Annotated in this window: 54 protein-coding genes (1 of these 54 cut by a window edge); 30 read left to right on the top strand and 24 right to left on the bottom strand. The window is 63.2% G+C overall.

From position 1 onward, the window contains the following. Together MESS4_RS23730 and MESS4_RS23725 are read left to right on the top strand one after the other, a co-directional pair. A protein-coding gene (locus MESS4_RS23730; protein WP_036241952.1) for an aconitase X crosses the window boundary here: on the top strand, window positions 1-524 show its 3' portion. It extends 727 nt beyond the left edge of the window; only the last 524 of its 1,251 coding nucleotides appear in the window; the start codon falls outside the window, past its left edge; the stop codon is at window positions 522-524. Further along, the gene (locus MESS4_RS23725) at window positions 521-958 is read left to right on the top strand and encodes a DUF126 domain-containing protein (RefSeq protein ID WP_006336469.1); all 438 of its coding nucleotides are present in this window, start codon (window positions 521-523) and stop codon (window positions 956-958) included. Before MESS4_RS23730 ends, MESS4_RS23725 begins: the two co-directional genes overlap by 4 nt. A gap of 40 nt (window positions 959-998) precedes the next feature. Here the strand turns inward: MESS4_RS23725 and MESS4_RS23720 are convergent, their stop codons facing one another. Continuing rightward, window positions 999-2,030, bottom strand: a complete 1,032-nt coding sequence (locus MESS4_RS23720) for a LacI family DNA-binding transcriptional regulator (protein ID WP_006336468.1) — start codon at window positions 2,028-2,030, stop codon at window positions 999-1,001. Window positions 2,031-2,384: 354 nt separating this feature from the next. Here MESS4_RS23720 and MESS4_RS23715 point away from each other — a divergent pair, with 354 nt between their 5' ends. The 14 genes from MESS4_RS23715 to MESS4_RS23650 all read left to right on the top strand — a co-directional run bounded on the left by MESS4_RS23715 (window position 2,385) and on the right by MESS4_RS23650 (window position 16,585). After that, window positions 2,385-3,998: an extracellular solute-binding protein gene (locus tag MESS4_RS23715; RefSeq protein ID WP_006336467.1), complete on the top strand. Its 1,614-nt coding sequence runs from the start codon at window positions 2,385-2,387 to the stop codon at window positions 3,996-3,998. Between the two features lie 80 nt (window positions 3,999-4,078). After that, the gene (locus tag MESS4_RS23710; RefSeq protein WP_006336466.1) at window positions 4,079-4,939 is read left to right on the top strand and encodes a carbohydrate ABC transporter permease; all 861 of its coding nucleotides are present in this window, start codon (window positions 4,079-4,081) and stop codon (window positions 4,937-4,939) included. Next, window positions 4,936-5,892, top strand: a complete 957-nt coding sequence (locus MESS4_RS23705) for a sugar ABC transporter permease (protein WP_006336464.1) — start codon at window positions 4,936-4,938, stop codon at window positions 5,890-5,892. Before MESS4_RS23710 ends, MESS4_RS23705 begins: the two co-directional genes overlap by 4 nt. 1 nt (window position 5,893) lies before the next feature. Further along, window positions 5,894-6,979, top strand: a complete 1,086-nt coding sequence (locus MESS4_RS23700; protein ID WP_006336463.1) for an ABC transporter ATP-binding protein — start codon at window positions 5,894-5,896, stop codon at window positions 6,977-6,979. Window positions 6,980-6,982: 3 nt separating this feature from the next. Then, entirely contained in the window at window positions 6,983-8,059 is a 1,077-nt protein-coding gene (locus MESS4_RS23695; RefSeq protein WP_006336462.1) for an ABC transporter ATP-binding protein, read from the top strand. A gap of 50 nt (window positions 8,060-8,109) precedes the next feature. Further along, entirely contained in the window at window positions 8,110-9,198 is a 1,089-nt protein-coding gene (locus MESS4_RS23690) for a Gfo/Idh/MocA family oxidoreductase (RefSeq protein WP_081609837.1), read from the top strand. 42 nt (window positions 9,199-9,240) lie between these two features. Continuing rightward, entirely contained in the window at window positions 9,241-10,155 is a 915-nt protein-coding gene (locus MESS4_RS23685) for a sugar phosphate isomerase/epimerase (RefSeq protein ID WP_006336460.1), read from the top strand. Between the two features lie 70 nt (window positions 10,156-10,225). Next, window positions 10,226-11,167 (top strand): substrate-binding domain-containing protein, encoded by a 942-nt coding sequence (locus tag MESS4_RS23680; protein ID WP_006336459.1) that lies wholly within the window; start codon window positions 10,226-10,228, stop codon window positions 11,165-11,167. A 62-nt stretch (window positions 11,168-11,229) separates the two neighbouring features. Continuing rightward, window positions 11,230-12,234 (top strand): ABC transporter permease, encoded by a 1,005-nt coding sequence (locus tag MESS4_RS23675; RefSeq protein WP_085987834.1) that lies wholly within the window; start codon window positions 11,230-11,232, stop codon window positions 12,232-12,234. 2 nt (window positions 12,235-12,236) lie between these two features. Further along, the gene (locus tag MESS4_RS23670) at window positions 12,237-13,019 is read left to right on the top strand and encodes an ATP-binding cassette domain-containing protein (protein WP_006336457.1); all 783 of its coding nucleotides are present in this window, start codon (window positions 12,237-12,239) and stop codon (window positions 13,017-13,019) included. Between the two features lie 10 nt (window positions 13,020-13,029). Continuing rightward, a complete protein-coding gene (locus tag MESS4_RS23665) occupies window positions 13,030-14,211 on the top strand; it encodes an aldose 1-epimerase family protein (protein WP_006336456.1) in 1,182 nt (393 codons plus the stop codon). 90 nt (window positions 14,212-14,301) lie between these two features. Beyond that, entirely contained in the window at window positions 14,302-15,390 is a 1,089-nt protein-coding gene (locus tag MESS4_RS23660) for a fatty acid desaturase family protein (protein ID WP_006336445.1), read from the top strand. Window positions 15,391-15,422: 32 nt separating this feature from the next. Next, a complete protein-coding gene (locus MESS4_RS23655) occupies window positions 15,423-15,737 on the top strand; it encodes a MocE family 2Fe-2S type ferredoxin (protein ID WP_006336444.1) in 315 nt (104 codons plus the stop codon). A gap of 44 nt (window positions 15,738-15,781) precedes the next feature. Continuing rightward, window positions 15,782-16,585: a 3-methyl-2-oxobutanoate hydroxymethyltransferase gene (locus MESS4_RS23650; protein WP_006336443.1), complete on the top strand. Its 804-nt coding sequence runs from the start codon at window positions 15,782-15,784 to the stop codon at window positions 16,583-16,585. Between the two features lie 20 nt (window positions 16,586-16,605). Here MESS4_RS23650 and hutH read toward each other — a convergent pair whose 3' ends face one another. Both hutH and MESS4_RS23640 read right to left on the bottom strand, forming a co-directional pair. Further along, complete coding sequence (hutH, locus tag MESS4_RS23645) at window positions 16,606-18,087, bottom strand: histidine ammonia-lyase (RefSeq protein ID WP_006336442.1); 1,482 nt, start codon at window positions 18,085-18,087, stop codon at window positions 16,606-16,608. Continuing rightward, entirely contained in the window at window positions 18,084-19,085 is a 1,002-nt protein-coding gene (locus MESS4_RS23640; protein WP_006336441.1) for an ornithine cyclodeaminase family protein, read from the bottom strand. The genes hutH and MESS4_RS23640 overlap by 4 nt, the downstream gene beginning before the upstream one ends. A gap of 178 nt (window positions 19,086-19,263) precedes the next feature. Between MESS4_RS23640 and MESS4_RS23635 the strand changes: the two genes are divergently transcribed. Beyond that, the gene (locus MESS4_RS23635) at window positions 19,264-20,706 is read left to right on the top strand and encodes a DHA2 family efflux MFS transporter permease subunit (RefSeq protein WP_006336440.1); all 1,443 of its coding nucleotides are present in this window, start codon (window positions 19,264-19,266) and stop codon (window positions 20,704-20,706) included. A gap of 37 nt (window positions 20,707-20,743) precedes the next feature. Here MESS4_RS23635 and MESS4_RS23630 read toward each other — a convergent pair whose 3' ends face one another. The 11 genes from MESS4_RS23630 to MESS4_RS23580 all read right to left on the bottom strand — a co-directional run bounded on the left by MESS4_RS23630 (window position 20,744) and on the right by MESS4_RS23580 (window position 30,901). Next, window positions 20,744-21,631, bottom strand: coding sequence for an amidohydrolase (locus tag MESS4_RS23630; protein ID WP_036241961.1), 888 nt, complete (start codon window positions 21,629-21,631; stop codon window positions 20,744-20,746). Beyond that, window positions 21,631-22,875 (bottom strand): VWA domain-containing protein, encoded by a 1,245-nt coding sequence (locus MESS4_RS23625; protein ID WP_006336437.1) that lies wholly within the window; start codon window positions 22,873-22,875, stop codon window positions 21,631-21,633. The genes MESS4_RS23630 and MESS4_RS23625 overlap by 1 nt, the downstream gene beginning before the upstream one ends. After that, a complete protein-coding gene (locus MESS4_RS23620) occupies window positions 22,872-23,753 on the bottom strand; it encodes a MoxR family ATPase (protein WP_006336434.1) in 882 nt (293 codons plus the stop codon). Before MESS4_RS23620 ends, MESS4_RS23625 begins: the two co-directional genes overlap by 4 nt. A 9-nt stretch (window positions 23,754-23,762) precedes the next feature. Beyond that, entirely contained in the window at window positions 23,763-24,773 is a 1,011-nt protein-coding gene (locus MESS4_RS35030; protein WP_006336432.1) for a molybdopterin cofactor-binding domain-containing protein, read from the bottom strand. 1 nt (window position 24,774) lies between these two features. Then, window positions 24,775-26,142, bottom strand: coding sequence for a xanthine dehydrogenase family protein molybdopterin-binding subunit (locus tag MESS4_RS35025; RefSeq protein WP_006336430.1), 1,368 nt, complete (start codon window positions 26,140-26,142; stop codon window positions 24,775-24,777). 10 nt (window positions 26,143-26,152) lie between these two features. Next, window positions 26,153-26,635, bottom strand: a complete 483-nt coding sequence (locus tag MESS4_RS23605) for a (2Fe-2S)-binding protein (protein WP_006336428.1) — start codon at window positions 26,633-26,635, stop codon at window positions 26,153-26,155. A gap of 57 nt (window positions 26,636-26,692) precedes the next feature. Next, a complete protein-coding gene (locus MESS4_RS23600) occupies window positions 26,693-27,514 on the bottom strand; it encodes an FAD binding domain-containing protein (protein ID WP_006336426.1) in 822 nt (273 codons plus the stop codon). Between the two features lie 16 nt (window positions 27,515-27,530). Then, a complete protein-coding gene (locus MESS4_RS23595; protein WP_006336424.1) occupies window positions 27,531-27,974 on the bottom strand; it encodes an SRPBCC family protein in 444 nt (147 codons plus the stop codon). Window positions 27,975-28,086: 112 nt separating this feature from the next. Continuing rightward, a complete protein-coding gene (locus MESS4_RS23590; RefSeq protein WP_006336422.1) occupies window positions 28,087-28,914 on the bottom strand; it encodes an AraC family transcriptional regulator in 828 nt (275 codons plus the stop codon). A gap of 168 nt (window positions 28,915-29,082) precedes the next feature. Next, on the bottom strand, window positions 29,083-30,081 hold the full coding sequence (locus MESS4_RS23585) for an ABC transporter permease (RefSeq protein ID WP_006336420.1): 999 nt from the start codon (window positions 30,079-30,081) through the stop codon (window positions 29,083-29,085). 76 nt (window positions 30,082-30,157) lie between these two features. After that, on the bottom strand, window positions 30,158-30,901 hold the full coding sequence (locus MESS4_RS23580) for an ATP-binding cassette domain-containing protein (RefSeq protein ID WP_006336418.1): 744 nt from the start codon (window positions 30,899-30,901) through the stop codon (window positions 30,158-30,160). 475 nt (window positions 30,902-31,376) lie between these two features. On the opposite strand from MESS4_RS23580, the gene MESS4_RS23575 reads away from it, so the two are divergent. Both MESS4_RS23575 and MESS4_RS23570 read left to right on the top strand, forming a co-directional pair. Continuing rightward, window positions 31,377-32,366 (top strand): sugar-binding protein, encoded by a 990-nt coding sequence (locus MESS4_RS23575; protein ID WP_036241947.1) that lies wholly within the window; start codon window positions 31,377-31,379, stop codon window positions 32,364-32,366. 227 nt (window positions 32,367-32,593) lie between these two features. Continuing rightward, window positions 32,594-33,376 carry a FadR/GntR family transcriptional regulator gene (locus tag MESS4_RS23570; protein ID WP_006336416.1) on the top strand — a complete coding sequence of 261 codons (783 nt, stop codon included), beginning with the start codon at window positions 32,594-32,596 and terminating at the stop codon, window positions 33,374-33,376. Between the two features lie 170 nt (window positions 33,377-33,546). Here the strand turns inward: MESS4_RS23570 and MESS4_RS23565 are convergent, their stop codons facing one another. The 3 genes from MESS4_RS23565 to MESS4_RS23555 all read right to left on the bottom strand — a co-directional run bounded on the left by MESS4_RS23565 (window position 33,547) and on the right by MESS4_RS23555 (window position 38,368). Then, window positions 33,547-34,869, bottom strand: coding sequence for a DNA-processing protein DprA (locus MESS4_RS23565; RefSeq protein WP_006336415.1), 1,323 nt, complete (start codon window positions 34,867-34,869; stop codon window positions 33,547-33,549). 1 nt (window position 34,870) lies between these two features. Further along, window positions 34,871-36,970 carry a RecQ family ATP-dependent DNA helicase gene (locus MESS4_RS23560; RefSeq protein ID WP_006336414.1) on the bottom strand — a complete coding sequence of 700 codons (2,100 nt, stop codon included), beginning with the start codon at window positions 36,968-36,970 and terminating at the stop codon, window positions 34,871-34,873. A 465-nt stretch (window positions 36,971-37,435) separates the two neighbouring features. Beyond that, window positions 37,436-38,368, bottom strand: coding sequence for an NAD(P)-dependent oxidoreductase (locus MESS4_RS23555; RefSeq protein WP_006336413.1), 933 nt, complete (start codon window positions 38,366-38,368; stop codon window positions 37,436-37,438). A 118-nt stretch (window positions 38,369-38,486) separates the two neighbouring features. On the opposite strand from MESS4_RS23555, the gene MESS4_RS23550 reads away from it, so the two are divergent. The 9 genes from MESS4_RS23550 to MESS4_RS23510 all read left to right on the top strand — a co-directional run bounded on the left by MESS4_RS23550 (window position 38,487) and on the right by MESS4_RS23510 (window position 48,470). Next, a complete protein-coding gene (locus MESS4_RS23550) occupies window positions 38,487-39,383 on the top strand; it encodes an NAD(P)-dependent oxidoreductase (protein ID WP_006336412.1) in 897 nt (298 codons plus the stop codon). Between the two features lie 123 nt (window positions 39,384-39,506). Further along, window positions 39,507-40,250 (top strand): FadR/GntR family transcriptional regulator, encoded by a 744-nt coding sequence (locus MESS4_RS23545; RefSeq protein ID WP_006336410.1) that lies wholly within the window; start codon window positions 39,507-39,509, stop codon window positions 40,248-40,250. 301 nt (window positions 40,251-40,551) lie between these two features. Then, window positions 40,552-41,706: an MFS transporter gene (locus MESS4_RS23540; RefSeq protein WP_244441197.1), complete on the top strand. Its 1,155-nt coding sequence runs from the start codon at window positions 40,552-40,554 to the stop codon at window positions 41,704-41,706. A 169-nt stretch (window positions 41,707-41,875) separates the two neighbouring features. Continuing rightward, window positions 41,876-42,904: a LacI family DNA-binding transcriptional regulator gene (locus MESS4_RS23535; RefSeq protein WP_006336393.1), complete on the top strand. Its 1,029-nt coding sequence runs from the start codon at window positions 41,876-41,878 to the stop codon at window positions 42,902-42,904. 303 nt (window positions 42,905-43,207) lie between these two features. Beyond that, window positions 43,208-44,332 (top strand): sugar ABC transporter substrate-binding protein, encoded by a 1,125-nt coding sequence (locus MESS4_RS23530; protein ID WP_006336391.1) that lies wholly within the window; start codon window positions 43,208-43,210, stop codon window positions 44,330-44,332. 70 nt (window positions 44,333-44,402) lie between these two features. After that, entirely contained in the window at window positions 44,403-45,950 is a 1,548-nt protein-coding gene (locus MESS4_RS23525) for a sugar ABC transporter ATP-binding protein (RefSeq protein ID WP_006336390.1), read from the top strand. Next, a complete protein-coding gene (locus tag MESS4_RS23520; RefSeq protein WP_006336389.1) occupies window positions 45,947-46,927 on the top strand; it encodes an ABC transporter permease in 981 nt (326 codons plus the stop codon). The genes MESS4_RS23525 and MESS4_RS23520 overlap by 4 nt, the downstream gene beginning before the upstream one ends. Then, entirely contained in the window at window positions 46,924-47,910 is a 987-nt protein-coding gene (locus MESS4_RS23515; protein ID WP_006336388.1) for an ABC transporter permease, read from the top strand. The genes MESS4_RS23520 and MESS4_RS23515 overlap by 4 nt, the downstream gene beginning before the upstream one ends. Before the next feature lie 44 nt (window positions 47,911-47,954). Next, window positions 47,955-48,470 carry a gluconokinase gene (locus MESS4_RS23510; protein WP_006336387.1) on the top strand — a complete coding sequence of 172 codons (516 nt, stop codon included), beginning with the start codon at window positions 47,955-47,957 and terminating at the stop codon, window positions 48,468-48,470. Here the strand turns inward: MESS4_RS23510 and MESS4_RS23505 are convergent. The 3 genes from MESS4_RS23505 to MESS4_RS23495 form a co-directional block, all read right to left on the bottom strand. Beyond that, window positions 48,465-49,622: a hypothetical protein gene (locus tag MESS4_RS23505; RefSeq protein WP_006336385.1), complete on the bottom strand. Its 1,158-nt coding sequence runs from the start codon at window positions 49,620-49,622 to the stop codon at window positions 48,465-48,467. The genes MESS4_RS23510 and MESS4_RS23505 overlap by 6 nt on opposite strands. 9 nt (window positions 49,623-49,631) lie before the next feature. After that, complete coding sequence (locus MESS4_RS23500) at window positions 49,632-50,081, bottom strand: Rrf2 family transcriptional regulator (protein WP_006202816.1); 450 nt, start codon at window positions 50,079-50,081, stop codon at window positions 49,632-49,634. 248 nt (window positions 50,082-50,329) lie between these two features. Beyond that, on the bottom strand, window positions 50,330-51,316 hold the full coding sequence (locus tag MESS4_RS23495; protein WP_006336384.1) for a sulfate ABC transporter substrate-binding protein: 987 nt from the start codon (window positions 51,314-51,316) through the stop codon (window positions 50,330-50,332). A 278-nt stretch (window positions 51,317-51,594) separates the two neighbouring features. On the opposite strand from MESS4_RS23495, the gene MESS4_RS23490 reads away from it, so the two are divergent. Together MESS4_RS23490 and MESS4_RS23485 are read left to right on the top strand one after the other, a co-directional pair. Next, window positions 51,595-51,867 (top strand): AbrB/MazE/SpoVT family DNA-binding domain-containing protein, encoded by a 273-nt coding sequence (locus MESS4_RS23490; RefSeq protein WP_006336383.1) that lies wholly within the window; start codon window positions 51,595-51,597, stop codon window positions 51,865-51,867. Next, the gene (locus MESS4_RS23485) at window positions 51,867-52,265 is read left to right on the top strand and encodes a type II toxin-antitoxin system VapC family toxin (RefSeq protein WP_006336382.1); all 399 of its coding nucleotides are present in this window, start codon (window positions 51,867-51,869) and stop codon (window positions 52,263-52,265) included. Before MESS4_RS23490 ends, MESS4_RS23485 begins: the two co-directional genes overlap by 1 nt. Before the next feature lie 9 nt (window positions 52,266-52,274). Here MESS4_RS23485 and MESS4_RS23480 read toward each other — a convergent pair whose 3' ends face one another. The 4 genes from MESS4_RS23480 to MESS4_RS23465 all read right to left on the bottom strand — a co-directional run bounded on the left by MESS4_RS23480 (window position 52,275) and on the right by MESS4_RS23465 (window position 56,168). Then, window positions 52,275-53,315, bottom strand: a complete 1,041-nt coding sequence (locus MESS4_RS23480; RefSeq protein WP_006336381.1) for a sulfate/molybdate ABC transporter ATP-binding protein — start codon at window positions 53,313-53,315, stop codon at window positions 52,275-52,277. A gap of 72 nt (window positions 53,316-53,387) precedes the next feature. Further along, entirely contained in the window at window positions 53,388-54,272 is an 885-nt protein-coding gene (gene cysW, locus MESS4_RS23475) for a sulfate ABC transporter permease subunit CysW (RefSeq protein ID WP_006336380.1), read from the bottom strand. After that, window positions 54,265-55,116, bottom strand: a complete 852-nt coding sequence (gene cysT / locus MESS4_RS23470) for a sulfate ABC transporter permease subunit CysT (protein ID WP_006336379.1) — start codon at window positions 55,114-55,116, stop codon at window positions 54,265-54,267. The genes cysW and cysT overlap by 8 nt, the downstream gene beginning before the upstream one ends. A gap of 23 nt (window positions 55,117-55,139) precedes the next feature. Further along, on the bottom strand, window positions 55,140-56,168 hold the full coding sequence (locus MESS4_RS23465; RefSeq protein WP_006336378.1) for a sulfate ABC transporter substrate-binding protein: 1,029 nt from the start codon (window positions 56,166-56,168) through the stop codon (window positions 55,140-55,142). Window positions 56,169-56,599 lie beyond the last annotated feature (431 nt).

The following is a 56,599-nucleotide window of genomic DNA, read 5'->3' as shown; positions in this document are numbered from 1 at the left end:
CTGTGGCGCTGTTCCATGCGGTCGATATCACGCCGGAAGCAAACACTCTCGAAGAAGCGTTTCATGGCATGGCGCCAGAGGAGACAATCCGCATCACGCGTGCCGACCTCGACGATGCGCTGGCCAGGCTATCGAGCGTAGCCGACGGCGCGCCTCTGGCGGCCGTGTCGCTGGGCACGCCGCATTTCTCGCATGACGAATGGATGCGGCTGTTGCCATTGTTGCGAAAGGTCGCGCCGGGCAGGGGCATTCCGATCTATGTCAACACCGGGCGCGCGACGCTGACGCGTTTGCAGGATGAGGGGGCGCTGGCCGGCATCGAGGCGTTCGGACTTATTCCAGTCGCCGACACCTGCACCTACGTCACCGCGATCATCGAGCGGCTCGACGGCGTGGTGATGACCAATTCCGGCAAATGGGCGCATTATGCGCCCGGCAATATCGGCGTCTCGGTGGCCTTCGGCGACATGGCGGACTGCATCCGCTCTGCCGCGGCCGGCCATGTCGTGCGAGGCACGCAATGAGCGGGCAGGACAGGCGAGCCCTGGACAGAACTGGCATTTTCCAGCTTGTCGGCGAGGCGCAAGGCTCTGCGCTGGTGCTGTCGCAAGCGCTCAGTTTCTGGGGCGGCGTCGATGCCGAGACCGGCGACATCATCGACCATTCGCATCCGGCTCTAGGCAGCAATGTCGCCGGACGGATCCTGGTCATGGCGAGTGGGCGTGGCTCGTCGTCCTCCTCGTCGGTTCTTGCCGAGGCGATCCGCAAGGGCACGGCGCCGGCCGGTATCATCCTGGAGCGGCCGGACCCGATCCTCGCCGTCGGCGCCATCGTCGCCGAATTCCTCTACGACATCCGCATGCCGCTGGTCGTCTGCGACACATCAGGCATTGTCTCCGGCGACCGGATCGCCATCGGCACTAACGAGGACGCGCAAGCGATAGTGAGCCGAACCTAGCCGGCCACCGCGAATAGGCCGCCCGATTGAGAGGACTCGTTCAGATCTCCGGGATGCTTTCCCTGAAGATCACCTGCAGCCGCGGCTGGTGCAGTTCGTAGGACAAGCCCCTGACCGCATGGCTCAGGATATTGAGCGCCTCGCGTGCCTCGACGCGCGGGTTCTGGTCGATGACGGCGTCGAGCGTGCCGTCGAGCAGAAGGTCCTTGGTGCCTTCCGTCACCTCGTGGCCGAGGAAGACCGTTGAAAGCGCACGGCCGCGCTCCTTGAGCGCCCTGGCAATGCCGGTGTTGCCGGCGCCGACATTGTAGATCGCGGCGAGGTCGGGATGCCGGTCCAGCAGGGCCGATGCTTCCGAATAGGCCTTTTCCCGATCGTCGAGCATTTCGCGCATCTCGACGATCTCGAGATTGGGCGATTCCTCCGTCAGTATGTGGCGGAACCCCATCTCGCGCTCCTCGTGGCCACGATAGGAGAGCGAGCCGGCGAACAGCGCGACCTTGCCCGGCCGGCCAGCGCCCATGAAGCGATTGAGCAGATAGCCGGCCAGCCGGCCGGCGGCGCGGTTGTCGATGCCGATATAGGCGACCCTCGGCACATGCAGGATGTCGGAGGCGATGGTGACGACCTTGACGCCGCTGGCCGACAGCGAGCGAATCGCCTCGCGGACCGTCGGATGGTCGAGCGCGATAACGCCGACGCCTTGCGTCTGGCCGTGCAGATCCTGCAGCAGCCGGGCTAGCCGGTCCGGATTGAAGCCTTCGATCGTGGCGACGCGCACATCGAGATCGGGTCGCGACTGCGCCTGCGCCTCGATGTGACGGTGCAGCATCTTGATGAAGGAGTTGGTGCCGGCGGGCAAGGCGAAGTCGAGCCGTATGACATCGCCGGGGAGCGCGTTGCGCGGGGTAGGGCCGTTCGAATTCTCGGCGATGTAGCCAAGCCGCTGCGCCATCTCGAGCACGATTTCACGCGTGCGCGCCCGAACGCCGGGGCGGTTGTTCAGCACACGGTCGACCGTGGCGGCGGAGACGCCAGCTTCGCGGGCTATGTCTGTCAGGGTGGACCGCACAGTCGACTACCTCATTGCCAGCATCAAAATCGCGCAAATTTCGATCGAACCCGGAGAACGGCTCATCACCGGCAGCGATTCTGATGGGAAATGATGTAACCGGCCTTGGCCGATGCGCAAGCCACCGGGCTAAACCAAATCGCCAGCCAGCGTGGAAAAGAGCTCGATCCGTGTTGAATTCCCTCAAATCCAAGCAATAGGTGCGATGCGACAACCTCGATAGACTGCATTCTCTCCCTCATTTGCGATGTTGTGACGTGTTTTGATTATTTATGATGTTGACAGGCTTCGTATCCTGCCGTCAATATCCATCATAGGGCCGTGGAGGAACAGGGCCCTAAGGGAGGACTTCCAATGTCAAATTTGATCCGCATGTCGCGGCGCCGTTTGCTGGCGTCCGGTGGAAAGGCGGCCGTGTTCATGGCCGCGGCAGGTATTGCCCCGCAATTCATCCGTCCAGGCCGCGCCTATGCGGCCGATGCGCTGGCGCCCGGCATGATCGGCGGCCCGACGGGCTTCGACGGCTCGGAGCGCTATCAGTATGGCCCGGATACGCCGGAAGGCCGCGCCATCGAGGCGGTCAAGGCGATGAAGGGCGCCGGCAAGGCGCCGGCCAAGATCGTGCTTGGCCTGTCCGACGGTTCGATCGGCCAGTTGACGCAGCCGTTCCCGGCCGGCGCGCCATCGATCAAGGATCTGTGGGAAAAGGAAACCGGCATTCCGCTTGAAATCGTCGGCGTGCCGAACGGCCAGGAATTCACCAAGACGATGCAGGACATCTCCACCAAGGGTGGGGCCTATGACATCTATGCTGTCGAGTGGAACCGCCTTGGCGACCTCGCCGAAACCGGCGGCATCCTCAAGCTCGATGACTTCGTCGCCCAGCACAAGCCGGAATGGGACGATCCCGAGCGCGGCTATGTCAACGGCGCCAAGGGTGTTTCGCTGCTCAACCAGTATCGCGGCTCGACCTATGGCGTGTCGCTGGACGGCGATTTCCAGACCTGGGTCTACCGCACGGACCTGTTCGGCGACGAGGCCGAGAAGAAGGCCTTCAAGGACAAATACAGCTACGACCTTGTGCCGCCGAAGACCTGGAAACAGCATGGCGACATCGCAGCCTTCTTCCAGCGTCCGGACAAGGGCCTGTTCGGCTCGACCGATCTGCGCAACCAGGGCTGGGGCTACACCAACTGGTACCAGCGCTACGTCTCGATGGCCTCGCCCAACCAGTTCCTGTTCGACGACACCGGCAAGCCGCTGATCAATTCGGAACAGGGCATCGCGGCCACGACGGAATATGTCGATTCGCTTTCGCATCATTCGCCGGATGCGATCTCGTGGGGCTGGCCGGAACAGTACGGTAATTTCGCCAAGGGCGGTGCTGCCATGACCTGCGCCTTCTCCAACCTGCCGAAGTTCCTCGACAATGCCGGCAACAAGGATTCAGCTGTCACCGGCAAGATCGGCTCGATGCTGCCGCCCGGCCGCGAAATCGACGGCAAGCTGATCAGCCGTTCGGTGTTGTGGCTCAATTTGTCGGCTTCGGTGTCCTCGCAGGCCAAGCATCCGGAGGCCTGCTATCTCTTCCTGCAGTGGCTGGGATCGAGCCGCATCTATGCCTGGATGACGGCCAATCCGGGCGGCTATTTCGATCCGTTCCGGCTGTCGGATTTCTCCGATCCGCTGGTCCGCCAGACCTATCACGCCTACCACATGGATATGGTGCGCGAGACGGTCGCCCGCACCGTGCCGACCATCAACTATCCCGGCGCCACCGCCTTCCACAATGCGCTGGACGAGAACCTCGTCGCGGCACTTACCAAGGCCAAGACGGCCGAGCAGGCGATGGCCGACACCGAGGCCGAATGGAAGAAGATCGCGCGGCGCACCGGCGAGGAGAAGCTTCTCGAAGCCATCAAGACCAACAAGGAGGCATGGCCCACCGTTCTCGATCCGATCAGCTGATCCTCCTCCCGGGATCGCAATGGAGGGGAGGAGTGATTGCTCTTCCCCTCCGCAAACGATGGTACCAGCAAAGCTGCAAGATGAAGCGTTCAATTCCCTTCGAGATATTCCGCTATGCCGCGATCTTCGCGGCCATGGCGGTAACATTGGTGCCGATCCTGTGGATGGTGTCGATGGCGTTCAAGCCGATCGCCGAATGGTCGGCGACCGGCGCCGACCTGACCTGGTGGCCGAAGAACCCGACGCTCAGCAATTTCCGCTTCGTCTTCGGTGAATCGACCAACAACCTCATCGTCGCGCTCGACCGCACGGCAATGAAACCGATCGTCTCGTCGCTGCTGTCGGCGGTGTTCGGCACGGCGATCGCGATGTCGGCCGGCACCGCCGCGGCTTATGGGCTGTCGCGCTTCGGCTCGGGCCAGAACCTGCCGCTGGCGCTGATCCAGCTTCGTCTGTTTCCGCCGATGGCGGTGATGATCCCTGTCATGATCATGTGGGCCTTCCTCAACTTCACCGACAGCTGGTGGGGGCTGTCGCTGATCTACGGCATCGTCACGCTGCCCTTCGCCTTCTGGCTGATGAAGACCTTTTTCGACGACATGCCGCGCGAGATCGAGGAGGCGGCGCTCGTCGAGGGCTGTTCGCGGTGGCGCGTCTTCACCCGCATCACGTTGCCGATGATGCGCGCGCCGCTGGCAAGTGCCGCACTTTTCGTCTTCATCCTCAACTGGTCGGACTATCTGATCGCGCTGCTTCTGACGACGCGCGAATGGGTGACGATCCCGGTCTACATGGCCTCGCTGTCGTCCTCGATGACCGGACAGCTCTATGGCGCCAAGGCAGCCCTTGGCCTCATTGCCGCGGTGCCGCCTGTCATCATGGGCATCGCCATCCAGCGCCATCTGGTGCGCGGGCTGACCTTCGGAGCGCTCAAGCAATGAGCGCGGTGACTGCCACGATTTCGGAGGACGTGATGAAAACCGTCCAGGCAAAGCCGGCCCTGCGGGACGAAGGGGCAAAGCTCGGCTTCCGGCTGACATTGCCGGCGCAGATCCTGGTGCTGTTCATCGCCGTCTTCCCGCTCTTGATGCAGCTCTACATCAGCCTCACCGACTGGTCGCCGCTGTCCGGCCTCGGTTGGTGGAACGCCTGGTCGCTGTGGAACAATTTCGCCAACTACACCGACCTTGCCGTCGACGCGCGCTTCTGGAGCGCGCTGAAGCGCACGGCCATCGTCATGATCGTCTGCGTGCCGGCGGAATTCCTGATGGGCCTCGCGCTCGCCACGCTGTTTGCCGACGAGTTTCCGGGCAAGCGGATCTTCTACTCGATCCTGCTGATGCCGATGATGGTGGTTCCGGCGGTGGCCGGCTACATGTTCTTCATGCTGTTCCAGTCGGGCGGCCCGGTTAACGACATCCTGTCGGCGCTATCAGGCTTTCCCGTCACCATCGCCTGGCTCTCCGACCCGACGCTGGCGCTGATCGCGGTGATGGTCGCCGACATCTGGCAGTGGACGCCCTTGATGTTCCTCATCCTGCTTGCCGGCCTGGTCGGCGTGCCGGAGGACCAGATCAAGGCGGCGACGCTGCTCGGGGCCAATCCCTGGCAGCGCTTCATCACCATCGTGCTGCCGAAGATGAAGACGATCATCATCATCGCCCTGGCGATCCGGGTGATCGAGAACTTCAAGATCTTCGACACGCTCTACATCATGACCGGCGGCGGCCCCGGTGTCGCCACCGAAACGATCTCCGTCTACATCTACAAGCTCACCACGCAGGACCTGATCTGGGGCTATGTGGCGGCGATCGCGCTGGCCATATTGATCGTGCTGTCGATCGCCGCGGTGTTTGCGATGAAGCGCATGGCCGCGGCCAGGCAGGAGGCGTGAGATGAGCGCCATCCATCTGCAGAACCTGGTCAAGAAATTCGGCGATTTTACCGCGCTGAAGACGATGGATCTCGCCATTGCCGACGGCGAGTTCATGGCGCTGCTCGGGCCGTCGGGCTGCGGCAAGTCGACGACGATGAACATGATCGCCGGCATGGAGGAGCCGACCAACGGCAAGATCCTGTTTGGCGAGCGCGACATGGCCGGCGTGCCGATGGGACGGCGCGGCGTCGGCTTCGTCTTCCAGAACTATGCGATCTTCACCCATATGACTGTGCGCCAGAACCTCGCCTACGGCCCGAGGATGCGTGGCGCCGCGAAAGCCGAGATCGACCGCCGCGTTGGCGCCATTGCCGAAATGCTGCAACTGACGTCGCTGCTCGATCGCAAAGCCGACCGGCTGTCGGTCAACATCTTGCAGCGCGTGGCGATCGGCCGCTCGGCGATCATGGAGCCGGCGATCTTCCTGCTCGACGAGCCGCTATCGAATGTCGACGCGGCCTTCCGGGCGGTCATGCGCACCGAGCTCAAGCAGTTGCAGCGCCAGTTCAAGCAGACCATGGTCTATGTCACCCACGACCAGCTCGAAGCCATGACCATGGCCGACCGCATCGCGGTGATGGACCACGGCGTGTTGCAGCAGGTCGGCACGCCGCTCGAGGTCTACAACAATCCGGCCAATGTCTTCGTCGCCCGCTTCATCGGGTCGCCGGGCATGAACCTGCTGAAGGGCAGGCCCGCGGAAAGCGACCGTGGCCTGGTGATCGATCTCGGGCCGCTGGGCGTCACGCCACCCTTGCCGGACGATCTCGCCCCGGCGGTGAGGGCCGCGCGCGGAGATGTGCTTTACGGCTTCCGGCCGGAGCAGGTGACTCTCTCCGACCGCGGCCTTTCGATGCCGGTGAGCTTCGTCGAGCGGATCGGCGCGCGCACCATCGTCCATCTTGGCGAGAGTGAGAGCGCGGTCAAAGCGGTGTTCGAGAACGATGTCGGGCTGGCGATCGGACAGACCGCGATCGTCGCTCCGGCCGCGTCCTCGGTGCGCGTCTTCGACGCCGCCACCGGCCAAGCGATCAAGGCGGACTGAGCCATGGCCGATGTCGTCTTCCGCAACGTGACGAAACGCTATGGCGGCACGCTCGCCGTCGACGATGCCTCGTTTGCCGTCAACGACAATGAGTTCTTCTGCTTCTTCGGGCCGCCGCTGTCCGGCAAGTCGACGCTGCTGCGCCTGATACTCGGGCTGGAGGCTCCTGATACGGGCGAGATCCTGATCGGCGGCAGGCCTGTGAACGCGGTGTCGCCGGCCGAGCGCAACGTCGCCATGGTGTTCCAGAACCTGGCCCTGTTCCCACATATGAGCGCGCTGGAGAATGTGCGCTTTCCGCTGGTCGAACGCAGGGTTGCTGAGGCCGAGATCGAAAAGCGCGTCGCCGATGTCGCGGCCAAATTGCATATCGGCCATATACTGCACAAGCCGCCGGCGCAGCTTTCGGGCGGCGAGCGGCAGCGCGTGGCGATTGCCCGTGCGCTGGTGCGCGACCCGGCCGCCTATCTGATGGACGATCCGATCTCGGCGCTCGATGCACGGCTGCGCGAGGAGACGCGCGTCGAGCTCAAACGCATCCAGCGCGAGCTCGGCAAGACGCTGATCTATGTCACGCACGACCAGGAGGAAGCGATGTCGGTCGCCGACCGCATCGCTATCCTGGAGAGCGGCAAGATCAGGCAGATCGGCGCGCCGGCCGAGGTCTATGACCGCCCCGCCAGCACCTATGTGGCGCGGCTGCTCGGCTCGCCGATGATGAACATATTGAAATCGGTGCGCGGCGAGGGCGGCGTCGAGGCAGCGGAGGGCAGGATCCATATCGCGGACAAGGCTGCTCCGGCCGATGCCGTGGAGATCGGTCTCAGGCCGGAAGACATCAAGGTTCGGCCATGGTCGGATGGTGCGAGGTCGGATGGGCGCACGGGCCGCCCGGCGCGCGTGTTCGAGGTCGAGCCGCTCGGCGGCTATACCATCGTGACGCTCGCTGCCGGGCAGGCGCGCCTCAGGGCGCTGCTGCGCGGTCAGCCGGACATCAGACCGGACGCGATGGTGGCGATATCCTGCGAGCCCGGCCGGGTGCATTATTTCGGCCATGGCGGGGGAGCGCTGGCACGATGACGGCGGCTGCAAGAAACGAGCTTCGGGAGGATCAGATGGCAAGCGAAGAAATAGCGGGCATCGGCTTCGAGCCGGACGTGAGGGTCCGCACGAAAGAATACAGGATTGGCTGTGTCGGCGCCGGCATGATCATGGCCGAATGCCATCTCGCTGCCTATCACGAGGCCGGCTTTCCGGTGGTGGCGATCGCCTCGCGCACCAAAGCCAGCGCCGAAAAAGTGGCGAAACGCTGGGGCATCCCGACCGTCCACGACACGCCCGAGCAACTGATCGAGGACAAAAATGTCGAGATCATCGACCTGGCCTTCCCGCCGGATCAGCAGCCGGCGCTGATCCGCCATGCGTTGAAGCAGAAGCATATCAAGGCGATCCTGGCGCAAAAGCCGCTGGCGCTGTCGCTCAAGAACGCGATCGAACTGCGCGACGAGGCGGCCAAGGCTGGCAAGATCCTCTCGGTCAACCAGAACATGCGCTACGACCAGTCGATGCGCGTCCTGAAGCAGATCATGGACAGCGGCGCGCTTGGCGACATCGTCTTCGCGCAGATCGACATGCATGCGATCCCGCATTGGCAGACCTTCCTGGAGGAATACAACAGGCTGACGCTCGCCAATATGAGCGTGCACCATCTCGACGTGCTGCGCTTCCTGTTCGGCGATCCGGACGAAATTACCACGCTGACCCGCAAGGATCCGCGCACGACATTCGACCATTCCGACGGCATCACCGTGTCGACGATGCGGTTTCCGTCAGGCGTGCTTGCGGTGTCGCTGGAGGATGTCTGGTCGGGTCCGCGCCAGGATGGCTACAAGGACGACCAGCACATCAACTGGCGCGTCGACGGCACGAAGGGTGTCGCCAAGGGCACTATCGGCTGGCCGACAGGCTCCGCCTCGACGCTGACCTATGCCTCGACCGAGACAACGGACGGGAAATGGGTCACGCCGAGCTGGAACACGATGTGGTTCCCGCATGCCTTCATCGGCGTCATGGAACAACTCCAGCACGCGGTGAAGACAGGTGAGCCGCCGGCGCTCTCCGTCGCCGACAACGTCAAGACCATGGCGCTGATCGAGGCCGGCTACCGCTCGATCGAGAAGGGCCGCACGGTCAAGCTTTCCGAAATCTCGATTAACTGAAACAGCAGGCGACTGAATCACTTACAGGGAGGACTTCACACCATGATGCAATCCGGAATTTTTACGGGGTATTTCCCCTATGGCCTCGAAGAGACGGCGAAGAAAATTCGCGGCCACGGCTTCAACACCGTGCAGCTCGACCTGCATTTTAGGGATATCGACCTGTCGGCCGGCCAGATCACCAAGGACAAGGCCAGGAAGGTGCGCGATACGTTCCGCGCCCACGACCTGCCGATCTGCTGCATCTCGGGCTACACCAACGTCATTCATCCCGACCTCGCGCACCGCAAGGCCAATGTCGAGCGGCTGAAGGAAATCATCCGCAACGCGCGCCAGCTCGGCAGCGCTTACGTGATCTCGGAGACCGGCACCTACAACACCGAGAGCGAGTGGATGAGCGATCCCAAGAACAAGTCCGAAGAGGGCTTTGAGATGTGCCGCAAGGTGATCGCCGAGCTGGCGCAGGAAGCCTACGACCATGGCTCGATGTTCCTGCTCGAAACCTACGTCAACAATGTCGTCGGGTCGGTCGAGGAAACGGTGCGGATGTTCGCGCAGGTCGACCATCCCGGCCTCGGCCTGCTGATGGACCCGACCAATTACTTCGAAGGCCACAACATCGACCAGATGGACAAGGTGCTGAACCAGGTGTTCGACACGCTGGCCGACAAGGTCAAGATCGCGCACGCCAAGGATGTCGCGCGCGCCGGCGACGACAAGAGCGAGAAGCATGCCGATATCGGCGATGACGACGCGCTTGCCTCGCACACGTTCCGCGGCGTCGGCGAGATGGTGCTCAACGCACCGGGCACCGGTTCGCTGAACTACGATCTCTATCTGCAGCGCCTGTCGCAGAAGAGCCCGAACATCCCGGTCATCATCGAGCATCTCTCGGAAGACGACGTGCCGCGGGCCAAGAAATTCCTCGACGACAAGTTCCGCGCCAACGGCCTCTGACAGCAGTCCCGCGTCGCCGCCATGCGGCGGCGCTTTTCGGCCGGGAGGAAACAACAATGGAGGAAGCGAAATGTTGAAATTCGGATTGAAACTGGCGGCGGCAGCGACAGTGCTCGCCGGCCTGGCGTTAGGCTCGCAGGCACTGGCGCAGGATGGCCAGAAGACCTTCTACCTGCTGTCGCATGGCGGCCCGTCGGATGCGTTCTGGCTCGACTGGAACGCCGGCGCGACCAAGGCCTGCGACCAGCTCAAGGTGACCTGCAAGATCTCCTTCAGCGGTGGCGACATGGCGGCGCAGAAGGAGGCTTTCAATTCCGCGCTCGCGGCCAAGCCCGACGGCATCGCCACCACTTCGGCGCAGCCCGGTCTGTGGACCGAGGAGGTAAAAGCGGCCAAGGCCGCCGGCATCCCGATCGTGTTCTTCAACACAGACGATCCGGCGACCGGTCGGCAGGCCTATGTCGGCGCCGATCTCAAGGAAGCCGGCGTTATCTGGGCCAAGTATCTCGTCGACCGCAAGATGGTGAAGCAGGGCGACAAGGTTTTCCTCCCGGTCGAAGTGCCGGGAGCCAGCTACCAGCAGCTCGAGACCGAAGGCATCGCCAGCGTGTTCGATCCGCTCGGCATCAAATACGACGTGGTCGATTGCGGCACCGATCCGGCCGGCATCATCGCCAAGATGACCGATTACATGGTGGCCAACAATCCGCCGGCGATCATCGCCCTCGGCGATTCCGTCGCGGCCAGTGTCAAGCGCGTCTTCGATGGCGCCGGCGTGCCGGCCGGCAAGATTCCGGTCGTCGGCTGGGGCAATTCCAAGGAAACCGCGGAAGCCGTCAAGGCCGGCTTCGTCAACGCGGCCGCCTGGCAGTTCCCGTCGGCGCAAGGCTTCATGCCGGTGGCGCTGCTCGGGCTCGCCGCCTCCGGCGAGCCGATCGGCTACGACATCCGCACTTTCAGCCTCTACGACGCTTCGAGCGTCGAGCCGATCCTGAAACTCTACAACAAGTGATTGAAACTGACGCCCGCCGCGCAGGCGGCGGGCGTCGCTCCAAGGTATGGTTCAAAGCAGTCATGACAATCGCCGCTGAAGAGGAAATGCCTGGGGCCAAGCGCAGGTCGAGCCTGATCCGCTCGCCGCAATTCTCCTCGCTCATCATCCTCATCGTGCTGCTGGCGGTGTTCGCCATCGCCGACGCCAATTTCCTGTCGCCGCTCAACATCTCCAATATGATGGCGTTCTTGCCCGAGCTCGGGATCATCGCGCTCGGCATGACGTTGCTTCTGACGGCGGGCGAGTTCGACCTTTCGGTCGGCGCCGTGTTCGGGCTGGCCCCGGTCGTCGTCATGCTGCTGGTGCAGAACGGCGAGGCCGGCATCGGCGTGGCGCTGCTTGCCGGCTTGTTGCTGTGCGTGGCGATCGGGGCGATCAACGGGCTGATCGTAACCAAGATCGGCATCTCCTCCTTCCTGGTCACGCTGTCGATGCTGCTGGTGGTGCGGGGTGCCGCGCTTTACATCACACAGGGCTTTCCGCTGAAATCCTGGGACCAGCCCGGCTTCTTCGTGACGCTGCTGGCCGGCAGTTTCTATGTCGGTTCGTTCCGGCTCTACACTTCGCTGTGGTGGTTCGTCGGCCTGTCGCTGCTGGCGGTCTACATCCTGCGCTATGCCAAGCTCGGCAACTGGATCAGCGCCATCGGCTCCAACCGCAACGCGGCGGTGGCGCGCGGCGTACCGGCCGATGCGGTCAAGATCTGGCTGTTCATCCTGACTTCCGTGCTGGCGGGACTGGCCGGCATGATCAGCGCCTTCCGCATCTCGGCTGCCTCGCCGGTTGCCGGCACCGGCTACGAACTCGAAGTGATCGCCATGGTGGTGGTCGGCGGCACGGCGCTGACCGGCGGGCGCGGCACGATCCTGGGCACGATCGTGGGGGCGCTGATGCTGCGCGCCATCCGCAACGGCATCGTGCTGATCGGCGTGCCCGGGCTTGCCTACAACATCTTTGTCGGCGTCATCATCCTCGCCATGCTCATCCTGCACGCTCTGCTGCAGAAGAACGCCGCAAGGAGCTGACCATGGCGCAGGAAGTGCTCCGGCTACAGAATCTGCAAAAGTCCTTCGGCAGCGTCCGCGCGCTCAAGAATGCGTCCTTCGCGCTGAACGAAGGCGAGGTGGTAGCGTTGCTGGGCGACAATGGCGCCGGCAAATCCACGCTGATCAAGGCGATCTCCGGGGTGTTTCCCGTCGATCGCGGCGAGATCTATGTGCGGGGACAGAAGGTCTCGATCCGCTCGACGCGCGACGCGATGGATCTCGGCATCGAGACCATCCATCAGGACACCTCGCTGGCGCCGGATCTCAGCATCGCGCGCAACCTCTTTCTCGGCCGCGAACCTGTCAATTTCAAGTGGCTGGGCGTGTTCGCGCCGCTCGATCGGGCCAAATTGCGCGATGCAGCCTCAACCTTGCTGAAGCGTGTCGGCATCTCGAAAAAGCTCGACGCCGACGCGCTGGTCAGCACGCTTTCGGGGGGCGAGCGCCAATCGATCGCGATTTCGCGCGCCATGCAGTTCGCCGCCAAGGTGATCATCCTCGACGAGCCGACCAACAATCTCGGCGTCGAGGAGACGCATGGCGTGCTGCGCTTCGTCAAGGAGGTGCGTGCGGCCGGCCATTCGGTGCTCTTGATCACCCACAACATCCACCATGTCTTCCAGGTCGCCGACCGCATCATCGTCATGCGCCGCGGCGAGATCGTCGCCGAGCAGACGGTCGCCGATACCGACCTGCTGACGGTGGAAAGCATCATCACCGGCGCCGACATGTCGGCCCTGTTGAAAGAGACGAGAGCGAAGTGATGGCCGTCACATGGTAGAGCTTTACGGCAAGACGCTGTCGCGCCGGCAGGTTTCGGAGCGGTCCGGCATGCTGTCGCAATTCGCCGGTGTGCGGCTGATGACGCTTGGCGACGGCGTCGAGCGCGGCATCCGCATGCTTGAATTCCGCACCGGCTCGGGATTGCGGTTCACGGCACTCGTCGACCGGGCGCTGGACATCGCCGATTGCGACTTTAGGGGACAGGCGATCGGCTGGCATTCGCCAAGCGGCTTTCGTCATCCCGGCCTGCACGAGCATGAGGGCGAGGAGGGCCTTGCCTGGGCGCGGTCGTTTTCCGGCCTGCTGCTCACTTGCGGCCTCGACCACATCCTGTTCATGAACGAGGTGCCGGCCGACAGCTACAACTATCCGCCGAAGAAGACGGTTCGTCATTCGCTGCATGGCCGCATCAGCACTATTCCGGCGCGGCTGACCGGCTATGGCGAGGCTTGGGACGGCGACCGCTGCGTGCTGTGGGCCGAGGCTATCATGCAGCAGTCGACGGTGTTCGGCGAGGATTTGCACCTGCTGCGGCGGATCGAGGCCGATGTCGGCGGCAATGAGATCCGGCTATCGGACCGCGTCGTCAATCACGGCTTCAACCGGACGCCGCATATGTATTTCTACCACATCAATGTCAGCCATCCCGTGCTCGACGAAGGCTCGCGCTATCTGGCGCCGATAAGGGATGTGGTCTGGGCAGCCCATGCCGGCGAGCGCTACGAGGCGCAGAAGGTCGGCTATCGCACGGTGCCGGCGCCGCAATTGGGTTTCCAGGAGCAGGTCTGGCAGCATGAGCTTGCCGCCGACGCCGAGGGCGACGTGCCGGTGGCGGTGGTCAACGACCGCCTTGGCCTCGGCCTTGAGATCGTCACGCGCAAGGAGCAGTTGCCTTGTGCCTATGAGTGGCAGAACTTCCAGGCGGGACAGTATGCGCTGGGCATCGAGCCGTCGACGCATCACGTGCTCGGCAATCTGGCTGCCCGCGAACGCGGCGAGATGATCTGGCTGGAGCATAGCGAAAGCCGCTCCTACGATGCGGTGTTCCGCGTTCTCGACGGTGCCGACGATATCGCGGCCGCTGAAGACAGGATCACAGCGATCGCCAGGCAGCCGCAGCAGGATTTTCCGCGGCCGTCGGGCAAATTTCCGGTTCTCGGAGGCAGATCGTGACGATGACGAGGACGATGCGAGGCACCAGTCGGGAGGTCGGCTCTGGTCGGCGCGGGGAGGGCGCGCGGCCATCAGGATTTGGAGGTCACAATGGCTGACAAGATGAAGCGCGACTACAGCCTGGTCGGCGAAAGCACACGGATCGCGATCGAGACCGGGCTTGCCTCGGCGGAATGGTATCACACCGATGTCTCCCGCAAGGCGATGAAGGAACTGATGCAGCGTTCCGACGGCCCGGCGATCCGCGATACGGTCATCTGGATCGTCGCCATTCTGGGCTCCGCCGGCGGCGGCATCTGGTTCTGGGGCACCTGGTGGTGCGTGCCGTTCTTCTTCGTCTACGGCGTGCTCTACGGCTCCTCCAGCGACTCGCGCTGGCATGAATGCGGCCATGGCACCGCCTTCCGCACGCGCTGGATGAACGATGTGGTCTACCAGATCGCCAGCTTCATGCTGATGCGCAACCCGGTGACCTGGCGCTGGAGCCATGCCCGCCACCACACCGACACGATCATCGTCGGGCGCGACGCCGAGATCGCGGTGATGCGGCCGCCGGACCTGCTGCGCGCAGCACTTGCCTTCACCGGGATCCTCGACTTCCGTTACTCACTGCCGACATTGGTGCGCAATGCGTTCGGCAAGATCTCGCCCGACGAGAGGAGCTTCATTCCGGAGATGGAGCTGCCGAAGGTCGTCACCGCCGCGCGCTGGCATGTTGCCATCTACGTCGCGACGATAGCACTCGCCCTCTATATGTGGTCGTTCCTGCCGCTGATGCTGATCGGCCTGCCGCGCCTCTATGGCAGCTGGCACATGGTGATGACCGGTCTGCTGCAGCACATTGGTCTCGCCGACAATGTCGTCGACCACCGGCTCAACACCCGCACCGTATACATGAATCCAATCAGCCGGTTCATCTACTGGAACATGAACTACCACGTCGAGCATCACATGTTCCCGATGGTGCCCTATCACGCGCTGCCCAGGCTGCATGAGCTGATCAAGCACGATTTGCCCGTGCCCAACCCGTCGATCTGTCATGCCTATCGCGAGGTCTGGCCGGTCCTGCTCAAGCAGCTCAGATATGAGGACTATTTCCTCAAGCGCGAGCTGCCGCCGACGGCGCGGCCCTATCGTGGCGAGTTCCACGAGGTCAACATGTCGGCGGCTGCGGAATAGGTTGCGCGGAGCAGGGATTTCAGGAGATAGAGATGGCCGATTGGGTGGAGGCATGCGCCGTGGACGATGTCGAGGAAGAGGACGTCATCCGCTTCGATCACGGCGGCCGCACCTTTGCGGTCTACCGTTCGCCTGACGACGAATTCTTCGCCACGGATGGGTTTTGCACCCATGAGAAGGCGCATCTGGCCGACGGGCTCGTCATGGACGACATCATCGAATGCCCGAAGCACAATGGCCGCTTCAACTACAAGACCGGGCAGGCCAAAGGGGCGCCCGTCTGCGTCAATCTCGTGACCTACCCGGTCAAGGTCGCGGCCGGTAAGGTGCTGATCCAGATCGGCTGAGCGGTCCGAGCCACTCCGCAGCAATCACAAGGGGATAAAAATCGATGAGCCGGAAAAGACCCACGATCGCTGACCTGCGGGCCATGAAGGGCAAGCGGCAATTGACGATGCTGCGCGTGCTGACGATGGACGAGGCAGAGGCGGCCGAGCGGGCCGGTGTCGATATCGTCTCGGTGCCGCCCGAGTTGGTGCTCAACCCGCAATACCGCGATGCGGCGCCCAGTCTGTTCACCATGCCGGGGGACAATTTCTACGAGATCGGTACAGCCGACGACTTCGTCCGCTGGGCGTTCCGGCTCTACAAGGCCGGTGCCGACGCCGTCTATTGCAGCGCCGGCTATGCCACCATCAAGCGGATGGCTGACGACGCCATTCCTGTCATTGGCCATGTCGGCCTGATCCCGTCTCGCGCCACCTGGACCGGCGGCTTCAAGGCCGTCGGCAAGACCGCCGCCGCCGCCATGCAAGTCTTCGAGGCGGTCAAGCAGTTGGAAGCCGCAGGTGCTGTCGGCGCCGAGATCGAGGTGGTGCCGGTCGAGGTGGCCAAGGCAATCTCGGAACGCACATCGCTGATCATGCTGTCGATGGGGGCCGGCACCGGCTGCGACGCGCAATATCTGTTCGCCGACGATATACTCGGCCAGAACCGCGGCCACATGCCCCGCCATTCCAAGGTCTATCGCAATTTCGCCGCCGAATATGACCGCCTGCAAGCCGAACGCGTCGCCGCTTTCTCCGAGTATGTCGCCGACGTCAACAGCGGAGCCTACCCGGAAGACAGGCACATCGTGCACATGGACTCCAACGAACTCAGCCTGTTCATGAAGAAGGTCGACGGCGCAGCCTGAGCAAGGCGGGCGTAAACCAGCTAGGCTGGCCAGTTCCCATTCGTGAGCGCTGCATAAAGCGCTTCGGCCTCGGCGCCGAGCGGCCGGTCCTCCTTGAGCGGGAGGACAAGCGCGCGCACCGCGCCGTGAATTGCGGCAGTGGCCGGCGCCAGTGTGAGTGCGTCGCGCAGGTCTATCGCCTGCGCGGCGGCCATCAGCTCAAAGGCGATCAGCCGCCGCGACAGCACGATCATCTCGGCGCATTTCGCAACCGCCAGCGGCGTTTGCGTGGCATGATCCTCGACGCCTTCCGAGACGGGCAGGAAGTCGAGCATCACCGGGTTGGCCTTATGGCGGATGCTGGCCATGATTGCCGCCAGCGTCTTCTGCAGCGGTACGAAACCGGCCGAGGCGCCGCCGACCGGCGACAGATATTTGGGCAGGCCGTTGCGGCCGGAGCCGGTGAGCTGGATGAAGCGGGCGGCGCAGGCCGCCGCCGCTTGCGCTATGGCGAGGCCGAGCGTCTCGAAGGAAAGCGCCAGCGACGCGGTGTGGAAATTGCCGGTCGACAGCACCATGCCGTCGTCGCCGAGCACCAGCGGATTGTCGGCGGCGGCATTGAGCTCGATCTCGACCGCCCGCTTTGCCTGACCGATCGCCTCGATCAGCGCGCCGTGGATCGAGGGCATACAGCGGATCGATAGCGGGTCCTGCAAGGTCGTCGGTGTCTGCTTTTCGTCGCTGGCCAGAAGATCGCGCAAGCCTTTCGCGGCTTGTTGCTGGCCGGCGGCAGGTCTTGCCGCCTGCAGGCGCGGATCGAGGATCGTGCGATTGGCGCCGAGGGCTTCCATGGTCAGCGCGCCGGCCTGCTGTTGATGCGCGAGGGCGGACAATGCGTCGGCCACTGCCAGCGCGCCGCTGCCGGCCGAAACCGCCGAGGCGTTGATCAGCGACAGCCCGTCCTTGGGCGCGAGGCTGACGGGCGTGAGGCGCGCCATCATCAGCGCCTTGGCCGCCGGCATGCGCCGGCCCTGATATTCGGCTTCGCCTTCGCCGATCAGCAAGCCGGCAAGAGCTGTCATCAACACCAGATCGCCGGCGCCGATCGAGCCGAGCGACGGCATCACGGGATGGACGCCGGCATTGAGCGCCTGGACCAGTGCAACAAACACGGCAGGCGATAGGCCTGAGCCGCCGGTCGACAGCATCGCTGCCCGAGCAAACATCGTTGCCCGCACGGTCTCGACCGGCAGCGCCTCGCCGACAGCGCCGCTGCGCCCCTCCAGGAGCTGGCGCTGGAAGGCGCTGGCGTCGCCCTCTACCGTGGTGCCAAGATTGGCGCCGAGCCCGGTGTTGAGCCCGTAGATCTGCTGACCGGACGCGGCGGCCTGGTCGAGTATCTTTCGCGCTCTGTCGAGCCGCTCCATGACATCGGGTGCGACTTCCACCTTCCGCGCGTCGCGGGCGACCGACGCGACATCCTCGATGCCGACGCCGGCGCCGGTCAGGACAAGCGCGCTCATGCGAAGCGCAGCCTCTGGCCGATGCCTTGCGCCTGCGCCTTGGCCAGCATCGCCTTGCCCAGAGCGATATCGGACAGCGACAGGCCGCGATGCCAGAACAGGATCGTCTCATCGTCGCTTTGGCGCCCGCTCTTGAGGCCGGCGGCGATCTGGCCGAGTTCGGCATGCAGCGTCTGTTCGCTCAGCCGTCCGGTCTCGACATGGGCACGCAGCGAGCCGAACTTGCCGCCCTTGCACTGGCCCCAATCGTCGACGACCATCTTCTGCATGATGTCGGTCAAGGAAAGCTCCACCGCGCTCATCGTGCCGTAGGGCACCACCAGCGCACCGGGCTTGATCCATTCGGTCTTGAGCAGCGGCTGCGGCTCCGGCAGTCGCGAGGCCTCGACGACGATGTCGGCGCTCTCGACGCAGCTTTTCCAGTCGGCGACCGCCGTGACCTTCTTGCCGAGGTCGGCGGACAGCTTGGCGGCAAAGCCGTCGCGGCTTTCCGGCCGGCGCGAATGCACGCGAATCTCGTCGAAGTCGAAGAGATGATCGAGCAGGCGCACGTTCCAGTAGGCCGTGCCACGCGCGCCGACATGACCGAGGATTTTCGATGTCTTTTTCGCCAGATGTTTCGCGCCGATGGCGGTGACGGCGCCGGTGCGCATATCGGTGATGACCGTGGCGTCGAGAATGGCGCGCGGTGTGCCGGTGCGCGGATCGAACAGGTTGAGGATGCCGAATTCCGACGGCAGGCCGTGCAGATAGTTGTCGACATAATCGCCGACGATCTTGACGCCGGCCGTGTCGAGTGGCGCGATGTAGCCGCGCAGAACGTTGAAATGGCCATGGAAGGACGGGTCCGGCTCAAGATGGACACGCGGTTCGATCACCGTCTGGCCGTTGCCCTGCGCCACCAGGCCGGCTTCGACCGCAGCGATGATCTCGGCATCGGTCATTGCGAGTGCTTCGATGTCGAGGGCGTTGAGATAGTCGATGTAGATTGCTTTCATGCGTGCGCGGTTTCCAAGAAGGCCCCAGCCATCCCATAACAGGCCGTGACGCGACACGAAAGTTTGTTGGTCCATCTCTGGACGAAGCCGCCCAAATGCTGTTCAAACCGGTGCACATCATTTGCCGGACAATTTGTTGGTTCCCAGTGGCGCGGGAAGAGTTCGTACAGTTCCGTTCATGACCGCCATTCCCGAGAACGAAGCCTTGCCTGAAAGCGCGGTACCCGCGCGGCAGGCACGGCGCGTTGCGCTGATTGTCGCCGTCGCCTTCTTCATGCAGCTTCTGGATTCGACGATCATCTCGACGTCGCTGCCACAGATGGGCCAGTCCTTCGGTGTGCCGGCGGTGGCGATGAGCATCGGCATCACCGTCTACATGCTGACCATGGCGGTGTTCGTGCCGCTATCCGGCTGGCTCGCCGACCGCTTTGGCGCGCGCAATATCTTCCTCATTGCCATCGCCCTGTTCACGCTCGCCTCGATCGCCTGCGGCGTCTCGCAGAACCTGACCCAGTTCGTCGCCGCGCGGGCCGTGCAAGGCCTGGGCAGCGCGCTGATGACGCCGGTCGGCCGCATCCTGGTGCTGCGCAACGCACCGAAGTCCGAGCTGCTCAACGCCACGGCGCTGATCACCTGGCCGGCGCTGTTCGCGCCAGTGGTCGGGCCGGTGCTTGGCGGCTTCATCACCACCTATCTCTCCTGGCACTGGAATTTCTTCATCAACATTCCGCTTGGGCTGGCTGGGCTGGCGCTGGTCGCCCGCTTCATCCCCGGCGACCGCGAAGCCGAGACCAGGCCGCTCGACTGGCCGGGCTTTCTGCTGACTTCGGTGGGGCTCGCCTCGCTGCTCTACGGTCTCGAGCGCATCGCGCATCCGGAAGACGGCGCCTTGCCGACCGTGGCGCTGCTTGGCGCGGGCGTCCTTGTCGGTTGGCTGGCCGTGCGGCATCTCGCGCGTGCTCAACATCCGCTGCTCGATCTCACGGCATTCAAGGTGCAGACTTTCGCCATATCGACGCTGACGGCCGGCACGGTCTTCCGGGTCGCCATCAACGCCACGCCGTTCCTCTTGCCGCTGCTGTTCCAGGTCGGTTTCGGCCTCAGCCCCATCGATGCCGGCTTGATGATCCTGGCCTATTTCCTCGGCAATCTCGGCATGAAGGCGGTGACGACGCCGACGCTGCGGCGCTTCGGCTTCCGCCCGGTGCTAATCGTCAACGGGGTGATCGCGTCGCTGTCGATCATGGCCTGCGCGGCGATCTCGCCACACACCCCGCAAGTGCTGGTGGTGGCGCTGATGCTGATTGCCGGGCTGTCGCGTTCGATGCAGTTCACCGCGCTCAACACACTCGCCTTCGCCGACGTGGCCGCGCCGCAGCGCAGTTCGGCAGCGACCTTGTCCAGCATGCTGCAGCAGGTGGCGATGCTGTTCGGCGTAGCGGTGGCGGCGGCGCTGCTCAACCTGTCGCGGATCGCAAGGGGCGGGCCGGCGCTGGACCTCGTCGACTTCCGTCTCGCCTTCCTGGCGATCGGCGCTATCGGACTGGTGGCCGCCTTGCGTTTCCTGGCATTGCCGGCGGCCGCGGGCGCCGAGGTTTCGGGCCATCTTCCGCGGAACTGAAATCGCCTGCAATTCAGGGTGAAGCGAGAAGCAGCACTCACACCGGCCGATAAACCTTTTCCGCCGTGTTCCAGAAGATGTCGGCCTCTGCCGCCGCACCGTGCTTACCCACCGCCTCCCGGTGCGCCTTGATCAGTTCGGCGTGGCTGGTCCACAGCTTCTCAATCGGAAAATTCGAACCGAACATCAGATGGTCTGAGCCAAGGATGTCGATCGCATTGTCGACGATATAGGCGATCAGCGCCGGGTCGTTGCGGTGGACGAAGGTGCCGAGGCCGGACAGTTTGGCGTAGAAGTTGGGCGCCGCTGACAGTGTGCGCAGGCCGGCCTTCCAGGTCTCCGTGTTTTCCGGCTCCATGCCGGTCAGCATGCCGGCATGGGTGAGGATGAAATTGGTCTCGGGGTTCTCACCGACCAGCGTCAGGCCGTCCTTCATCTGGGCGGGGAAAAGCTGCAGATCGAAGGACAGGCCGTAATCCTTGAGCCGCGCCACATTGGCTCGCACCTTCGGGTCGATGACTTGATCTACCGAGGCGGCGAAGCGGAAGGCCGGCGTTTCGTGCCAGTGCAGCTGCATGCGCACGCCGCGCAGCAGCGGATACTTTTTCAACCGGTCGATCTGATGGCGCACGTCGTCCACCGTCATGTCGGCATAGCCGACGATGGCATGCGGCCAGCCGGTCTCGTCGGCGGTCTTCTGCAGGAAGGCCACCTCATTCTCGAAATCTTCCTTGGCCCAGTTGGTCTGGACATAGACGGCTTTCTCGACGCCCGCGCCCTTCTGGTCGGCGAGGAATTCCTCGATCGGATAGTCGCGGCGGATCGGCTCGTAAGGGCCAAAGATGCGCGGCACCATCGGTCCGACCAGCCAGGGCTGATCCTGCTGGCGCCAGATGTGGAAATGCGCGTCGATCGCCTTCTGCATCATGAAACCCTTTTCCATATTGCCTCGGCCGCCGGGGCGGGGCGGGCAAGCGACAGGATGAAACCGGTGAGGTTTTTCACCGACGAACCGTCGACCAGATCGTCGAGCACCGGCAGGATGACGCGCAGGGCCGCTGTTTTTGGCCGAAAACGCGGGTCACCGGCGAGCGGCGTCGCCAGCGACAAGCGGAAGGCACGGCCGCTCAAACGGCGCATCGCGGTCTCCAGCTCGGCATGGTCGCCGCGCTCCAGCGCGTCGGAGAGGATGACGACCGCTGCACCCCGGGCGAAAGCGGAGAAGCGTGGCACTGAGAGGAAGGCGAGCAGCGTCGGCCCCATGCGGGTGCCGCCATCCCAATCGTCGACCTGCGCGGCAGCGCGGGCCAGCGCCTGGTCGCGGTCGCGAATGCGCAGCGCCCCGGTGATGCGGGTCAGCCGCGTACCGAAGGTGAAGATCTCGGCGCGGCCGCCGCCTTGCACGGCGGCATGCGCCAGTTTGAGATAGTCTGATGTGTGCAGCTTCATCGAGCCGGACACGTCGATGAGCAGCAGCAGCTTGCGCGGCACGGTCTGCCTGCGGCGCAAGAGCGGCGACGGCACGTCGCCGTCGGCACTGACGATTTCGCGCAACGAACGGCGCAGATCGAGCTTGCCGCGCGAATGCGTTCGCACGGTGCGAAAGGAGCGGCGAGTGGGCAAGGCGGCAGCGAGCTTGCGGCGGAAGGCGGCAAGCCCGTCGCCGTCGCGCTGGAAGTCGCGGGTGCACAGCTGTTCGACGCCTGAGGATAGCTCGCCGCCTTCCTCTTGGCGGATCACCTCGTTCTCTTCCTCGCTGGTGCCGCCGTCGTCCTTGATGCGGGTTTCCTCATCACTGTCGCCTTCGACCACCGCAGCGGTATTGCCGTAGAAATGGCTCTGGAAATGCGCCTCGAATTCGTCGCGGCGGTCGGGCGGCGGCGCCAGCGTGGCAAGGGCGGCCTGGCGGATGTCGGCCATCGAGCGTGGTCCGAGCAGCGTCACCGCCTGCATGAAGCTGGACACTTGCTCAGGCGCCACCGGGAAGCCGTAGCGGCGCAGCAGCCGGCCGAAGCCGAGCAAAGGCGCTGCGGCGCGGGGTAAGCTTTCTCCCCGCATCATTCCTTCGCGCCCCCCTCTGTCCTGCCAGCGTTGCGGAATGTACCGTCGATCCATATTCGTCCGTCCCGCCGTGAACGGGGCGAAGGGGTCGTTGACGTCGCGTGTCACGCCAGCGCCTCCTCGACGATCCGGCTAAGCTCTGGCGCGATGTAGGACAGGTCCTCTTCGTCCTTGATCAGCACGCCGATCGCGCGGCGGAAGGCCTCCGGCCATGGGCTGCCGCCTTTTTCGAGAATGGTGGCGGCATTGGCCCATTCGACTACTTCGGCGATGCCGGGCGGCTTGGCCAGCGGACGGGCGCGGATGCTCTGCACGGCCGCCGCCACGGCGCGCGCCGTCGCTTCTGCAACGTCGCCGGCGCGCAGCATGATGATCTCGGCCTCGCGCGCGGCATCGGGATAAGTGATCCAGTGGTAGACGCAGCGCCGGCGCAGCGCCTCGGCGAGTTCGCGCGTGCGGTTGGAGGTCAGGATGACGATCGGCTGCGCCGTTGCGCGAATAGTGCCTCTCTCTGGAATGCTGATCTGGAAATCGGACAGGAATTCCAGCAGCAATGCTTCGAACTCATGGTCGGAGCGGTCGATCTCGTCGACCAGCAGCACGCGCTCCTCCGGTGCGTTGAGCACCTGCAGCAGCGGCCGCGCGATCAGGAAGCGGTCGTCGTAGATGTCGATCTCGTGGTCGCCAGCGTGGCGGATGGCGAGCAACTGGCGCTGGTAGTTCCATTCGTAGAGCGCATGCGCGGCGTCGATGCCCTCGTAGCATTGCAGCCGCACCAGCTCACGGCCGAGCAATTCGGCGATCGCCTTCGCCGCTTCCGTCTTGCCGACGCCCGGCGCGCCCTCGAGCAGCAGCGGCTTGCCCAGCCTTATCGCCAGGAAGATCGCGGTCGAAAGACTCTCGTCAGCCAGGTAGCGCGAGGCGGCGAGGCCGGACGCCACCGCCTCCGGCGAGGTCGCTACAGTCTCGGCGTTCGCTTCAGGCATTTCCAGCACTCAGTTCGGCGCGCCGGTTTGCGCCTTCAAGGCACGCAGGATGCGCTCCGGCGTGATCGGCAGCGTGTCGACGCGCACGCCGACGGCGTCGAAGACAGCATTCGCCACGGCGGGAATCTGCGGGTTGGCGCACATTTCGCCCGGTCCCTTGGCGCCGTAGGGGCCATCAGCGGACGGACGTTCCAGCACAATGATCTCGGTTTCGGCAAGATCGCCTGGGCCCGGCATCAGATACTGGTTGAAGTCGGTGCCGCCATGGTCGCGGTTGGGATAATAGGGTTCCGTCGTCTCGTAGAGCGCGTGGCTGATGCCCATCCAGGAACCGCCGACGAGTTGCTGCTCGACCATTTTGGGGTTCAGCGCGCGGCCGATCTCGAAGATGTTCTTCACCGTCAGCACGGTGACTTCGCCGGTCTCGTCATCGACCTCGACCTCGGCCACCGTGCAGGCATGGGCGTAGCAGGTCGACGGCTTCATCGCGCCGGTTTCTTTCTCGGGATAAGAGCGCGGGATCAGGAACATGCCGCGGCCGGAAATCGAGCGGCCGCGCTTGAAATGCGCCGACAGCGCGACGTCGAAGATCGAGATCGATTTCCGCGGCGCGCCCTTGACCAGGATGTTGCCTTGGCCATCGGTCTCGAGATCGGAGGCGTTGACTTCCAGCTCCTCTGCAGCCACTTCCAGCATCACCTGGCGGGCCTCCTTGGCGGCCTGGATGACGGCGTTGCCGGCGCGGTGCGTGCCGCGCGAGGCGAAGGTGCCCATGCAGTGCGGGCCGGTGTCGGTGTCGGCGGTGTCGACCACCACGCGGTCGGTCGGCACGCCGATCGTCTCGGCGCAAATCTGCGCCATGATCTGCTTCATGCCCTGGCCGAGATCGACTGATGACAGCGTCACCATGAAATTGCCGGTCGGCGTCGAATGCACCAGGGCCTGGGTGGGATCGCCGCCGAGGTTCATGCCGGTCGGATAGTTGATCGCGGCGACGCCGCGTCCGCGCCTGATCGCCATCTCAAGCTCCCTTCGCGTAGGAGGACATCGCCAGATATTTCTCCGCCACCGGCCAGTTGGCGGCGCGCGAGGCTTCCTGCATGCATTCGATCAGCGCGGCCCCCTCGGTCGGCTGCCGATGCGCCTTCATGTCGCCGTCGCGATAGGCGTTGATGAAGCGGAATTCCAGCGGGTCCATGCCGATCAGCCGGGCGAGCTTGTCCATCTGCACCTCGAGCGCGAAATCGCCGATGGTGACGCCGAAGCCGCGCATGGCCGAGGAGGGCGTGCGGTTGGTATAGACGCAGTATGTGTCGATCCAGACATTGGGGATGGTATAGGGGCCAGGATAATGTCCCGCGCCCTTCTGCGCGCCGTAGGGCGAATGGCGCGAATAGGCACCGGCATCGGTGTAGCCGGTGACCTTGCGCGCGACGATGCGGCCGTCGTTCATGACGCCATCCTTGATGACGACCTTTTCGGCCGCGCGGGGTGACGATATCTGCATCTCTTCCTCTCGACTGTAGATGAAACAGACCGGTCGTCCGGTTAGCTTTGCTCCGAGGATTGCGATCGGCTCGACGATGACGTCGACCTTGCCGCCAAAACCGCCGCCGACGGTGCCGCCGACGAAATGCAGCTTGTTGCCGGGCATCTGCAGGATGATCGAAGTGTTGTCGAGGGTGAAGAACATCGCCTGCGTGTTGGTGTAGCAGGTGAAGCGGTCATTGCCCTCGGGGACGACGACGCAGCCGGTCGTCTCGGTCGGCGCATGTTCGATCGGCGAGGACTGGTAGCTCTGTTCGAGGATATGGTCGGCACTGGTGAAGCCGGCCTCGACATCGCCGAAGCGCACCTTGCGGCATTCGCCGCTATCGTAGAGATAGTAGTTCTGGCCGTGATATTCGTTGACGATGGGCGCACCGGGCTTCAGCGCCTCCTGCATGTCGAAGACGGCCGGCAGCACCTCGTAGTCGACCTTGACCTTGGCGGCGGCTTCCTGTGCGGCGCGCTCGGTCTCGGCCAGCACCGCCACCACGGCCTCGCCCTTCCAGCGCACCTTGCCGTCGGCCAGCACCGTCTCGTCCTCCGGCCCGATCTGGATCAGGATCAGGATGGTGTAGACATTGTGCGGCACGTCCTTGGCGGTCAGGATTTTCACCACGCCCGGATGTTTCTCGGCCTCGGACGTGTCGATCGAGCGGATGCGGGCGTGATGGTACGGGCTGCGCACCATCTTCAGGTGCAGCATGCCGGGAAAGTTGCGGTCGGCGAAATAGGCGGTCTTGCCGGTGACGTGGCCGGGCGAATCCGAGCGCGGCCGGGGCTGGCCGATCTCATGCAGATCGTCCTTGCGCTGGTCGGCGAAATAGTTCTTGCGCAGTTCCATCTTTGCTCCCTCAAGCCGCGCGCTGTGAGTTGGAGCGCGCGGCGGTAAGCACCGCCTGGATGATCGGCTCGTAGCCGGTGCAGCGGCAGATGTTGCCCGACAGCGCCTCGACCACCTCGGCGCGGCTGGGGTTGGGCGTCTGGTCGAGCAGCACCTTGGCCGCCATGATCATGCCCGGCGTGCAGAAGCCGCATTGGGTGGCGAAGGCGTCGAGGAAGGCGCGCTGCAGCGGATGCAGGACACCACCTTGCGAAAGGCCTGATGTCGTGGTGATGGCGGCGCCGTTGCAGGTCTCGGCCAGCGTCAGGCAGGAGAGCCGGAGTTCGCCGTCAATGATGACCGAGCAGGCGCCGCATGTGCCCTGGTGGCAGCCGCCTTTCGGCGAGGTATCGCCGATCTTGTCGCGCAAGGCGTGAAGCAGCGTCGTGCCGCTGTCGACGAATTCGGCCTTTTCCGCGCCGTTGAGGGTGAATTGAACCGGGACCTTTGCCATTGTTCCTCCTTGCGCGCCTGCCCGAACTGGTCGGACAGACGCGCGCCCCCAACGGGCCTAAGCCTTTGTTTCCATGCCCGCGACCTGGCCAAGCAGCAGCCGGCCAAGATGGACCGGCAAGACTTGCGTGCGATACCAGGCACTGGCGATCGGATCGGTGATAGGCGAGGTGCCTTCACCCACGGCGGCCAGCGCCGGCGCGATACCATCCTTGGTGAGCTTTCTGCCGAGCAGCGCCTTCTCGGCCGCCCTGGCGCGCATCGGCCGGTCGGCCATGCAGCCGAGCGCGATGCGTGCCGCGCACACAGTGCCGTCCGCCGCTTGTTCCAGCACCGCGGCTATGCTCAGCACCGAAATGCCCTTGGGCTTGACCCGCGACACTTTCAGGAAGCGAAAGCCGCCATGCGAGGGCAGCGCGAAGCCAACCGAGGTGACGATGGCGCGGCTGTCGTCCCGCTTGGCCAGGAAGGTCTCGATCGGCGTTTCGCCATCATCGGTGCGGACCGTCGCGTCCAGCGCCAGCAGCGCGACGGCGAAATCGCCATAAGGCGCCGGTGCGAACAGATTACCGCCGACGGTCGCCATGTTGCGGATCGCCGGACCGCCGACGGCGCGCGCGGCGGGAGACAGGGTGCTGAGATCCGGATGGCGGGCGATCGCCGCCATGGTCACCGAGGCGCCAAGACGGATCTTGCCGCCGGAGACGGCTATGGTCGACAGGGACGGTTCGGTCGAGCGCACGAAGCTGGAGAGCGATACGTCGCCTTCATTGGTGGCGCGAACGACCAGCGTGCCGCCGCCGAGATAGCGGGTGCCGGCCGCCTTCAGCGCCGCATCGGCATCCTTCACGGTCGAGAAAGTCTGGAGGGCAAGCGCCATGGCACGCTCCTGGCTTTTAGCTTTGGCCGGCGAAGTGGCTCTTCAGGGCATTGAAGCCGCCCTGGAAGACATTGGCGCCCATGCCTTCGGCCAGCTTGTCGGCTTCTTCGGGAGCAGCGTCGAAGTTCGCGGTCCACTCGGCATAGGTGCGGTCACCGTCGGTCACCCGCCGCAATTGCAGCGTCGCCTTGTGATTGGTCAGCGGCTGCGGCGTCTCCAGGATGGAATAGCTGATCAGAAAATTGTCGTCGGAGAAATCGAGCAGCTTCTCCCTGATGCGGGCGCCGCTGGCGAGCTGGAAATTGCGCACGCAGCCGATGGTGCCGGCGTCGTTGCCGTCCTCGATATGGCTTTCGACCATGCGCGGATGCCAGCCCGGCAGGCCGTTGAAGTCGCGTATGCGCGCCCAGACCTTTTCGACCGGCGCGTCGATGACGCTGGAGATGGTGACTTTCGCCATATGGATGTTCCCTTGCAAATCAGATGCTTGGGAGGGTAGGGCGGCAAATCAGGGGGCGCTTATCAATGCGTCTTGAGCACCTATCAAGGAGTCTGAAAATGAACCACGCGGTTCAGGCTATCGCTCGCGCCGCCTCGCGATAGAGTGTCGGCGGAACGCCGACATGGTCGCGGAAGAAGCGCGAGAAATTGCCCTGCGTGGTGAAGCCGAGATTGCAGGCGACCGAGATCAACGGCTCTTGCGACCACTGCAGCTGTCGCACCGCTTCTTCCATGCGCAGCGTGTTCCAGTACACGTTGGGCGTCAGATTGGTCTGCTCCTTGAACAGCGCGAAGAAATGCGGCCGCGACAGGCCGACGCTGCGCGCCACATCGTCGAAGCAGATGCGCTCGCAGACATTGGCCTTCATCAGCTGGATAGCCTTGCGGACACGGAAGTCCTGCATGGTGTTTATGCGGGCGCGCACAGCTTGCGGCGCTGAAGCGTCGGCGGCATCGAGCACTGAGTCGATGAAGCGCTCGATCTCGTAATTGGCGATGTCGTCGATGCTCTCATTGTCGCTCAAATGGTCGAGCAGATTGGCTGCCGCCTTGTGCAGCCAGGGCTCGAGCGTGATCGCAGGGGTCGAAAACAGCGGTGCCGAGGATGGCAGGTCGCGGCGCCGGCGCGCCCAGTCCGGATCGATGTAGAAAGCAAGGAACAGGCCGGGCGTGCCGTCGCGCGACAAAGCGTGGCTGTGCGGCTGGAAGGAATTGATACCGGCGGCGGTGCCTGGACCAAGCCGCACCGTCTCACGGCCGATGGTCATCTCGCCGGCCGTGCCTTCCAGCCAGATGATGATATGCGCCTCGACATGGGCATGGGTGACGAAGTCGCTGGCGACGTTCAGGACAGAAACATGTCCGAACCGGCCCCAGTAGAGCCTGATCGCTTCCGTCATGGGTATATCCTCCCGCAGACGACTGGCCTCCCTTCGCCTGCAATGGGGATAGTGCGGTCCAGTTCGGGCCCGCGTCAAGCCGCATCCGCTTGGCTCAGGCCTGCGGCGCTTTGCGATGGCCGATTTTCAGACTGAGCGATAGGAACGATAACGAATAGCTCCCTGTCCTTAGTCGCTGCGCCTGAAGTTGCGTATCCGGTCGAACAGGACCGCCAGCAGAATCGCGCCGCCGATGAACACCCCTTGCCAGAAGGCATTGATGCCGAGCAGGCCGAGGCTGTTGCGGATCACCTCGATCAGCGCCGCGCCGACGATGGCGCCGAAGGCGGTGCCGACGCCGCCGGCCAGGTTGGCGCCGCCGATGACGGTGGCGGCGATGACCTGAAGCTCCATGCCGTTGCCGAGATTGGTGGTGACGGCGCCGAGCCATCCGGTCTGGATGATGCCGGCGATGCCGGCGGCCAGCGCCGAGATCATGTAGACCGCGACCTTGATCTGGCGCACCGGAACGCCGGTCAGCGTCGCCGCATGCTCATTGCCGCCGATGGCGAAGATGTGCCGCCCGAATTTCGTCCAGCGCAGGACGAAGCCGGTGATGAGCGCCAGCAGGATCATATAGAGCACCGGATTGGCGATGCCGAACAGCCAGGCTCCGCCGCCCAGCGCCAGAAGCTTGTCGTGGTCCGGTCCGAACTGGAAGACGACGGTGTTGTTGGAAGCGACCATGGCGAGGCTGCGCGCGATCGAGAGCATGCCGAGCGTCACCACGAAGGGCGGAAAACCGAGATAGGCGATCAGAACCCCATTGAAGGCGCCGACGATCAGCGCGGTCCCGATCGCGGCGGCAATGCCGATCTCGATCGAGTAGCCGGCATGCATGGTGACGGCCAGTATCATCGAACACAGGCAAAGCACCGAGCCGACCGACAGGTCGATACCGCCGGTGATGATGACGAAGGTCATGCCGAGCGCGACGATGGCAACGAAGGTGATGTTGCGGGTGATGTTGTAAAGGTTCTTCGGGGTGGCGAAGGAATCGGTGGCAAACGACAGGAACAGGCAGGCGAGGATGACCGCAATCACCACCCAAAATGTCTGAGTGGCGAACACCCTGGACAGCAAGGTGTGCTGTTTCTGTGCAATCGTCTGGTCAAGGGTGGCTGCCATTATCGACCTCTCATGCCGGTGGCGAAGCGCGTCAGCACGGCGAATTCAAAGCTTTGAAATTCCGGATCCGCCACTCTCATGACACCTGCTCGATGGCGCCGGTGATCAGGCCCGTGACCTCCTCGGGCGAACTCGATGCGATCGTCTTGTCGGCGACCTTGCGGCCGCGCCGCATGACGATGACGCGGTCGGCAACGTCAAAGACGTCGGGCATGCGGTGACTGATCAGCACGACTGATATACCCTGGTCGCGCAGATGGCGGATCAAATTCAGCACCTCCGCCACCTGCCGCACCGAGATCGCCGCCGTCGGCTCGTCCATCAGCACGATCTTGGCCTGGGAAAGCATGGTGCGGGCGATCGCCACCGCTTGCCGCTGGCCGCCCGACATCTGCTTGACGAGGTCGCGGGGCCGGGTTTCGGACTTAAGCACCGCAAAGATCTGGCCGGCGCGCTTGTACATGGCGGCATAGTCGAGGATGCGAAACGGCCCGACGCCCCGGCGCAGCTCGCGGCCGAGATAAACATTGGCGGCGGCCGTCAGATTGTTGCATAGCGCCAGGTCCTGATGGACGATCTCGATGCCATGCTGGCGCGCCTCGACCGGCTTGTGCAGGATCAGGTCCTTGCCGTCCATCTGCATCGTGCCATGGCTCGGGCGGAAATTGCCCGCGATCATCTTGACCAGGGTCGACTTGCCGGCGCCATTGTCGCCCATCAGGCCGACGACCTGCCCGGGCTCGATCGACAGCGACACGTCGTTGACCGCCTGGATGGCGCCGAAATGTTTCGAGATATTGGTGAGTTCGAGAACCGCCACCAGCCTTCTTGCCTCCCCGTGCTTACCGGCCCGCGGTTCCGCCGCGGCCCCGCTCTCCCCAGCTCCTCCCGGAGACAGCGATTTTGAAGTCCATTATGCGAATGCCCGCACCGGCGTCAATTGTCGGACGAATAAGATCTGGCAATTGTCCGACGAATTGAGGGGAGGGCTCCTTAAAAATCAGTTTTGTAGGACAAATAGAGATTGACGTTGGCCGCGAGCCGATATTAGCTAAGCGTCGGAGGAGAATATGCCGACCCTGTTGCCGGTTTTCCGGGCGGGTCGGCGGAGGCTTATCGGTCGAGGGACCGCCGACAGCAGTGTTTGTTGGGCGGCTTCGAGACCGCATCTGGAAATGCTTATCGACCTGGCTTGGCGACACGAGCGCTCGTGCAACGATGCTCTGTCATTGCTTGATCCGGTCGGTCTGTGTGGCGGACACGTCGTGTCCGTCTGTTTTCAAGGGAGGACTGACATGAGGAAATCACTATTGCTCGCCGCTGCCGCCGTCATGGCGCTCGGCGCCGGGCCGGCTTTGGCCAAGAAACAGCTCGTCATCGTCGTGAAGGGTCTCGACAATCCGTTCTTCGAGGCCATCAACCAGGGTTGCCAGAAATGGAACAAGGAAAATGCCAGTTCGGAGTATGAGTGCTTCTACACCGGTCCGGCTTCGACCTCCGACGAGGCCGGCGAGGCGCAGATCGTCGGCGACATGCTGAGCAAGTCCGATACCGTGGCGATGGCCATTTCGCCGTCCAACGCGCCGCTGATCGCGCAGACCATCAAAAGCGCCAATCCGTCGATCCCGATCATGACCATCGACGCCGACCTTGCCAAGGAAGATGCAGCACTTCGCAAGACCTATCTTGGCACCGACAACTATCTGATGGGCAAGAAGATCGGCGAGTACATCAAGAAGGGCAAGCCGGATGGCGGCAAGATCTGCACCATCGAGGGCAATCCCGCGGCCGACAACATCCTGCGCCGCGCGCAGGGCATGCGTGATGCGCTTTCGGGCAAGGAAGGTCTTGCAGCGCTCGCCGGCGAAGGCGGCTGGACGGAAGTCGCCGGCTGCCCGGTGTTCACCAATGACGACGGCGCCAAGGGCGTGCAGGCGATGACCGATATCCTCGCCGCCAATCCCGATCTCGACGCCTTCGGTATCATGGGCGGCTGGCCGCTGTTTGGCGCGCCGCAGCCCTATCGCGACCTGTTCAAGCCGATGGCCGACAAGATCGCCAAGAACGAATTCGTCATCGGCGCCGCCGATACGATCGGCGACGAGGTGGCGATCGCCCGTGAAGGCCTTGTCACCGCACTCGTCGGCCAGCGGCCGTTCGAGATGGGCTACAAGGCGCCTTCGGTGATGATCGACCTGATCGAAGGCAAGGCCGTTGCCGATCCGGTGTTCACCGGCCTCGACGAATGCACCAAGGACACGGTCGACACCTGCATCCAGAAGTAGGCCGCAATTTCGGGGCGCCGGACGCTTTGGTCGTAGAGCGGGGGCGCCCCGCCACCCCGGGTCATGGAATGTACCCGGTTCATGCAAGGGACAAGCAGCGCGGTCGGGGCGGAATGCCCCGGTTTCGACGCGCCCATAGTTCGCATTTTCGGCGAAGGGCTAATTCGGCAGGGAATCTGAATTCCCGACAATTGCCCGCGACAGACAGCCGACGCATTGGAACGTGGATGCCGGACGACGGAAAATCAAGGAAACGACCCGCCAAGGCCGAGGCGCCGGTCAGACCCCCGGCTGCCTTTCGGCGCGCCGACGCGGCACACTTTCCCGGCTCGAGCGTGCATGCCTCGCTGGCAAGCGAGATCGGTCTTCGGATCGTGCGCGGCGACTATCCCCCCGGGGCCATCCTGCCCAACGAAGCCAAATGGTCGGAAACCTTCAACGTCAGCCGCTCGGCGGTGCGGGAAGCCATCAAGATGCTGATGGCCAAGAGCCTGTTGGCATCGCGCCCCAAGATCGGCAGTTGGGTCGAGCCGAAGGAGCGCTGGAACCTGCTCGATCGCGACGTGCTCGCCTGGTACGCGACCGCACCCGACCGCGAGGCGTTCCTGCGCACCGTGCAGGAATTCCGTCATATCATCGAACCGGAAGCCAGTGCCTTCGCCGCCATGCGGCGCAGCGATGAGCAGATGGCCGAGATCAGCCAGGCCTGCCGGGAGATGGGCGAGGCGGCGACGCTGCAGGAGCGCACGCGCGCCGATACGCGCTTCCACCTCGCCATCCTGCGCGCCTCCGGCAACGACCTGCTGGTGCCGCTCGGCGTGCTGATCGAATCGGCGCTCGACCACCTGTTCGTCTTCGTCACCCGCGAGCACAGCGACCAACGACGGGCACAGTCCTTGCACGAAGCGATCGAGAAGAACATCCGCCTGCGGCGACCAGGCGCGGCGCGCAATGCGGTGCACAGATTGCTCGCCAACACCGATGATGTCATCGGTCGGTCACGGCGGTAAGGTCAAACCCAATCGCTCTGAACGGCAAAGTTCGGCTCTAAGCGGAAACTCGTTCGCGCTCGGCCGAATTCCCGCCCATGACCCTGACCAGACCTTCCGGACCTATTTGCCTTCCAGAAGTCGGACATTCGGCCCAACCAGCCCTTGTTGCCTATTCCTATACAGCGGCCTTACAGTTCATCACCGAACAATGAGGCTTGCTGTCGCTCTCCCGAGGTCATCTGGTACCTGACTGGCTTGGTTAACTTCTTGATCGTTCCTTCGCTCACGGCTCGTTTCATCCAGGCATTTACCTGGGACTTTTCCAATTCAAGCCGCACGGAGATATCCTCTACCGTCAACGAGCGAACTGATGTGAGATCGGCCATGTGCGCCAGGAAAAGCGAATAGAAATCTGCGTTGACCGCTTGCGGGTGCTTCGCAGGTAGTGCGGCAAAGCTGGGTTCGGTCTCCTCGGAGAATTCGCCTGACTTCGGTGAACCGGCACCATCCTTCAGGTCTTCCTCTTCATTTCGACTGCGAGGCGCTAGCGGCAGGCCTTCCTGTTTAGACTGGCCGGGATCAGACTCGGAGTTGGTAAGTAGAATTGACAGCGACTGTAAGTCGTCGGGCAGCCAGTGCGCCCCACGTCTCACGAGCTCTGGATTTCCCGATCCCGCGGCAGTGCTTGGCTTGATCCAGAGCGGGACCCATGTGTTTTTCAGGTCTTCAAGCGCGCCGCTCCATGTGCCGCCACTGTCGGCCGTGCTGCTAATGACGATCGCTGCGTCGGCTAGGCAGTAGATGTAGCGGTTCCGCGACATGGCGTTGCCGACATTGAACCCCGCCTCCGGATTGAAGGGGGTGATCAGCACCAAGTCGCCGGACATGATACGCTTGCGATATCGCGATGACGTCGCTAACTTAAGAAGACTGTCTGCGAGGACGCCAATAGCAGTCCCATCGCCGTCCAATGCTCCGAGCATCGCGCTTTGATCGACGCCTCGCGCCCCGCCAGAGACGATAGAAAAGCCTTGTGAGGCGGCTTCTTTGCCAAGATTGGCCGTGAATGCAAGGTCTTCTTCATCTGCATCGCGCGATCCCACAACGGCGATACCGCCAGCGTTCAATAGGGCCTTGTTTCCGCAGCCAAAGAATACCGCGGGAGATTCGGCACGGAGTCGTCGCTTCAACAGTTCGGGATATCCTGGGTCGGATCTGGTCAGCACCCAGAGCCCGGCACGTTGCCACTTCTCAAGGGCGAGACCAAGGGCCGCTCCCCGGCCAATAAGTGATCGGACGCGTACGATCGTAACCGCGCGATCCGTCCAGCCCGCAAGTAAAGAATCCAAGTCGCCCTTGAGCAAGGCCGCGGGGTCCAGCCCGTGTTCCTTGAGCCAGATGGCAAACCGAGCCCACTCTTTGTTCGAAAGGGGCTTCATATCGGCGGAATCGGATTTGCCGAACGATACGGTTAGAAGCATCATCGCTTGGGACTGAGGCGTCAACTGCATCTCAGGCCCCCATGCTCGATGTTGTCAACGCAAGTGGCCAGACTGGACCGCTGCCTGCTTGTCTCAGCAGAGCGGCGGCAACCGTCAGCGTCCAGGCAGAGTCAACGACGTCGTCAACGAGGAGCACTGGCCCGTCCCGCACCTCACCGTCGATCCTAAAAACCCCATCAAGGTTTCGACATTGGTGAAACCTGTTCTGTTGCCCCTTCTGGGGTTCATTGTCCTTGATTTTGATCACGACGGGAAAAAACGGAATCTCAAGTTCAATCGCGAGGCGCTCGGAAAAATCGGAAACCAGGGTGGGATGGTTTCTTGAAGGTATGCATGTGATCCAAGTCGGTGCCGGATCGGGGCGCCAGCGGTCGCGGATCATCTCGGCGACCGCATCAGCTAGCTCATCACGGAAGTGTCCGCTGTGCTTATCTTCTGCTACAATCTGTCCCCAGCCGGCGTCGCCCCAGCGAGAGAGGATGCGTCCTGTTTCCGACCTTAGCGCGTCCGGGAGATTTCCTCTGAATCCGTATTCGACGAAGGCGTCTTTCGCGACCTGTTTTTTGCATTCAAGGGCGATTTCCGAGTGGCGTAGAAAACGCCCACCTTCAATGGCCGTGTCTCGGCTGAAAGTGGTAGCTACAATCGGCTGCCCCAAGCACCGCGCGCATCTTCCACATGCCCGTGGGTCTGCATCGTCTAACGCGCGGGCCAGGAACTCCATGAGGCATCCCGGCTCGTCGATGTAGCCTTGAATCTCGCCCCATTCGACTTCGCGCTGTTCTGTCAGCCGCTGGATCCGATCGTGGTCCATCCGAAATGGAACCGGCGTTCGCTGCCACAGTGAACCGTCCTTGATGACTGGTGCCGGACTATCGACGGACAGGAACTTGAGAACCTGCTCTATCTGGCGTCGACGCAGGTTCACCGTCTCTTCAAGCTCTGTCGCTGTAAGCCCGTCACTGTCTTCAAGCGCGTCCAAAATCGACTGCACCCATCGGTCACGAGGAAATGCGCTGCTTCGGAAATATTCGTGGATGTCGTCGTCCTCGTCCCCCGACATCAATATGCCGACTGCATGGTCGATTCCCCGCCCAGCGCGTCCGACCTGCTGATAGTAAGCAACGATCGATCCTGGTGCTTGATAGTGGACGACGAAACCAAGGTCGGGTTTGTCGTATCCCATTCCTAGGGCTGTGGTCGCGACTATCGCTTTTATTTCGTTGTTCAGGAGAAGGTCTTCAAGGTGCTGCCGGTAGGCATCGGAATCGTCGAAACCGTCACCGAACACACCACTGTAGTAGGCTTTGGCGGCAATGCCATGCTGATTCAGCCAGTCGGCGACCTGGTTCGCATCACGCTTTGTAAGTGTGTAGATGATCCCCGTGCCGGGGAGTGCCCCGATGTGTTCTGCGAGCCAGGCGAGGCGGGCAGCCTGCGTTGGCAGCCGCATTGTCTGTAGCGCCAGCGTTGGCCTGATGAGCGATCCGCGCTGGATCGCGATATTCCCTAGTTGGGCTTGGACATCTGCAACGACGCGATTGTTGGCGGTCGCTGTTGTGCCCAGGATCGGCACATTGTCTGGCATCCGTTGCAGAACATTGACCAGCCGCCGGTAGTCAGGTCGAAAGTCGTGTCCCCAATCTGAAATGCAGTGTGCCTCATCGACCACCAGCAGACCAATGGTCTCCGCGATAGGTAGCAGCACGTTCCCTATGAACTCGTCGTTCGACAGGCGCTCCGGTGAGATCAAGAGAGCGTCAGCCTCGTCTGACCGAACAACTCGTTGGAGTGCCGGCCATTCAGTTCTGTTCGTGGAGTTTATGGTCAATGCTCTGATACCAAGCCTCTCAGCGGCCTCGATCTGGTTCCGCATGAGAGCCAGTAGCGGCGATACGATCAGCGTGGGGCCGCGCCCGCGGTCTCGGAGAATACGAGTGGCGATGAAATAGACGGAACTCTTGCCCCAGCCGGTGCGCTGCACCACCACCAACCGCTCTTGACGATTCACGAGGGCATCAATCGCCTCCCACTGGCCGTCGCGGAACGAGGCGCCTGCATCATTCAGTGCTCTTCTTAAAAGGACAAGTGCTGCGGGTCGATCTGTCATCAACAGTGTTCCAATTCCGTGCCGATCCGCACTCGGTCGATGTAGGCTTGTAAGCGAACCTTGTCTCGCTTGATACATGTGGTTCGGCCAATGCGGTTGCGACAGCTCGATCGCACGCGTGTCAGTCGGTTTGTTACAGGTTTCGGTGAGTTTGTCGGCGGTTGCAACGGCGATGATCGGGTGACCTGGCTTTCAGGCATCTTCGTCAACAGGAACGTCCGATTTCCGATGAACAGCGCAATGTCTGCTGTTGGCGCCATTCGCTCGTTCCCATCGACGAGGCGAATGGCAACATTCTACCCATCTTGGCCATTTGCGCTGATTGGGTTTGCCGCTAGATGATGGTCCTAAAGGTCGGTTCGGAATGATGATCAACAGGACCATAGCGCATGGTTCTATTGCAATGAATCAGGCTTTTGGGCTCATGGAAATTCCATGTCGGCTCTGCAGCCTTCATTGCGCGCCCTATGGGACGCGCGGCGCTGTGGTCGGCATCAGGTCGACGCCGTTGACCTTGGCGACATGCGTTGCCAGCATCGGCACATATTGATCGGCGGGCCCGGCGGCAAAGGCGCCGGCGAAGGCGTTCTTGGTGGCATTGCCAAGCGGGTTGGCTATGCCGGCCGCACCCGCCATCGATTCGAGATAGGTGAGGTCCTTGAAGGCATTGGCAATAGTGAATTTATGGGCGTCGCGGTCGCCCTCCAGCGTCCAGCGCATGAAGGTCTGGTAGAAGCCGCAATCCATGCGGCCGTTGCGGATGACGCTGTCGAAACGCGGCGGCGAGATGCCGACCTTCTCGGCCAGTGCCAGCGCCTCGGAATAGATCGCCGCATAGCCGAGCGAAATGAAATTGTTGAGCAGCTTCATGCGGTGGCCGTCGCCGGTGCCGCCGATATGGACGATGCGTCCGGCCCAGGTGTCGAGCACCGGCCTGAGGCGGGCAAAGACCGCGTCGGAGGCGCCGACCATGGCGTCGAGCGTGCCTTCCCAGGCCTCCTTCGGCGTGCGGCTGAGCGGGGCATCGACATAGTCGACGCCGAGCGCCTTGAGTTCGGCGGCGATGGCCACCGTTGATACCGGATCGGAGGTCGAGCAGTCGACGACGACCGAGCCCTTCTTCAAGCCCTCCTTGAGGCCGCCGGGGCCGCGGACAATGGTTTCCACCTCGCGCGAGCCGGTGACGCAGATGAAGACGATATCGGATGCCGCAGCCACGTCGCGCGAGGTGGCTGCTTCCTTGGCGCCGCGGCCAAGCAGATCTTCCGCGGGTTTGCGGTTCTTGCGGCCGAGAAACGTCAGCGCATAGCCCTTGTCGACGATGTTCTTGGCGATTCCATGCCCCATCAGGCCAAGGCCGATGAAGCCGATCTTTTCGCTCGCGGCAGTCGTGGTCATGTCGTTTTGTCCTGTCTGGAAATTATCGATAATGGTGCTGCCGTTCTTGCCGCAGGTGGTTGCAGAATGCAATATTGTCTGACAATACACATAATTCCCAAGCGATGTGGAGAGCAAAATGACGAAGCGGATCATGTTCACCGGTGGCAGCGGCAAGGCCGGGCGTCATGTCGTGCAATATCTGGTCGAGCATGGCTGCCAGGTGCTCAATATCGACACCAGGCCGCTCGACAATCCCAAGGTGCGCACGCTGATCACCGACATCACCGACAGCGGGCAGGTGTTCAACGCGCTGTCGAGCTATATGGGCCTGCACGAATTCGATCCGTCGTTGCGCGCGCAGCCGGTCGATGCCGTGGTGCATTTCGCGGCCATCCCACGCATCATGATCACAACCGACAACGAGGTGTTCCGCATCAATGCGCTCGGCACCTACAATGTCATCGAGGCGGCGGTGAAGCTCGGCATCCGCAAGGTGGTGATCGCGTCCAGCGAGACGACCTACGGGCTGGTGTTCGCCAACGAGCCGCGCGACCCCAAATATTTCCCGCTCGATGAAGACTACGACGTCGATCCGATGGACAGCTACGCGCTGTCCAAGGTCGTCAATGAGAAGACGGCGCGGGCGTTTGCGCAACGCAACGGCACCGACATCTATGCCCTGCGCATCGGCAACGTCATCGAGCCGCATGAATACCAGCTGTTTCCGAAATGGTTCGCCGATCCGGGTTTCCGCAAGCGCATCGCCTGGAGCTACATCGATGCGCGCGACCTTGGCCAGATCACGCTGCGGGCGATCGAAAGGGACGGGCTTGGCTATCAGGTGTTCAACGCCGCCAATGACGATTGTTCGTCCGATCTGCCGACAGCCGAGTTGCTAAAGCGGTTTTATCCCGACGTGCCAATCAAGGCTGAACTCGGCGAATATGAGACGCTGCTCTCCAACCGCAAGGCGAGGGATGTGCTTGGCTTCCGCCCTGAGCATAGCTGGCGGAGATACGTCAAGAAGGCTTGATCAAGTGATGATCCGGGGCTGATCCGTGCACAGAAGCGGGCTTTGCGGTCCTGTGCTTGACAGGCTTTGAAATCCGGACTTTCTGGGACAGATGCGGGACGGAAAGCCGAACAAGGGAAAAAATTGGCCGGTGCGGCTCCCGCCGAACGTCCGGCGGCCGTCCGCCGGGCCGATGTGGCCCGCATTCCCGGGTCGAGCGTGCATGCCTCGCTGGCCAACGAGATCGGCTTGAGGATCGTGCGCGGCGACTATCCGCCGGGAACCATCCTGCCCAACGAAGCCAAATGGTCCGAGACCTTCGATGTCAGCCGCTCGGCGGTGCGGGAAGCCATCAAGATGCTGATGGCGAAAAGCCTGTTGGCATCGCGCCCCAAGATCGGCAGTTGGGTCGAACCCAGGGAACGCTGGAACCTGCTCGACCGCGATGTGCTCGCCTGGTACGCGACATCGCCCGACCGCGAGGTTTTCCTGAAAACCGTGCAGGAATTCCGCCATATCATCGAACCGGAGGCCAGCGCCTTCGCCGCCATGCGGCGCAGCGACGAGCAGATGGCCGAAATCAGCCAGGCCTGCCGGGAGATGGGCGAGGCGGCGACGCTGCAGGAGCGCACCCGTGCCGACACGCGCTTTCATCTGGCCATCTTGCGGGCGTCGGGCAACGATCTGCTGGTGCCGCTCGGCGTGCTGATCGAATCGGCTTTCGATCATCTGTTCGCCTATACGACGCGGGAGCTGGACGATTTGCAGCATGCGCAAAAGCTGCATGAGGCGATCGAGAAGAATATTCGCCTGCAGCGGCCGGATGCGGCGCGCAATGCCGTGCGCAAACTGTTGGCCAATACCGACGTCGTCATCAGGTCGAGGTAGCTCGATACTCGGCTTACGCCATCTTGCGCTTTCCTTCCTTCGGGCGTCCGAAGGTGGCGCGCAGTTCGTCTTTTTGTGTCCGCACGGCGTTGACGGTTCCAGGAGAGGAACTGCTCAGCCCTGGAGCCACGGAATTGCCTGATGTGGCGCTGCTCCGCGCCGCGAATGGGCCGATAGTGGCGAAGGAACCGGTCGATTTCTAAAAAACCGCGGACAGGAAACGTCTTTGACCACAACCGCCAGCCAGGCAAGCAGCCCCGGTATCGACAGCGCCTACGCCTGGGTGCGGCTCGCCATCTCGATGCTGCTGGCGACAATCGGTGGCGTCGGCATGTGGGCGGTGGTCGTCGTGCTGCCCGCCGTGCAGGCCGAATTCGGCGTCGACCGCGCCGCGGCATCGATGCCCTATGCCGCGACCATGGTCGGCTTCGCTCTCGGCAATCTGCTGGTCGGACGCGCCATCGACCGCATGGGCTACTGGATTCCGGCGCTGACAGCTTCGATCGCGCTCGGCGCCGGTTTCCTGCTCGCGTCGCTGACCACATCGATCCTTGGGTTCACCCTTGCCCAGGGGCTTTTGATCGGTGTCGGCACGTCGGCGATCTTCGGTCCGTTGATCGCGGACATCTCGCACTGGTTCAACCGCCGGCGTGGCGTGGCGGTGACGGCGGCCGCTTCCGGCAGTTACCTTGCCGGGGCAATCTGGCCGACGGCGATGCCCTATGTCATGCAGAGCGAAGGCTGGCGCTTCACCTATGCCGCGATCGGCATCGTCTGCCTCGCCACCATGGTGCCGCTGGTACTGCTGCTCAGGCGCGGCGCACCACTTGCCGCTGCTCCCGGTTCACCCGGCCGCCGACTGGTCCAGCCGATCTCGCTGTCGCCGGCGGCCCTGCAGGTGCTGCTCGTCGTCGCCGGCTTCGGTTGCTGCATGGCGATGTCGATGCCGCAGGTCCATATCGTCGCCTATTGCATGGATCTCGGCTACGGCGTGGCGCGAGGCGCCGACATGCTGTCGATCATGCTGGCGGCGGGCGTCGTCAGCCGGCTGGCGTCCGGCTTTCTGGCCGATCGCATCGGCGCGGTGAAAACCCTGCTCATCGGCTCGGTGCTGCAATGCCTGTCGCTGCTGTTCTACATCCCCTTCGACGGGCTCGCCTCGCTCTATGTCGTCTCGCTGGTCTTCGGCCTGTCGCAAGGCGGCATCGTGCCTTGCTATGCGATCATCGTGCGCGACTACATGCCAGCCAAGGAGGCCGGCCAGCGTGTCGGCATCGTCATGATGGCGACCATCTTCGGCATGGCGGTCGGCGGCTGGATGTCGGGCTGGATCTACGACCTCACTGGCTCCTACGCCGCCGCCTTCCTGAACGGCACCGCCTGGAACCTAGTGAACCTGGTGGCCGTCGGGCTTCTGATGTGGAAGGCGCGCCGCAGCGCGATGGCGATGGCCTGAGGAGTTGAAGCCAGCCGTCCGGGCGTGAAAGTCGCCACGGACCGTCGGCTTGACAACGGACAGAGGCTGCGCGACGCCAAGCCGACAAAATGTGGCGAGGAAGCCGGATGAGCATGGCGACAAGGCCGCGACGGTGCGTTGGCAAAGGCGCAGTGCCGGGAACAAGGCCATGATCAAGCCGCGCTCGCGCCGTGGCGGCGGCCGCCCCACTATCGCCGATGTCGCGCGCAAGGCCGGCGTCGGCGCCATCACCGTGTCGCGCGCCTTGCGCGATCCGGAACGTGTCTCGGAGGATCTGCGGCGTCAGATCCGGGCTGCCGTCGACGAACTCGGCTATGTACCCGATCCGAATGCACGCGCTCTGGCCTCGGCGCGCGCCGAGGTATTCGGCGTTCTGGTGCCGTCGCTCACCAATAACGTCTTCGCCGAAGTGGTGCGCGGCATCTATGACAGCCTGTCGGATGGCCCATTCCGCGTCCAGCTCGGCAACACGCATTATTCCGGCCTCGAGGAAGAACGGCTGTTGCAGGTGTTTGGCTCGCAGCGCCCGGCAGCCCTGATCGTGGCCGGCATCGACCAGACGCCGACCGCGCGAAAATTGCTGGAGACAGCCGGCTGCCCGGTGGTGCAGGTCATGGAAACCGGACCCGATCCTGTCGACATGCTGGTCGGTTTCTCGCATCTCGACGGCGGACGCACGGCGACGGAGCATCTGATCGAGGCGGGTTACAGGCGGATCGGTTTCATCGGTGCGCGCATGGACCCGCGATCGCAGCGGCGTCTCGCCGGCTATCGCGCGGCAATGGAAGCTGCCGGCCTGTTCGATGCACGGCTGGTCACCACCACGCCAGTGTTGTCGAGCGTGACGCTCGGGCGCGAATTATTCCGTGACGCGTTGGCCAAGATGCCGGCGCTCGACGGCGTCTTCTGCAACAACGACGATATCGCGCTCGGTGTACTGTTCGAGTGCCACCGCGCTGCGATCGCCGTGCCGAAGACCATCGGCATCGTCGGCTTCAACGATCTCGACATGATGCAGTCTGCGTTCCCATCAATTACCAGCATCCGCACCTACCGCTATGAAATCGGCCGACGCTCGGTCGCCATGGCCCTGGCGGCGATTGCGGGGAAACGGCCGGAGCAGCGGGTGGTCGACCTCGGCTTCGAGCTTATTCGGCGCGAGAGCACGGCGCGCTGACGCTTTCCGGATATAGCACAATGATCCTTTACACGCCGTCATGGTAGCGCTACCATCCAGCGTCGGCACAAAATCGCGATGGGGCCCAAAGCCTGTTTATTATACATAAGCGACAGCTGATACTTGTTTATTATGTATAATATGATAGTTTTTGTTGCTGCTTGCGGGATCACAAGGAGAGGATGTCGGGCCGGCAACCGGCCCACCTCAAGAGCGCGACGGCAAGGCGGGAGGTGCCTGGTCAGACGCGTGAACTGTCATGGCTGTTAACAACAATCAGAACTGCAACTGGGAGGAATATCGATGATCAAGTCACTTGTTGGTGGCATCGTTGCCGCCGCTGCATTCGCCATGTTGAGCTCGTCGGCGATCGCCGATCCCGAAATCGTCAAGGGGCCGGCGGCCGAGCCGGACTGCTTCGCGCCATGGGCGGCCGATACGCAGTTCTTCAAGTTCCCCAAGAAGGAAGGCCCTTACCGCATCGCGCTCGCCAATGGCTATATCGCCAACACCTGGCGCATCCAGATGGTGCAGACGGCGAAGGCCTATGCGGCGCAGCCCGACGTCGCGGCGAAGCTGAAGGAATTCAAGGTCGTCTCGACCGGCGAAGACGTGCCGGCCCAGATTTCGGCGATCAACAATTTCATCGATTCCGGCTATGACGCGATCGTCGTCAACGCGCAGAACCCCACCGCCTTCGGGCCGGTTATCAAGCGCGCCAAGGAAGCCGGCGTCGTGCTGGTTGCCTTCGACAACATCCTCGACACCAAGGACGCCATCAACGTCAATGTCGACCAGAAGGGTCTCGGGGAGCTGTGGGGCAACTGGCTGATCAAGCATGTGCCCAATGGTGGCAAGATCCTCGAAGTGCGCGGCGTTGCCGGCACATCGGTCGACACCGACCGCCACAATGGCATCCATGAGGTTCTCGACGCTTCCGGCAAGAAGTGGGAAGTCACCGAGGTCGTCGGCAAGTGGGATGACGGCGTGGCGCAAAAGGCTTCGGCCGATGCCATCGCCACCAACGGTCCCTTCGATGGCGTCACCGGTCAGGGCGGCGATACCGGCATCGTGCAGGCGATGATCGACGCCAAGCATCCCTTCGTGCCGTTCGGCGGCGAGACCGAGAATGGCTTCCGCAAGTTCTGCGCCAAGTTTGCCGCGGACGGGCTGAAGTGCTCGTCGGCCGGTACCGGCCCGGCGCAGGTGGCGGTTGCCATCAAGACAGCGATCGCAGCACTTGAAGGCCAGGTCGTCCCGCAAGCGGTCAAGCTGCCGCTGGCGATCGTCGAGGATCCGAACTTCAAGGCAGGCCAGGACTATTTCCCTGACCAGTCCGACAATTTCTTCGTCGGTAACTCGTTCCCGACCTGCGGTATCAATTTCACCGCGCAGGAAATCATGGGCCAGAGCAAGGAAAACCAGTAGACTGATCGCTCGGCGCCGCGGAGCACCCCGCGGCGCCGGTCCCGAAGAACAAGCGCCTTGGGAGGGGCCGATGGACGGAGCGGTTCCGCTCTTCCGCATGGAAGGCATATCCAAGCGCTATGGCGGCGTGCGGGCGCTGGAAAAGGCCGAGCTGTCCGTCACGCCAGGCAGCATCCACGCCATCCTCGGCGAAAACGGCGCCGGCAAATCGACACTGATCAAGGTCATGGCGGGCGTCGTCGCGCCCGACGAAGGCCGCATGATGCTGGACGGAAGCGAGGTGACCTTCGCCTCGCCGGCCGCCGCTAACCAGGCCGGCATCGTCTGCATCTTTCAGGAGCTGTCGCTCGTCCCCGAACTCAGCGTCGCCGACAACATCGTCATTGCCGATCCGCCCCAGCGCTTCGGCATGATCGACCGCAAGGCGCAGCGCCGCATCGCGGAGGAGGCGCTGGCGCGCGCGGGCGCCGCCGACATCCACCCGCTGGCGCTGGTCAAGGATCTTCCTCTTTCAAGAAGGCAGATGGTCGAGATCGCCAAGGCTCTGGCCAGGAAGCCGCGCATCCTGATCCTCGACGAGGCGACCTCGGCGCTGACGGCGGCCGACGTCGCCAAGATCTTCGGCGTGCTGAAGCGGCTGCGCTCGGAAGGGTTGGCGCTGCTCTACATCTCGCACCGGATGAACGAGATCGCCGAGCTTGCCGACCAGTGCACGGTGTTTCGCAACGGCGGCAATGTCGCGAGCTATGCGGCAGGCTCGAAGACCGACAACGAAGTCGTCGAGCTGATGATCGGCCGCGAATACAGCCATATCTTCCCGCCGAAGCCGGTGCGTGCGCAGGCTGACGCCGCTCCCGTGCTGGAGGCCCGCAAGCTCTCCTGGACCGACCGGCTGGACAATGTCTCGCTCACGGTGGGCGCAGGCGAGGTCGTCGGCCTTGGCGGTCTCGACGGCCAGGGCCAGCGCGAATTGCTGCTCGCCTTCTTCGGCGTGCTGCGCGGCCTGTCCGGCCAGATATTGATCGACGGCAAGCCGGTGGCCATCGCCAGTCCGACCGCCGCGCGCGACGACCGGATCGGCATGGCGCTGATCCCGGAAGACCGCAAGACGGAAGGCCTGATGCTGCCGATGACGGTGCGCGAAAATCTCTCCTTCGCGGCACTCGACCGGCTGTCCAGGGCCGGCGTCATCGATCGCGCCGCCGAGCAGCGGCTGATCGACGACATGGTCGGTCTCCTGGCGATCAAGACGGCAGGCCTCGATATTCCGGTCGCAGCACTTTCCGGCGGCAACCAGCAGAAGGTCGTCATCGCCAAATGGCTGATGCGGCAGCCGCGCATCATCCTGCTCAACGATCCGACACGCGGCATCGATGTCGGCACCAAGCAGGAACTGTATCAGCTGATGCGCAAGCTCGCCGATCAAGGTGCGGCGATCCTCTTTTACTCCACCGACTATGACGAACTGATCGGCTGCTGCGACCGGGTGCTGGTGCTCTATGACGGAGCCGTCAAGCGCGAGCTGGTCGGCGCCGAGATCACCGAGCGGGCCCTGATCGCCAGCGCCCTCAACATCCATGGCGATGACACCAGCCTGAAGCAGGGAGCAGACGCGTGAAAGACTGGCGCTACTGGCTTGCCGAGCAGCGCGGAACGCTGCTCGCCTTCGGCATCTTCATCGTCATGTTCGTCATCTACACCTCGAACCATCCGGCGGGCTTCACCGCCAATGTCGTGCAGACGGCTTCGAACAAGGGCGTGCTGCTTGCCTTCATCGCCATGGCGCAGACGCTGGTGGTGATCACCGCCGGCATCGATCTTTCTATCGGCATGATCTTCACGCTGACCAATTGCCTGGCCTCGTGGCTGGTCATCGGCACCGGTATCGAAACCGCCTTCGGGGTCGTCGCGGTGCTTGGTACCGGACTGCTGTGCGGGGCGATCAACGGCGCCATCGTCATCTATGGACGGCTTCAGCCGATTGTCGCCACCATCGCCACGGGTGCGGTCTATTTTGGCATCGCACTGCTGCTCAGGCCCTTTCCGGGCGGCTCGGTCAACGAGGATCTCGCCGACGCGCTGACCGGGCGCCTGTTCGGCGTGGTGCCGGCGAGCCTGGTGGTGCTGCTGGCCGTCGTGCTCCTGGTCTGGGTACCGTTCAGCCGCTCGGTGCTCGGCCGCGCGGCTTACGCGGCCGGATCGTCGGAGATGGCTGCCTACATGTCCGGCGTGCCGATCCGCCGCGGCAAGTTCGCCGCCTATGCGCTGGCCGGTCTGCTTGCCGCGATCGGCGGGCTGTTCCTGACGTTCTTCACCTATACCGGCGATGCCGCCTATGCCAGCGGCAATGCCTACACGCTGTTTTCCATCGCCGCAGTCGTGCTCGGCGGCGTTTCGCTGTTCGGCGGCAAGGGCAGCGCCATCGGCGCGATCTTCGGCGCGCTCGCCTTCCGCACCATCGGCGACCTGCTGTTCGTCTTCGATTTCGATCCGCTCTGGCAGCCGCTGTTCCAGGGTGTCATCCTGCTGATCGCGGTCAGCCTCGGCGCCTTCGCCCTGTTTCGGGTCCGCAACCGGTTGGAGTGGTTCCTGTGAGCGAGACGACGATCGGGGATATTGCCGGCCGCATGCCGAAATTCATTCGCCGCGCCGATCCGGCGGTGTTGACCGCCTTTGCCTGCATCGTGCTGCTGCTGTTTGTCGGCAGTCTCTACTCACGCAGCTTCCTGTCGCCCGAATATCTGCTGCAGCAGCTCAAGGTGGCCTCGTTTCTCGGCGTCATCGCAACCGGCATGATGCTGGTCATCCTGCTCGGCCAGATCGACCTGTCGGTGCCGTGGTCGGTGGCTGTCGGCGCCATGATGGCCTGCGCGGCGGCGGCCTATGGCTCGGCCGGGGTGGCGCTGGCCATTCCGTTCGGTATCTTCTGCGGTGTGCTGATCGGCATCGTCAACGGTATTGGCGTCGCCTATCTGCGCATTCCCTCGATGATCATAACGCTTGCCACCAATGCCGTCGCGCAAGGGCTGATGGTGGTCTACACGGGCGGGTTCTCGCCGCAGGACTCGGCAACCGGAGCGATGCGCTATCTGGCGACCGGCTTTGCCATTCCGGGACTGCCGAACGCGGTCATCATCTGGGCGCTGATCGGTGCAGTGATGGTTTTCGTCCTGACCCGCACCGGTTTCGGCCGCGCCGTCTATGGCATAGGCAACCGCGAGCGCGCCGCCTACCTCTCAGGCATCGATACAAGGCGGGTGGTGATGATCGCCTTTGCCGTGTCCGGCGGGCTCTCCGCTTTCGGCGGCGTGCTTCTGGCCGGCTATGCCTCCAAGGCGGCGCAGTCGATGGGCGATGCCTATCTCTTGCCGTCGATCGCAGCGGTGGTGCTCGGCGGCACCTCGATCCTTGGCGGTCGCGGCTCCTATCTCGGCACGGTCGCGGGCGTGATCCTGATCACACTGCTGCAATCCATCCTTTCCGTCATGCAGATGCCGGAGGCGGGGCGGCAGATCATCTATGGCGTCGTCATCGTCGCCATGCTGCTGCTCTACGGCCGCGCGCCGGCAAGCCGCTGATCCGCATCGTGAACGAAAAGGCGGAACAAGTCCGGAGGGGCCCCATGCGGCCCGCGCCGGCCGTCGTGGCGATGGGCGTCGCGGGTTGCGGCAAATCCGCCGTCGGCGAAGCGCTGGCAGCAGTGCTGGGGGCCGCCTTCGTCGAGGGCGACAGGCTGCACCCGCCCGAGAATGTCGCGCGTATGGCGCGTGGCGAGCCGCTCACCGACGCCTTGCGCGAAGGCTGGCTCGACGCGATCGGCCAGCGCATCGCTGTATCGGTCGCCAGCGGGCAGGGTGTCGTCGCTGCCTGTTCGGCATTGAAGCGCAGTTACCGCGAGCGCCTGCGCGGTTTTTGCAAGGACATCGTTTTCCTCTATCTGGAAATCGATCCTGCGACCGCAAAGCAGCGTGTCGGCTCCCGCCCGGGCCATTTCATGCCGGCGAGCCTGGTCGACAGCCAGTTCGCCACGCTTGAGGCGCCGGCAGCGGACGAGCGGGCATTGACGCTCGACGCCACGCGGCCGGTCGGAGACATTGTAGCCTCTGCCGTTAGCCTGCTTGGCGAGGCGAACTCATGAGCCGGCATCATTGTCGATTGCGACGACACCCGACCGCTCGGTGAACCTTTGGTGGCTGGCCCACACCATCATCTGCTCGGGATGATCTTTCAGAGCCTCCAGCAGGCGGTCGCGCTTGAGCAGGATGTAGTGCGCCTGCAACGCCATGTTCTTGGGACCCATCTCCTTTGTCTTGGGCACAATCGGCGCCGGCTGCGATTGCGCCGGCCTCAGTTCGGGGCTGATGGCGGCCCGATATTCGCGGAACGGAACCGTCTCGAAGGTCGACATGGCAAACAGCGCCGTGCCGCCCCGTGCAGCGAAATTCGCGGGCGCCGAGGCGAGATGGGTCCAGCCGCTTTCCCCGATGCCGGCTTCGGCGAAGGTCGAACCGGCATGGATGTTGTTGGTCATCAGGACGACGCCGTTGTCTTTCAGGATCTTCTGCATGCGGATTGTCACCTGATAGGCGTCGCCGCGTTCGAAAACGACCCGGCTTTTCAGGAAGCGGTTTTCGACGGCGACCAGCGGCGGGTTGAGGAATCGCAAGCCGAATGTCGTGTCGGAGATGCCGTGAAAGTCGACGCTCACCTGATGGGCTTCGACACCGGCCTCATGCAGCGCCCGCTTGCCGATGATGGTCTGGGCGGTGAACTGATCGCACCAGACGATGGCGCCTCGGCCGCGTTTCAGCGCCGCTTGCAAGCCTTCCAGGCCTTCCAGCCGGATCGTCGGCGACCAGCGCGTGCGGACCACATGCACCGCAAGCAGCAGGCGCCGACGGTGGTTCGCGGCGAGCAGGGCCCTGAACAGCTTCTTTGCATCGATGTCTTTGCCAAGCACCGCCTGGGTCGCGGCGGCGTAGCGCGAAAAGTCCTTGCGCATGTGGCGCTTCAGCCGAAGTCCTGACACAAAGCGGCAGATCGGCGCCCACCAGGCGACCGGCAGTATTGTCGCAACACCGAGATAGAAGCCGAACAACAGGCTTTCGCGAAAATCCTTGTTGGAGAAACGGCGCAGTTTTGCCGGGCTGATGAGTTTGCGGCTGAAGAACCGGACAGGCTCGGCGCGATCCGGCACTATGACGTCGGCGATGATTTCAGTGCGGTAGCTGGCGGCGGATGGTCTCTTCCGATCGGCTTTCCCTGATTTTGCGAACCACGGCAGCCTCATCCGATCGATCTATATCTGTGACGTCAGTTCGACCGGAAAATCGTCATTGTCGGCGTCGCGCATGGCGGCGAGGCTGCGATTGTCCAGCACCTCGGCGATCGCCTGCCGCACTTCCAGCATCATGTGCCGGACCTGGCAGGTCGCCTCGTCGCAATCCTCGCAGCGCTGGTACTGGGTGCGGCTGGCGCAAGGGATTGGCGCCAGCGGTCCATCGAGGACGCGCACGACATGGCCGATCTTGATCTCGGAGGCCGGCCGAGCGAGGCGATAACCGCCTTCCTTGCCCTTGCGGCTCTGGACGAAGCCGGCATTGCGCAATTCGCCCAGGATGGCATCCAGGAATTTCTTCGGGATGTTGTTGGCGACCGCGATGTCATTGACGAATGCAAGCTGGCCGACCGGCAGACCGGAGAGATGCACGAGGGCCTTGAGCCCGTATTTGCCTTTTTTGGTAAGCATGCCCGATTCAGTTCATGAAACCCCAACCGCCCGCATCTGGCGGTTGTTTGTGTGCAAATCATGACGTTTTGACCGCGCGGTGCGGTTTCGCGCAAAACAAGCTGTCGGATGGCAGGTTAAACACAAACGCGTTGATTCTTTGTAACGTTTTGGACGGCAGGCGACCCGGAAACTGCATTTCCAGGCATAAAAACAAAGAAAGCCGGCCAACTGCCGGCTTTCTTTGCTTGGCTTGAGGATAGAAAACCTTAGCGGCTGCCATAGGTCTGGTCGAGCAGCCCGCCGGCTGCAAAATGCTCGGCCTGCACCTTGTCCCAACCGCCGAAGACATCCTCCACCGTCAGCAGGCGGACATCGGGAAACTCAGCCTTGTATTTGGAGGCGACGGCTTGGTCGCGAACCCGGTTGCCATTCTCGGCCAGGATGTTCTGGCCCTCCGGCGTATAGAGGAAGTCGAGGTAGGTCTTGGCGAGATCGCGCGTACCGTGCTCGTCGGCGACCGTGTCGACGATCGCCACCGGAAACTCGGCCAACAGGCTGACCGAGGGCGTCACCTGCTCGAATTTGTCCCCACCATACTCCTTGCGGATGCCGCGCGTCTCCGACTCGAAGGTGATCAGCACGTCGCCGATCTCGCGCTGCACGAAGGTCGTGGTTGCAGCGCGCCCGCCAGTATCGAAGATCGGCACGTTGTTGAACAGCTTGGTCACGAACTCCTTCACCTTGGCGTCGTCGCCCTTGAAGGCTTCCTTGGCGTAGGCCGTGGCGGCGAGATAGGTGTAGCGCGCATTGCCCGAGGTCTTCGGGTTGGGGAAGATCACCTGGACGTCGTCGCGTACGAGATCGTTCCAGTCCTTGATGTGCTTGGGATTGCCGGTGCGCACCAGGAAGGACGGCAGCGAATAGAAGGGCGAGGCGTTGTTAGGGAAATCCTTCTGCCAATCGGCGGAGACGAGGCCCTTCTTGACCAGGAAATCGATGTCGGTGACCTGGTTGAAAGTAACGACATCGGCGCCGAGGCCCTCGGCGATGGCGCGTGCTTGCGCCGACGTTCCGGCATGCGACTGATCGATGCTGACGCCGGGGTGTCCGGCGATGAAAGCCTTGTTGACCTGCGCGAAGAGTTCGCGGCCGACATCGTAGGAAGCGTTCAGCAATTTGTCGGCCGACCAGGCTTGGGAGGATGCGAGGAACAGGCCGGCCGCAGTGGCGACGCCAAGCAAAAATCGCTTCATGAAAACAGGCTCCTTGAAAAATGCCGTTTATCGAATGCCCAAGAATAATCAGCCGGTGCCCGACGCGACGAGGCATGCAAGGCGGAGCCATGGCGACGTCGTTAGAAAAACCGTTGCCGAAACAGCCGGTTGGTAGGATTTTCTTCCAAGCAGAGTCTTCTGGGCGTCTTGTCGTGCGCGTGCACAGTCGTTCCTGGGCCGGCCAATTGCAGGCGAAAACGATTGCATCGAAGCGCTATATGGCATATACAAATGGCATATACAAAGGAGCCCTCGCCATGCCCCGGCACCGCTATTCAACAACGCCGCCGAAAGAGGCGAAGCTTTTCCGCAACAACCGCAGTCAGGCGGTGCGCATTCCCGTCGAGTTCGAACTCCCCGGCGAAAAGGTCCTGATCAGCCGTGAAGGCGACCGCCTTGTCATCGAGCCGGTCCGCAAAGCCGGCCTCACCGCGCTGCTTGCCCAATGGGCCAAAGAGCCGCCGCTCGGTCCTGAGGACGACTTCCCCGAGATCAACGATACACCTGTCAAATCCGAGGAAATTTTTTAATGCGGTTCATGCTGGATACGAACATTATCAGCGACATGATCCGAAACCCGGCTGGCAGAGCCGCAAGGGCAATGGCGCGAGAGGGAGACGCCGCCGTGTGCACCAGCATCGTGGTCGCCTCGGAACTGCGATATGGCTGCGGCAGGAAGGGCTCGGCCAAGCTGCTTGGGAAGGTCGAGGAATTGCTGGCTGAGATTCCTGTCTTGCCGCTCGATGTGCCGGTGGATGCGGAGTACGGCGCACTTCGCGCCGAGCTGGAAGGCATGGGTCAGACCATCGGCCACAACGACCTTTTCATTGCTGCCCACGCCTGTGTCCTGGGCACTACGCTGGTGACGGCCAACACTGGAGAGTTCACCCGGATCAGGGGTCTGATGGTCGAAAACTGGTTGGCGTAATGCCCTGGATCAAGCGGCAGGAAAAAGCTTCCAGCGCCGCGGCCGGAATGCCACGCGGCTTTTCTGCGCCGCCGGATGGTCGACGGGCAGCTCGATCTCGACGCGCTGGCGGTCGCCGCCGATTTCGAGTTCCACGCGCCTGGTGCCGGCGACACGGCGGCTGGCGGCGACCGTGCCGGCGATGCAGCCGCTGCAGCCATCCACCAATTCGACATCGTGCGGGCGAAAGAAAAGCGTCGCTTGCCCTTCCGGCGCCTGCGGCGCGGAGAGCCCGATCGGGCGGTCGGCGATCCAGACCTGGCCATCCTCGACCTTGACCGGGACCGAGCTCGATTCGCCGATGAAGCCGTAGACGAAGGGCGAGTTCGGCGTGTCGTAGATTTCATCGGCGGTGCCGACCTGCTCGATGCGGCCCTGGCTCATCACCACGACGCGGTCGGCAAGCTCCAGCGCCTCTTCCTGGTCATGGGTGACGAAGACGGTGGTATGGCCGGTGGCGTCATGGATATCGCGCAGCCAGCGACGCAGTTCCCGGCGCACCTGGGCGTCGAGCGCGCCGAACGGCTCGTCGAGCAAAAGCACGCGCGGCTCGATCGCCATGGCGCGCGCCAGCGCCACGCGCTGGCGCTGGCCACCCGAAAGCTGCGCCGGATAGCGCTTTTCGAGGCCCGAAAGCTGGACGAGGTCGAGAAGCTCGGAGGCGCGGCGGCGGATTTCCTGCGCCGATGGGCGTGTCGGCCCATGCCGGACCTTGAGGCCGAAGCCGATATTGTCGGCAACCGTCATATGGCGAAACAGCGCATAATGCTGGAAGACGAAGCCGACATTGCGTTCCTGGATCGACTTGTGCGAGGCATCCTCCTCGCCGAAGAAGATTTTTCCCCTCGTCGGCCGCTCGAGCCCGGCGATCAGCCTGAGCAGCGTCGTCTTGCCGGAGCCCGAGGGGCCAAGCAGTGCGATCAGTTCGCCGGACTTGATGTCCAACGAAACGTCGCGAAGAGCCGGAAACCGGTCAAACTCCTTGCGCACGTTGGCAACGCGAACTTCCATGCAAATCCCTTTGTAGTTGATGCAAGTCGTTGTCCCAAAACCGGTTCCCACTTTTGGGCGACATGCATTTTGTCAGTGTCCGCGCGTCGCGGCGATCTCGGCGCCGTAGCGCATCTCGAGAAGTGTTTTCAAGACCAGCGTCACCAGCGCCAGGCCGGCAAGCAGCGATGCGACGGCAAAGGCGCCGACGGCGTTGTACTCGTTATAGAGGATTTCGACATGCAGCGGCATGGTGTTGGTCAACCCGCGTATGTGGCCCGACACGACCGACACCGCGCCGAACTCGCCCATGGCGCGGGCATTGCACAAGAGCACGCCGTAGAGCAATCCCCATTTGACGTTGGGCAGCGTCACGTACCAGAAGGCCTGCCAGCCATTGGCGCCGAGCGACAGGGCTGCCTCCTCGTCACCATTGCCTTGCTCCTGCATCAGCGGGATCAGTTCGCGGGCGACGAAGGGGAAGGTGACGAAGATGGTGGCCAGCACGATGCCCGGCACGGCAAACAGAATGACGATGCCATGCGCCTTCAGCCAGCCGCCGAGCAGGCCCTGTGCACCGAACAAAAGCACATAGACCAGTCCGGAAATGACAGGCGAGACCGAAAAGGGCAGGTCGATGAGCGTGGTCAGGAAGGCCTTGCCCTTGAATTCGAACTTGGCGATCGCCCAGGCGGCCGAGATGCCGAAGATGACGTTGAGCGGCACCGAGATCGCCGCCACCAGCAGCGTCAGGCGGATCGCCGAGCGTGTATCGGGGTCGCCCAGCGCCTCCGTATAGGCGCCGACGCCCTTCGAAAAGGCTTCGTTGAAGACGATGATCAGCGGCAAAAGCAGGAAAATGCCGAGGAAGGCAAAAGCCACGATCATCAGCACGCTTCGTGCCCCAAAGCTTTCGGTCACCGCCGCGGACTGGCTTTCGTGGTGAGGCGTGTAGGATTTGATGACCGGGTCAGCCATAGCGCTTGCGGCTCCACGACTGCACCAGGTTGATGACCAGCAGCATCACGAACGACAGGCCGAGCATGATCGCCGCGATCGCGGTCGCCGCGGCGTAGTTGTATTCCTCCAGCCGGATGACGATCAGCAGCGGCGCGATCTCGGATCTGTAGGGCAGGTTGCCGGCGATGAAGATGACGGAGCCGTACTCGCCGACGCCGCGCGCGAAGGCCAGCGCGAAGCCGGTGACGATGGCCGGCGCCAGGCCCGGAAACAGCACCCGGGAGATGATCTGAAAGCGGTTGGCGCCAAGCGTGGCCGCCGCTTCCTCCACCTCCTTGTCGATTTCCTCCATGATCGGCTGGACGGTGCGCACGACGAAGGGCAGGCCGATGAAGATCAGCGCAATGACGATGCCGAGCGGCGTATAGGCAACCTTGATGCCGAGCGGCGCCAGCAGGCTGCCGACCCAGCCGTTCGGCGCGTAGAGCGTGGTCAGCGCGATGCCGGCCACTGCCGTCGGCAGCGCGAAGGGCAGGTCGACCATGGCATCGACGATGCGGCGGCCGGGAAAGTTGTAGCGGACCAGCACCCAGGCGACGATCGTGCCGAACACGACATTGACGGCGGCGGCGATGAAGGCGGTGCCGAAGCTGATTTCAAGCGCGTTGATGGTGCGGCGGTCGGTGGCGATCGCCCAGAAGTCGGCCCAGCCGAGCGCGGCCGATCGCCAGATCAGCCCCGACAGGGGAATGAGGATGATGAGCGTGAGGTAGGCAAGCGAGAAGCCGAGCGTCAATCCGAAACCCGGAATGACGCTCGGCTGTCTGAACCGCCACCCCGCCTTGGCAGGTGCTGTGGTCATGTCGTCCTGATCTAGAGTTTAGCTTACTGGGCCGGCTTGTAGATCTGGTCGAATATACCACCGTCGCCGAAATGATAAGGCTGCGCCTTCTTCCAACCGCCGAAAAGCGGATCGTCGATGGTGATCAGCTTGATCTCAGGCAGTTTGGCAAGATCCTCCGGGGGCACCAGATCGGGCTTCGACGGGCGATAATGGTTCTTGGCGATCAGCGTCTGGCCTTCCTTGGAATAGAGGTAGCTCAGATAGGCTTCGGCGACTTTGCGCGTACCCTTGGCGTCGACATTGGCGTCGACCACGGCGACCGGCGGCTCGGCCAGGATCGAGGTCGGCGGGTAGACGATGTCGAAATTGTCGGCGCCGAATTCGTCGAGCGCCAGATAGGCCTCGTTTTCCCAGGCCAGCAGCACGTCGCCCAGGCCCTTTTGCGCGAAGGTCACGGTCGAGCCGCGCGCCCCGGTATCGAGCACCGGGACATGGGCGAAGAGATTGCCGACGAATTCCTTGGTCTTGGCCTCGTCACCGCCATCCTGGGCGTTGGCATAGGCCCAGGCCGCGAGATAGTTCCAGCGCGCGCCCCCGGAGGTCTTCGGGTTTGGCGTGATGACCTGGACGCCGTCCTTGACCAGATCGCCCCAGTCGTGGATGCCCTTCGGATTGCCCTTGCGGACGAGGAAGATGATGGTCGAGGTATAGGGTGCCGAATTGCTCTCGAATTTCGTCCGCCAGTCGGGATTGATCTTCTTTGATTTCGTGACGATGGCGTTGATGTCGCCTTCGAGCGCCAGCGTCACCACGTCGGCGTCGAGGCCGTCGATCACGGCGCGGGCCTGGGCGCCCGACCCGCCATGCGACTGCTGGATGGTGACGGTCTCGCCGGTGTCGGCTTTCCATTTCGCGGCGAAGGCCTCGTCGAATTGCTTGTAGAGCTCACGTGTCGGATCGTAGGACACATTGAGGATGGTGGTATCGGCAAACGCGAAACCGAGCGTGCCGAACTGGACAGATGTGGCGACCAGCGCGCCGAGCAGTTTCCTGAAATGAGGTTTGGTCATTTCCGCCTCCGTTGACAATGGCCGAACTCTACCGAATTGATAGAAATTAGATGCATTCAACGTTGCCTTTTTTGCCCCTCTGAAGCAATTTTTCGCCGGTATTGCACATCGTGAGGAAACATTTTCCTCCAGCGGTGGCGTGCGGGCTCCCAGCCCAGACGATCTATCTAGAAACAGCCAACGCTTCGGCAAGGCGCAGGAGTGCGGGAGGGGTGCGAGTCGGTGGGCTATTCGGCGGCGATCGGAAAATCGAAGCGCTGCTTTGGAAACGGTTCGTGTTCGAGCGTGTAGTGCCACCATTCGCGGGCATGCGTTTCTTCCCACCCCCCTCTGGCCTGCCGGTCATCTCCCCGCAAGGGGGGAGATTGGCAGCTTCGCCGCCTCGCTTGCTCTCCAACTTTGGTGATTGGCGAAAACGATGGCGACATCCG

Origin of the sequence: Mesorhizobium sp. STM 4661, from assembly GCF_000359125.1 — a bacterium.
Taxonomy (GTDB): Bacteria; Pseudomonadota; Alphaproteobacteria; order Rhizobiales; family Rhizobiaceae; genus Mesorhizobium.
The sequence above is the reverse complement of the archived record's forward strand: the minus strand, read 5'-3'. Positions and strand labels throughout refer to the sequence as shown.

Coding starts and splice junctions, on each gene's coding strand:
- MESS4_RS23725 (WP_006336469.1), top strand. CDS start 521: ATGAGCGGGCAGGACAGGCGAGCCCTGGACAGAACTGGCATTTTCCAG.
- MESS4_RS23715 (WP_006336467.1), top strand. CDS start 2,385: ATGTCAAATTTGATCCGCATGTCGCGGCGCCGTTTGCTGGCGTCCGGT.
- MESS4_RS23710 (WP_006336466.1), top strand. CDS start 4,079: ATGAAGCGTTCAATTCCCTTCGAGATATTCCGCTATGCCGCGATCTTC.
- MESS4_RS23705 (WP_006336464.1), top strand. CDS start 4,936: ATGAGCGCGGTGACTGCCACGATTTCGGAGGACGTGATGAAAACCGTC.
- MESS4_RS23700 (WP_006336463.1), top strand. CDS start 5,894: ATGAGCGCCATCCATCTGCAGAACCTGGTCAAGAAATTCGGCGATTTT.
- MESS4_RS23695 (WP_006336462.1), top strand. CDS start 6,983: ATGGCCGATGTCGTCTTCCGCAACGTGACGAAACGCTATGGCGGCACG.
- MESS4_RS23685 (WP_006336460.1), top strand. CDS start 9,241: ATGATGCAATCCGGAATTTTTACGGGGTATTTCCCCTATGGCCTCGAA.
- MESS4_RS23680 (WP_006336459.1), top strand. CDS start 10,226: ATGTTGAAATTCGGATTGAAACTGGCGGCGGCAGCGACAGTGCTCGCC.
- MESS4_RS23675 (WP_085987834.1), top strand. CDS start 11,230: ATGACAATCGCCGCTGAAGAGGAAATGCCTGGGGCCAAGCGCAGGTCG.
- MESS4_RS23670 (WP_006336457.1), top strand. CDS start 12,237: ATGGCGCAGGAAGTGCTCCGGCTACAGAATCTGCAAAAGTCCTTCGGC.
- MESS4_RS23665 (WP_006336456.1), top strand. CDS start 13,030: ATGGTAGAGCTTTACGGCAAGACGCTGTCGCGCCGGCAGGTTTCGGAG.
- MESS4_RS23660 (WP_006336445.1), top strand. CDS start 14,302: ATGGCTGACAAGATGAAGCGCGACTACAGCCTGGTCGGCGAAAGCACA.
- MESS4_RS23655 (WP_006336444.1), top strand. CDS start 15,423: ATGGCCGATTGGGTGGAGGCATGCGCCGTGGACGATGTCGAGGAAGAG.
- MESS4_RS23650 (WP_006336443.1), top strand. CDS start 15,782: ATGAGCCGGAAAAGACCCACGATCGCTGACCTGCGGGCCATGAAGGGC.
- hutH (WP_006336442.1), bottom strand. CDS start 18,087: ATGAGCGCGCTTGTCCTGACCGGCGCCGGCGTCGGCATCGAGGATGTC.
- MESS4_RS23640 (WP_006336441.1), bottom strand. CDS start 19,085: ATGAAAGCAATCTACATCGACTATCTCAACGCCCTCGACATCGAAGCA.
- MESS4_RS23635 (WP_006336440.1), top strand. CDS start 19,264: ATGACCGCCATTCCCGAGAACGAAGCCTTGCCTGAAAGCGCGGTACCC.
- MESS4_RS23630 (WP_036241961.1), bottom strand. CDS start 21,631: ATGCAGAAGGCGATCGACGCGCATTTCCACATCTGGCGCCAGCAGGAT.
- MESS4_RS23620 (WP_006336434.1), bottom strand. CDS start 23,753: ATGCCTGAAGCGAACGCCGAGACTGTAGCGACCTCGCCGGAGGCGGTG.
- MESS4_RS35030 (WP_006336432.1), bottom strand. CDS start 24,773: ATGGCGATCAGGCGCGGACGCGGCGTCGCCGCGATCAACTATCCGACC.
- MESS4_RS35025 (WP_006336430.1), bottom strand. CDS start 26,142: ATGGAACTGCGCAAGAACTATTTCGCCGACCAGCGCAAGGACGATCTG.
- MESS4_RS23605 (WP_006336428.1), bottom strand. CDS start 26,635: ATGGCAAAGGTCCCGGTTCAATTCACCCTCAACGGCGCGGAAAAGGCC.
- MESS4_RS23600 (WP_006336426.1), bottom strand. CDS start 27,514: ATGGCGCTTGCCCTCCAGACTTTCTCGACCGTGAAGGATGCCGATGCG.
- MESS4_RS23595 (WP_006336424.1), bottom strand. CDS start 27,974: ATGGCGAAAGTCACCATCTCCAGCGTCATCGACGCGCCGGTCGAAAAG.
- MESS4_RS23590 (WP_006336422.1), bottom strand. CDS start 28,914: ATGACGGAAGCGATCAGGCTCTACTGGGGCCGGTTCGGACATGTTTCT.
- MESS4_RS23585 (WP_006336420.1), bottom strand. CDS start 30,081: ATGGCAGCCACCCTTGACCAGACGATTGCACAGAAACAGCACACCTTG.
- MESS4_RS23575 (WP_036241947.1), top strand. CDS start 31,377: ATGAGGAAATCACTATTGCTCGCCGCTGCCGCCGTCATGGCGCTCGGC.
- MESS4_RS23570 (WP_006336416.1), top strand. CDS start 32,594: ATGCCGGACGACGGAAAATCAAGGAAACGACCCGCCAAGGCCGAGGCG.
- MESS4_RS23565 (WP_006336415.1), bottom strand. CDS start 34,869: ATGCAGTTGACGCCTCAGTCCCAAGCGATGATGCTTCTAACCGTATCG.
- MESS4_RS23560 (WP_006336414.1), bottom strand. CDS start 36,970: ATGACAGATCGACCCGCAGCACTTGTCCTTTTAAGAAGAGCACTGAAT.
- MESS4_RS23555 (WP_006336413.1), bottom strand. CDS start 38,368: ATGACCACGACTGCCGCGAGCGAAAAGATCGGCTTCATCGGCCTTGGC.
- MESS4_RS23550 (WP_006336412.1), top strand. CDS start 38,487: ATGACGAAGCGGATCATGTTCACCGGTGGCAGCGGCAAGGCCGGGCGT.
- MESS4_RS23540 (WP_244441197.1), top strand. CDS start 40,552: ATGCTGCTGGCGACAATCGGTGGCGTCGGCATGTGGGCGGTGGTCGTC.
- MESS4_RS23535 (WP_006336393.1), top strand. CDS start 41,876: ATGATCAAGCCGCGCTCGCGCCGTGGCGGCGGCCGCCCCACTATCGCC.
- MESS4_RS23530 (WP_006336391.1), top strand. CDS start 43,208: ATGATCAAGTCACTTGTTGGTGGCATCGTTGCCGCCGCTGCATTCGCC.
- MESS4_RS23525 (WP_006336390.1), top strand. CDS start 44,403: ATGGACGGAGCGGTTCCGCTCTTCCGCATGGAAGGCATATCCAAGCGC.
- MESS4_RS23510 (WP_006336387.1), top strand. CDS start 47,955: ATGCGGCCCGCGCCGGCCGTCGTGGCGATGGGCGTCGCGGGTTGCGGC.
- MESS4_RS23505 (WP_006336385.1), bottom strand. CDS start 49,622: ATGAGGCTGCCGTGGTTCGCAAAATCAGGGAAAGCCGATCGGAAGAGA.
- MESS4_RS23500 (WP_006202816.1), bottom strand. CDS start 50,081: ATGCTTACCAAAAAAGGCAAATACGGGCTCAAGGCCCTCGTGCATCTC.
- MESS4_RS23495 (WP_006336384.1), bottom strand. CDS start 51,316: ATGAAGCGATTTTTGCTTGGCGTCGCCACTGCGGCCGGCCTGTTCCTC.
- MESS4_RS23490 (WP_006336383.1), top strand. CDS start 51,595: ATGCCCCGGCACCGCTATTCAACAACGCCGCCGAAAGAGGCGAAGCTT.
- MESS4_RS23485 (WP_006336382.1), top strand. CDS start 51,867: ATGCGGTTCATGCTGGATACGAACATTATCAGCGACATGATCCGAAAC.
- MESS4_RS23480 (WP_006336381.1), bottom strand. CDS start 53,315: ATGGAAGTTCGCGTTGCCAACGTGCGCAAGGAGTTTGACCGGTTTCCG.
- cysW (WP_006336380.1), bottom strand. CDS start 54,272: ATGGCTGACCCGGTCATCAAATCCTACACGCCTCACCACGAAAGCCAG.
- cysT (WP_006336379.1), bottom strand. CDS start 55,116: ATGACCACAGCACCTGCCAAGGCGGGGTGGCGGTTCAGACAGCCGAGC.
- MESS4_RS23465 (WP_006336378.1), bottom strand. CDS start 56,168: ATGACCAAACCTCATTTCAGGAAACTGCTCGGCGCGCTGGTCGCCACA.